Origin of the sequence: Latilactobacillus sp. (assembly GCF_033176295.1) — a bacterium.
Taxonomy (GTDB): Bacteria; Bacillota; Bacilli; order Lactobacillales; family Lactobacillaceae; genus Latilactobacillus; species Latilactobacillus sakei.
Window position 1 is genome coordinate 171,875 of the sequence record NZ_JAMQEX010000001.1, and the last position, 57,671, is coordinate 229,545.

Consider the following 57,671-nt stretch of genomic DNA (forward strand, 5'->3'; position numbering starts at 1 on the left):
AAAGAAGCCAGTGAAAGCCAAGAAGCAGCTGAAAGTAAAGCAGCCAGTGAAAGTAAGGCGAAGGCTGATAGTGAGGCAGCTAGTGCTAAGTCTGCTAGCGAAAGTGCTAAAGCACAAGCAGCTAGTGAACAAGCAGCTAGTGAACAACAAGCTGCCGCTGATAGTGCTAGTCAACAAGCTGCTTCAGAATCTGCTGCTAGTTCAAGTCAAGCTGAAGCGTCAAGTAGCTCATCTTCATCTGAAACAGCGGGTGGTACTTATACCCTTAAACAAGGTGAAGGCCTTTACCGTGCTGCTGCCAACAACGGCATGTCATTGAGTGAATTATTAGCATTGAATCCAGGATTAACAGCTAATTCAAGTGTTGCACCAGGAACCGCACTCAAGGTTAAATAATAATGCTAGACAGAAGGCCTGGGGATTCTCCCAGCCTTTTTTAATGATTTTTTTAGGAGGATTTACATGCAAATTGCAATTGATGGACCAGCATCGTCTGGTAAGAGTACCGTGGCGAAGATTGTTGCCACTAAATTAGGGTTCGTTTATGTTGATACGGGTGCAATGTACCGTTCAGCAACCGTCTTGGCACAACAACTAGGCCTCGATTATGGTGATGAAGCCGGTTTGATGGCTGAATTAACTAAAGCTGATATTCAGTTCCAACCAGATGAAGCTGGTCAAAAAGTCTTCTTAAATGGTTTAGACATTACTTTAGCGATTCGGACACCAGAAATTACGAATAATGTCTCACAAGTTTCAGCATTACCAGCAGTTCGAACAGAAATGGTTGATCGTCAACGCCAAATTGCTGAACAAGGACAAGTTGTCATGGATGGTCGCGATATTGGCACGACTGTTTTACCAGATGCAAAAGTTAAGATTTTTATGGTGGCTAGTGCGAAAGAACGTGCTAAACGGCGTTATGCTGAAAATACAGCTAAAGGGATTATGACCCCATTAGCAACGTTACAAGCAGAAATCGAATTACGTGATCAAAAAGACAGTACACGGGCAGTTTCACCGCTTAGAAAAGCTGACGATGCAATCGAAATTGACACGACAAAGCTCTTAATTGATGAAGTTGTTGCTGAAATTTTAACGATTGCGAAACAAAATATGTAATTTTATGGGTTAATCAGATAAAAAAACTGGTAATCCATTGCCATATCAACTAAAATAAAGGATGTATAGATAGTCGTTAAGGAGGATTTTAGCTATGAATGATGCTAATTTGAATGACACCCAAAGCAGTGAAACAATGGCAGCTGCTTTAGATAGTGTCCATGAAGTCAAAATTGGGGACGTTGTTAAGGGTGAAGTTTTAGTAATTGAAGACCGACAAGTCATTGTTGGTATTGAAGGAACTGGCGTTGAAGGCGTTGTTCCTCAAAAGGAATTATCAAGTCAACCAATTGAAACATTAACGGACGCTGTCAAAGTTGGTGATCAATTTGATTTAGTTGTTATTGCGACAATCGGTAACGACAAGGAAAATGGTAGCTACTTATTATCTAAGCGCCGTTTAGAAGCCCGTAAAGTTTGGGCAGAAATCGAACAAAAATTTGAAAATAAAGAAACAATTAAAGCAACAGTTTTAAACGTTGTCAAAGGTGGCTTAGTTGTTGATGCTGGCGTACGTGGCTTTGTACCTGCTTCTATGCTTTCAGATCGTTTCGTTCGTGATCTTAATAGCTTTAAGGGTCAAGAATTAGAATTACAAATCATTGAAATTGAACCAAGCGAAAACCGCTTAATCTTATCACGTAAAGCATTAGTAGAACAAGAACGTCAAGCACAACTTAAAGCCGTTTTTGAAAAACTATTGCCTGGTGATATTGTTGAAGGCGAAGTTGCACGTTTAACTAACTTCGGTGCCTTTGTTGACTTAGGCGGCGTTGATGGTTTAGTTCACGTTTCAGAAATCTCATACGATCACATTAACCAACCTTCTGATGTATTAGAAGTTGGTCAAAACGTGAAAGTTAAGATTCTTAGCTTAGACCAAGAAAAAGGCCGGATTTCATTATCAATTAAAGATACACAACCTGGTCCTTGGGATGACATCGCTGAAAAAGCACCTGTCGGCAGTACATTGGAAGGGACTGTTAAACGTTTAACTACTTTTGGTGCGTTTGTTGAAGTCTTCCCTGGTGTTGAAGGTCTTGTGCACATTTCACAAATCTCACATCAACATATTGCAACACCAAACGATGTTTTAGAAGAAGGACAAACTGTTCAAGTGAAAGTCTTGTCAGTTGATCCTGAACAACAACGTTTAGGTTTATCAATCAAAGCTTTACAAGAAAAACCAGCAGGTGCTAAGGATTCTGAACAAGAAGACGTTGCACCATCAGATTACGAAATGCCAGAAGAAGAAACTGGCTTTAGTATCGGTGATATGCTTGGTAAAGCATTAGACGAAAAATAGTTTGTAAAATCGTATTGAATGCTTAATAGGCTTAAGGTAGGGTCTGGGACGAAACTAGGTTTTTGTCCCAGACCCTTTCCTGATAGTCGCTAAATAGACTAATCGCGGGACAAGGGGTCGCTTTGCTTAAAGCACTTTTTGTCCTTGTGTTATTTTGCGGACTTTTTTCGCAATAACGTGCTTGTCGTCAATTGATGGACAAGGTAAACTGAACAATGAAGGGAATGAATACAATGTCAAAACCAGTTATCGCAATTGTTGGCCGGCCGAACGTCGGTAAATCAACAATTTTTAACCGGATCGCGGGCGAACGGATCTCAATCGTTGAAGATACGCCAGGTGTTACACGTGACCGGATTTATACAGCAAGTGAATGGTTAGGTCATGAATTCAGTCTAATCGATACCGGTGGGATTGAAATTAGTGATGCACCATTTATGGAACAAATTAAACAACAAGCAGAAATCGCAATTGATGAAGCAGACGTGATTATCTTCTTAGTGAGTGCCAGAGAAGGTGTGACAGATGCTGATGAACGCGTTGCACAAATTCTTTATCGCGCTGACAAGCCAATCCTATTAGGGGTTAATAAAGCCGATAATCCAGAACAACGTCAAGATATCTTTGATTTCTACAGCTTAGGCTTTGGCGATCCAATTCCCGTTTCTGGTGCGCATGGCCAAGGGGTCGGGGATTTATTAGATGCCGCTGTTGCTAAATTCCCAACGGATCTTGAAGAAGAAGACGACGATAGTATTAAATTTAGTTTAATCGGTCGGCCTAATGTTGGTAAATCATCATTAGTGAATGCGATGTTAAAAGAAGATCGTGTGATTGTTTCTCAAATTGAAGGGACAACTCGTGATGCTATCGATACGAAGTTCATGGCGGAAAATAATCAAGAATTTACAATGATTGATACTGCCGGGATTCGTAAACGTGGTAAGGTCTACGAAAATACTGAAAAGTACGCTGTTATGCGTGCTTTACGTGCGATTGACCGTTCAGACGTCGTATTAGTCGTCTTGAATGCTGAAGAAGGTATTCGGGAACAAGATAAGAAAGTTGCTGGCTACGCACATGAAGCCGGTCGTGGGATTATCATCGTCGTTAATAAGTGGGATACGCTTGAAAAAGATAATCATACGATGAAGGAATTCGAAGACCATATTCGGAATCAATTCCAATACTTAGACTACGCACCAATCATCTTTGTTTCAGCTAAGACGGGTGTTCGTCTTCAAAACTTACCAGCAATGATCGAATTAGTCAGTGAAAACCAAAACAGACGAATTCAATCAGCCTTATTAAATGACGTCTTGATGGAAGCCACAACGGTCACACCAACGCCAGCGATTAACGGGAAACGTTTGAGAATTTATTACATGACACAAGTGGCGGTTCAACCACCGACATTTGTCGTCTTCGTTAATGACATTAATCTATTACATTTCTCATACCAACGTTTCTTGAAGAATCAACTACGCAAAACGTTTGACTTTACCGGTACACCAATTCATTTGATCCCTCGTCAACGGAAATAAACAAATTTCGAAGTTGATAAGCTAATATGATTAACTAAATTGGAAAGAAAGCCCTTTTTTTAGCGAAAATCCTTGCTATCACTAGGTTTGTGTGATAAATTTAAAAATGAAATGGTGATCAACTCATTGTTTCGTCATTTTTGACCACTCAAAAATGATTTCGGTATTTATTACTGATTATCTGTGATGAGCAGGAGGTGAAAAACATGGCAAACAAAGCACAATTGATCGAAAACGTTGCATCAAAGACTGGTTTAACTAAGAAAGATGCAACTGCTGCAGTAGACGCAGTATTTGGTTCAATCCAAGACACTTTGAAACAAGGTGACAAAGTTCAACTAATCGGCTTTGGTACATTCGAAGTACGTGAACGTGCAGCTCGTAAGGGCCGTAACCCACAAACTGGTGCAGAAATCAAGATTCCTGCAAGCAAAGTACCTGCATTCAAGCCAGGTAAAGCTTTAAAGGATTCTGTTAAATAAGAATTCATGAGAGGGCTGGGATTTTCCCAGCCCTTTTTGATTGGCTAAAAGTCATTTTATGGTAGAATAGATAAATCGAAAAAGGGTGGTTAAATGACGAATTCAGAACAAATGCTATCAGCATTAGAAGATAATGATTTAAAACAAGCCGATGAGCTTTTCCAAAAGGCTTTAAAAGAAGACGATCCAGAAACGTTGTACAGTTTGGCCGAAGAACTCTACGCAATGGGTTTTTTGGAACAAGCGTCGACAATCTATCAACAATTATTAGCGCAATTCCCAGATGAAGATCAAATTCGGACGACGTTGGCCGATATTGCGGTCAGCAACGGCCAATACGACGACGCACTCAATTTATTGACGGATATTACGCCGGAATCTAATGCGTACGCAGAAAGCCTATTAACGGCCGCTGACGTGTACCAGACGATGGGCTTGCCAGAAGTCAGCGAACAGAAACTATTAACGGCGCTACGCCTTTATCCTGATGAACCAGTGATGCAGTTTGCACTAGCCGAATTGTACTTTGAAATGGGTGAATACGGTAAGGCAGCTAACTACTACGAAGCTTTGATTGACCAAGATGTGCTGGAATTGGGTCAAGTTAATATTCAAAAACGCTTGGCAACAAGTTATGCCAGCAGTGGGGCCTTTGAAGAAGCACTCCAAATTTACGAAATAATGACCGTCGAATTTTTAACGGAAGACGATCAATTCCAAATGGGCTTTTTATACCTACAAATCAAGGATTATCAAAAGGCAATTGAAATTCTTACGAAGCTCCAATTAGCTGATCCACAATACACATCGCTTTACGTTTACCTAGCAACAGCCCAAGAGGCTCAAAATGAGCTTCAAGAGGCGCTCACGACCGTTCAAACCGGGATTGGCTACGATATGTATAGTGAGGTCCTCTATCAAAAGGGGAGCGATTTAGCCCTTCAATTGGGTGACGACCAAGTGGCCGAACAAATGTTAAACAAGGCCTTGGAAATTAACCCGGATAATATGGGTGAAATCAGTGCCTTGAGTCAAGTTTATCGCCGTCAAAACCGCCATGCAGAAAACGTGGTCTTTGTGCAAGAAGCAATTGCCAACCATAAACCAACGGCTGAACTTTATTGGTCATTGGCACAATCACAATTTGCGCTTGAAGCATTCGATGATGCACGTGAAAATTATTTGCTCGCTTATCCGGAATTAAAGGATAACCCAGAATTCTTACACGACTTAATCTTATTCTTCCAAGAAATGGCACAAGTGCCAGAATTATTAGCGGCTTTGAAACAATACTTGCAATTAGTGCCAAATGACCTTGATATGCAGACCCTCTATGATGATTATCAAACAATGCAATAATGATTGAAAGCGTCCGACTATTACTTTAGTCGGGCGTTTTTTACGTCTTTAGTCGCGTTTAATCTCTCTATAAAAGTGTTACATTGAAGAGGAATAGGGAATTCGAATTCATTTGGGGAGGATTTTATAATGATAAATACAGTACTTTCAGTTGATCAGTTAACACAGGTGGTACCAATTGGGCAGTCTGACCGAACGACAACCATATTGAAAAATATTTCGTTTAAGGTCCAAAAAGGAGAATTGGTGAGCATTGTGGGACCCTCTGGATCCGGTAAGAGTACGCTATTATACAGTATTTCTAGGATTACGAGGCCAACAAGCGGCACCGTGACAATTGCGGGGGTTAATCCGTATCAATTGAAACCTAATCAATTAGCGGCTTTTCGTAGACAGATAATTGGCTTCATCTTTCAACAATATAATTTAATTCAGTCACTTCCTGTGTTTGAAAATATCGTTATACAGCAACGACTGAGTCATCAGCAACCGAAACGTTCTGAGATTGAACAATTACTGACAAAATTGAACTTTGCAGGTCAAATCGATGGTGCAGTTGAGACCTTATCAGGTGGTGAACAACAAAAAGTCGCGATTGCCCGCACGATTCTAACTGATTGTGATGTGCTGTTTGCTGATGAACCAACGGGTGCGCTAGATTCGGTATCCAAATCGATTATTTTTACATATTTCAAAGAGATGGTTGCCAAAGGTAAAACGGTGATTATGGTGACCCACGATATTGAGTTGGCCAGTCAGACAGATCGTGCGATTGTGTTAAAAGACGGTCAGGTTCAACAAATTGTGCCTGAACCGTCACTTGAGGCAATCTATGCAATCTATGCAGCCTTGGATAAGGTGGTGTAAGAGATGTGGACGACCAGTTGGTTACAGTTAAAGCATTCCTGGCGTCAATGGCTAGCAACAATACCGGTTTTTGTAACGGTTGGTTTAATCCTCGGTTTTTGTTTAACGGGAATTGTGAATGTGGCGGAGTCGCAGCAAGTTGATCTATACGGTCAGAATACACCGCTCCCTATTTTTATCATGCCCATAGTTTTTGGTGGCATCACAATGTTAATCGTGATTAAAGGAATCGTGAACCAGCTTTTGGATCAGTTTAAAGCGGACTACCGAATGCTTGCGATTCTAGGTGCGACGGTCAATGCATTAGCCGCTATTTTGGGGATTCAAATCGGAATTGTTAGTGGGGTAAGTGCTCTACTTGGCGGAGTCATTGCTCTGCCGCTAACGCGTTTTTGTTATGTTTGGTTGCAGCAGATTGTTGGGCCCCAAATGTTGCCGAATATGTCGATTCATTTTTCGTTCATGGCACTTTTGTTAACGGTTATCCTGGCTAGTCTAATTGCTGGTAGTGGTGGTTTTTGGCATGCACGCCATCAACTAAAGGATGGAAATAAGCATCCCAGTCACCGGCGGCGGATCGTTTGTAGAATTAAGATGATTGTTTTGTTAATGGTCGTCATTGGATTAATCATTAAACTGGCGATGCAAATTATGACGTTAACCTACGTTGGGCAGTCTGAAAAAGTGATTGTCGGTCTCGGTAATTCTGTTGGTAATCTGAATCTTGTGTTGTTCTTACTACTGATTCTAATTACGCTTACCGGGCAAACAGTATTAAAACTAGCTAGCCGAGGTCTCTATTGGCTAGGTGCTAGAACGCTCTTTTTAAACTTGGCAGCTCACGATATTGACTATGCTGTTAAAAAATATTTACCGTTGTATACGCCAGTGACAATCATTGCGGTTTTAATAACAGGGATGTCGGCAATTATGTGGAATATACCAGCCTATACAAATACCACAAGTGCCAACAATGAGCGATTAGTGAATTTCATTTTGACAATCGGTTTATATTTAGGCGCCCCTTTGTTGATTGTTTTAGCAAATGTGTTGGCGACGATGTTAGTCGCAAAGGAGGATAATGACCAACAGATGCGCCAATTACAGTTGCTTGGTTTAACGCAACAACAGTTATTGCTGACACAACAATTGAACGTCGTAATCTTAGTAGGGGTTAGTCTTGTAGCGAGCCTACTTGCAGGGGGCTTAGTTTGGGGCTTGACGATTCATGTCGGGCGAACCATTTTGCACCAAGCGCCCATTTCAATGTCAGCTTTGCTGGCTGGACCGTTCTTGATGGCAAGTAGCATGTTTTGTTTACTAACGATTGTGAACGTATTCCGCGTTTATCATGGGAATTGGCTAACCAAAGAATAAAAAGACAGCTGTTGCTTTTTGCAACAGCTGTCTTTTATTTGTTTTGATTGAGAGTAAGGATATCCTGTGCCCAATCGCACCATTCTAATTCGGTGGCACAAACCATTAAGCGGCGTTTCAAGATGAGGTAGCGGCCCAAATTCTTCTGTTTTTCGATTGAATCTGTAATGGCGTCGTATTCTTGCATCTTATGTTGGTATTGTTTTTGTGCTTTTTGGTAATGGTGACGACGATCTTGAAGTAAAGAGGTGGCCTGTTCTTGGTTGAATAAAGCAATGACATACACTTTAGCTAAAAATTCGTCACGTTGAGTAGGGACGTTTGTTTCTTCTTGGAACCAGTCAGCAACTACGAGTTGCCCTTCAGGTGTTAAGTGATAAATTTTTTTTTGCTTGTGAATGGCATCGGTTTCGACTGATACGTAGCCTTGTTCATGAAGTTTATTCAAAGCTGTATAAATTTGGCTATGGTGTGCTTCCCAAAATAAATTAATATACTGCTTTAGCTCATAACCACTGCAAGGTTTACGAACTAACATACATAATAAAATATAGCTGAGTGTACTCATCTTGTTTCACCCTTTAATCAATTAATTATTGCCCAGTATAACATACTTTTCTTTCACAAACATGTCATTAATTCATGTCAAAAATTAGTGTCAAAATTGACACGTTTTAAAATCTAGTGTACTTTATATAAAGAGAAAGAGAGTGATATGTTAATGGAGAATCAAAATAAAGGGCTGCGATCAGCGTATGCCTTGGCTTTTACGTGTATGGTCGCTTTTATGGGGATTGGCTTAGTTGATCCAATTTTAAAAACCATCGCGGTTAAATTGAATGCAACACCAGCGCAAACGACGCTATTATTTACGAGTTATATGTTGGTGACAGGGGTTATTATGTTATTTACTGGTTTCATTTCGACTAGAATTGGTGCCAAAAGAACAATTAGTATCGGTTTAATCATTATTGTATTATTTGCCGCTTTAGCAGGTCGTTCACAGACAATCTCACAATTAATTTCGTTGCGGGCCGGTTGGGGCTTTGGAAACGCATTGTTCTTATCGACAGCGTTAACGGCAATTGTCAGTGTGATGCCTGAAAAAACGGAACAAGCCATTATGTTATACGAAGGTTCAATGGGAATCGGAATGGCAGTTGGTCCGTTAGTCGGTGGGCGCTGGGGAGTTTTTCTTGGCGTTTTCCGTTTTATGGCGTAGCAATCTTAATGTTTGTCGCTGCGATGACGATTGTCTTTTTATTAGAACCAATTGCCAAACCAGTTAAAAAAGCGCGCTTTTTTGCCGGCGCGGATGCCTTAAAAAATCATCGCCTCCGCTCAATCGGAATTATTGCGCTATTGTATAACTTTGACTTCTTTACAATTTTAGCGTACGCGCCCTTTTTATTAGTTGGGCTCACTGAAATGCAAGTCGGGTTTGTTTTCTTTGGCTGGGGAATCTTACTCGCCATTGCGTCTGTTTTTGTGGCACCTCGCTTAGAGCAAAAAACGAACACGTTAACGACATTGTTGATTGGGTTGGGCTTTTTCCTCGTTTCCTTAGTAGTGATTGGGATTAATGCTGATCAACCAGTCTTAGTGGCCTTTGGCGTGATCATCGCCGGCTTCTTCCAAGGCTTAGTCAATACGCTCTTAACAACGGTTGCAATGGAAAATAAGACGATTGAACGCAATGTTGCATCGTCTGCCTACAGTTTCATTCGGTTTACCGGTGGGGCCATTGCGCCTTTTGTCGCTGGTAAAATTGCTGAAAAATGGTCAGCCCATTGGACATTTTACTTCGCAGGTTTGATGATTCTAATTGGGATTTTATTCGTTCTTCGAAATCAACAGTATTTCATAACGGCGGAGGAAGAAGAAAAAGAAATTGAAATGATCGACGGTAAAGAATTACTATAAATTGAAGACCATTCAGTTAGTGTTATCTAACTGAAGGGTCTTTTTTAGTGTACAAGCGGTATTGATTTTAAAAAGGCAGAAAGAATGAAGCGCAATATTTTGACAACGCTTTCCTGGGCTTGATAACATTAAAATGTAATATAAATGATAAGGAGTGGATATGATGAAGAAGTAATTATTGAAATGGACCATCGTTGGCTTTTGTTCAGTATTAGGTGTGACAGCATTAGGTGCCGGACAAGTTAGCGCACACGGGTATATCACATCCCCAGGTAGTCGAGCGTATTTAGGTAGTAATGCGTTCACAAATGATACCGGTCAAAAACCATTGAACACCAATGTTGGTCAAGTTCAATACGAGCCACAAAGTATTGAAGCCCCTAAGAATACATTTATCGATGGAAAATTAGCGAGTGCTAATATCAGTTCATTTTTGAATCTTGATGAACAAACGAGTACGAGATGGCATCAAAATCAAGTTAAATCAGGCGCATTAACGATTAAGTGGCACTTAACGGCACAACATAAAACAAGTACGTGGGACTATTACTTAACCCGCCCAGGTTGGAATCCAAATCAACCGCTAAGTATTTTAAACTTTGAAAAGATTACTTCGATTGATGATCAAGGAAAGTTACCAGCCAAAGATGTTGCACAGACGATTAATATTCCAACCGACAGAAGTGGCTATAATGTGTTGCTGGGTGTTTGGAATATTTCGGATACAGCAAACGCATTCTATCAAGCGGTGGATTTAAATATTACGAAGTAAGGAAATTGGGATTATTAAAGATCAATAGTTAATTGTGAAAAAAGGACGATTCTTTCCAACGTATGGAAAGAATCGTCCCTTTTTATTGTTATCTTAATTAATGGTTTTCTTGTATCTATGTATTTGCTAAGACACCAATTTCATCCGTGTGTTCAGAACCCCATTGCTCGATTGCTTTGATTACAGGTCTAAGCGATTCACCAAACGTTGTCATTCTGTACTCCGTTTTAACAGGGATTACCGGATATACCCGTTTAGCGACAATGCCGTCTGTTTCGAGTTCAGATAGTTGTTTTGCAAGCATTCGTTTTGAAACATAGGGTAATTTTGCTTGTAGCTCGGAGAAACGCAGGACATTATTTTTAAAGATGTGATAAAGAATCACACTTTTCCATTTTCCTGATATAAATTGCAAGGTATTTTGTACGGGACAACCTGAATCACAATTATAAGCACTTACCATTAATATATCCCTCCAGTAGAAAAGGTAACTTGAAAATTTAAGCTCTCCGTTAATTATACTACTACCAAAGGCGGACAAATAGGTGAATAAAAAGGCACCAGGTCACTATTTAGACACTAGATGCACATTATTTCACGTCTTCACTTTGAACTTCAAATGATTATCATTAAAAGTGGAAAGAGGGAATTTGGATGATGAATATGAATAAGGCAGTGGGATTTTACAAACATTTACCAATTAGTAATCCTGATAGTTTTGAGGATATAATGTGCCAACTACCGACAATTGGAGACCATGATTTACTAGTCAAGGTTGAAGGGGTATCAGTCAATCCGGTGGATACCTTTGTGAGATGTAGTGGTCGTTCAACAAAAATGGCGCATCCCAAGGTTATTGGTTGGGATGCTGTTGGGACGGTCGTTGAAGTAGGATCGGAGTGTACCTTATTTAAGCCAAATGACCAAGTTTGGTATGCCGGTGATTTCAAAAGAAGTGGTAGCGATTCCCAATACCAATCAGTAGATGAAAGAATTGTTGGACCTACACCCCAAAATTTATCGTTACAAGAAGCAGCCGCCATTCCGCTTGTTGGATTAACGGTATATGAATCGTTGTTTGAAAAATTAGCATTATCATGGGATATTTTAAAAAATAAGGGCAAAACAATCTTAATCATCAACTGTGCCGGTGGTGTAGGCTCAATGGCCATTCAACTCGCAAAATTGGCTGGGCTAAGAGTGATTGCAACCGCCTCAAATCCAGACGCAATAGCGTGGGTCAATCAACTAAAGGCGGATGCTGTCATTGATCATCATCAGGACTTAGTCAAACAAATGCATCATTTAAAAATAAGAGATGTTGATTATATTTTAAATCTAAATAACTTAGATGCGCATTGGAACGAGATAGCTGAAATAATTAAACCTGATGGGCGTGTTACAGCTACTACTGAAAATCATAAATTAATCGATTTACAAAAACTAACAAAGAAACGCGTTACATTTAGTTGGGAGTGGATGTATTCAAAATCATACTATCAGACTGCTGATATGGCTACTCAGAACCAAATATTAACAGAGCTATGTCAGTTGTTTGAAATGAAAAAACTGATGCCTATTACTACGAAAACATATACACCAATAAATGCAGAACACCTAAAACGTGCACATAGGGATGTGGAATCTGGACATATGATTGGGAAAGTTACGTTAACAGGCTGGTAAAGTTAAAATATAAAAGGCCGAGCAGTTATCTGCTCAGCCTTTTTTCGTCTATGCTATTTAATCTTTCGTTGGTGTCTCATACGTAAAGCCTTCTCCTAGTGCTTCATGGACGTCAATAATTGAAATGAAGGCTTTAGGGTCTTGGTGTTCAATAATTCTTTTGAGGTGGGCCACTTCGCTAGCACTGACTACACAATAAATCATTTGACGCGATTGGTGTGAATAACCACCTTCAGCGTGTAAGAAAGTCACGCCCCGACCGGTTTGAGTCATGATTTGATCGGCAATCTTTTGATAGTGATCACTGACGACTAACAAGCCTTTGGCAGCATAGGTCCCTTCGAGTGTAAAGTTAACGACGCGGGAGAACACGTACGATGCGATTAGGGTATACATCATGTGTTCGATATCGAGGTAACTGAGAGAAGCTGTTAAAACAAAAATATCAAAAATTAATAGGGAGCGTCCCATTTGAATACCACGCCGTTTTTCAATAATCCTAGCAATCACATCACTACCACCTGTCGTACCACCATAGCGGTAGATGATACCACTACCAAAGCCACCACACAAACCAGCAAGTAGCGCGGCGATAAAAATATCATGGTTTAAGTTAATGGTGACAGGAACTCGTTGCCAAATCCATAAGAAGACGGACATCATGACGGTACCGTAAATTGTATAGGCTAAGGCGCGTTTACCTAAAAATTTGTACCCAAGAATTACTAATGGGATATTTAAAATTAAAGTCGTATAGGCTGGATCAATATGAAGCCAATAGCGCACAATTAAGGTAATCCCGGTTAACCCGCCTTCAGCTAAATGATTTTGAATGTTAATCGTAATCAAACCAAAGGCGTAAATCGCACAACCAATGGCAATCGCGATTAAATCACGAAGAGTGGTGGTCAAATTTGTTTTTTGTGTCATTTGTCATTCCCCCTTACTGTGGTACCTACTATTAAATATAGCACGGAATCGCTGTCATGACTAAGCCAATTAAGTTTAGCAAAGGATTGTGGTATGATAAATGGATAAAATGATGTACCAATAGTGATTAGATAAGAGGTTGAATAAATGAAATTAACGACTTTTGCGCCCGAATTTGCAGAAGCACTGCCAATCCTAGAACAAATTGAAGCAGCTGGTTTTGAGGCTTACTTTGTTGGGGGGAGTGTCCGTGATAATTTATTGGGCTTACCAATTCATGATGTTGATATTGCGACATCTGCCTATCCAGCTGAAATCAAACAAATTTTTAAGCGGACCGTCGATACCGGGATTCAACATGGCACAGTCATGATCTTAGACCATGGTAATGGCTACGAAGTGACAACTTTTAGAACGGAAACCGGGTATCAAGATTTCCGGCGGCCTGATTCAGTAACGTTTGTCCGCTCGTTGGAAGAGGATTTGAAGCGGCGTGACTTTACCATTAACGCCTTAGCGATGCGCGCAGATGGTGAAATCATCGATCTTTTCGACGGCATTGCTGATTTGAAGGCGCATAAAATTCGTGCGGTCGGTGTCGCCGATGAACGTTTCCATGAAGATGCACTTCGGATGATGCGCGCAGTTCGGTTTGAGAGCCAACTCGGTTTTTCAGTGACTGAAACCACGCAAGCCGCTATTGAAAAGCACGCTGCCTTGCTTGAAAAAATTGCGATTGAACGCATTCACGTTGAATTTATGAAGTTGATGCAAGGGATTGAACGGCAAAATGGGTTACGGACGTTTATTGACACGGGCTTATATCGGTATTGTCCAGATTTGGCAGATCAATTACTGGCTTTGGAACGATTAACGGCCTTGCCAACGGAACAGTTGCATGATGAAAGTGCGGTTTGGTTAGTGGTGACCTATTTACTCGGGCAAACCCCTGCACAAGCTGGTCGCTTTTTGAAGCATTGGAAGAGTGCTAATGATGTGATTGATGCGGTTAAAGCCGGCTTAGTCTTACTCCCTAAACTATTGACGGCAACTGCCGACCAATGGGACCTTTATCAAGCTGGTCAAGCAGTCTTAGTGATTAGTCTGCAAATCGCACAATTGGTGACGACTGCGACAATTCCAACTGCTGACTGGTTAGAACGCTATGATCGGTTACAAATTAAGCAAAAAGCCGATTTAGCGATTAATGGTCAAATATTGATGCAAAATGGCTTCCAACCAGGGCCGATTTTAGGCAAAACACTAGCTATTTTAGAACGGAAAGTGGTCCTAGACGAGTTACTAAATACGACGGAAGCGTTACTAAAGGCCGCTAAATAAAAATGAACCACTTTTTCAAGACTTGTGTTAAAATAAGCATGTAAGCACATTCAGAAAGGGTGACATTGATGGCACAACACGTTTTTAAAGAATTGAAATTGTATTTTAGAAATGGTGACGCATGGACAATCAACCACAAGGAATTGAACGATATTTGGATTAGCCGGGTAACAACCAGCTATGGCCGAATTAACGGTGGCCCAATGCAAGAAATTCATCCATGTAAGAGTTTTAAAGCTGAAATCTTACCAGAAGCTGATCATGTTAAGAGTGAAGACATTAATACTGGCTCACTTGAAATGGGGATGTTTGGTCGCGCAACGAAGTATCAAGATATCGAGAAGTTAGACCTCATCTTTGAAGACGAACAAGATAAGAAACCACTTCAAATCTACTTCCCATTCAAGAATAAGGATACAAGCGGTTTAGATAACATTTATCAAACCAGCCAAATCTCACAAAAAAATGGTCATTTATACATCGTCATTGATGCTACAAGCTCAATTGCCGACGAATATCCTAAAATTTAATGACTGCATTAAAACCGATTCGATTATGAATCGGTTTTTTTAGTGATTTTTAATTGTCACCCGCCGGATTATTCGCTATGATTGAGAGAATGAAAGTAAAAGGTGAAAAATATTGCAAACATTAACAGCGACGAACTTAACGAAGACTTATGGCGAAAAAACGCTCTTTAAAGATATTTCATTTTTAATTCGCGAAGGTGATCGAATTGGCCTTGTTGGGATTAACGGGACTGGGAAGACGACGTTATTAAACGCGTTAACAGGCACTGACTCTTATGATAGTGGCCAGATTGAAACGCCTAATCAATACGCAATGAGTTATTTAGCACAAAAACCGGTCTTTGATACTAATTTGAGTATCATGGCCGCTATTTTTGCCGGCCAAAATCCGGTGTTTAAAACGATTCAGAATTACGAACGTGTCTTGGCGGCCTATACGGCTGATCCAACGAATCCTAAGTTGCAAACGCAATATGAACAAGCTGATGCGCAGATGACGCAACAAGATGCTTGGACTGTGGATACCGATATCAAAACAATCTTGACGCAATTGCATTTAACTGACTTAGATCAACCGATTAATACGCTCTCAGGGGGCCAACAAAAACGGGTTGGTTTGGCACAAGCCTTGATTGAAAGCCCAGATTTATTAATCTTAGACGAACCGACTAACCATCTTGATTTTGATTCTATCGAATGGTTAGAAAAACGCTTAGCACAATACAAGGGCGCACTTTTAATCGTGACGCATGATCGGTATTTCTTGGATCGGGTTGCGAATCAAATTTTTGAATTGGACGCCGGTCAACTCTATACGTATACCGGGAACTACGAACAATTCTTAACACAAAAAGCAGACCGGATTGAACGCGAACAACAAGCCGCCCACAAACAACAACAACTCTATAAGCAAGAATTGACGTGGATGCGCGCCGGGGCTAAAGCTCGAACGACAAAGCAACAAGCGCGAATCAATCGGTTTAACGATTTGAAGGGCAATCTGACAACTGGACCGGATACTTCCGAAGTTGATATTCAAATGGGCCAATCACGTTTAGGCAAGAAGGTCTTGGAACTTAAAGACGCTAACTTAACACTTGATGCTCATCCTATCTTGAAAGATTTCAGCTTGTTAGTGCAAGCTAATGATCGAATTGGGATTACTGGGGTGAACGGTGCTGGTAAGTCTTCACTACTAAATGTTTTAGCTGAACGAATTCCGCTAGATAGTGGTGAATTGGTCGTCGGCGAGACGGTTAACTTGGGCTATTATACGCAACAAAATGAAGATTTGGATCTTGATAAACGGGTGATTGCTTACCTCCAAGAAGCCGGTGAAGAAGTTGTCGGTAAAAATGGGGATCGGATTAGTGTCACGCAATTATTGGAGCAGTTCCTCTTTGACCGGTCAACACATGGGACGTTAATTGAGAAATTATCTGGTGGCGAAAAACGCCGGTTGTATCTCTTAAAATTATTGATGCAACAACCAAACGTTTTATTATTGGATGAACCAACTAATGACCTTGATATCGGGACATTAACGATTCTTGAAAACTATCTCGAAAACTTTAACGGGACCGTCATTACCGTTTCCCATGACCGTTATTTCCTAGATCAAGTTGCTGATAAATTATTAGTACTCGATGGTCACGGCAATATTACGACAGAAGTCGGCTTGTTTAGTGACTACTTGGCTAAACAAAAAACAGCAACGACAAAGGTAACGGCACCTAAGCCCACACCTGAAGTCACTGTCGAAGCGGTTAAGGAACCAGCCGCTAAACATAAGTTAACGTATAACGAACAAAAGGAATACGCCCATATTGAAACAGATCTTGAAAAGCTAGATGAACAAATCGAAACAATCAAGACTGAGATGAATCAAAATGGTGCTGATTACGGTAAATTAGCCGAATGGCAAGCTGAGTTAGACCGTTTAAATCAAGAACTAGATGAAAAAATGGCGCGCTGGGACTACCTAAGCGAATACGCAGACTAAAGAAGTGCGTTTGAAACGGTTTGACTCTGAGCATTAACTGGATTTGGCGGATTAGCGATGCAATCGCTGATTTGACAAATATGGTTAAGCGTAAGAGTCAGTTTCAAAAAGCACGTTAAAGAAGAGAAGTGTGTTCAGCCCAGTTATGTTCCGAGCACTAGCACGTTATTACAACTATCAAAAAGGGAGTTTACCATGTCAGAACAAGTATACCTCGATTTAGCACGGACAATCTTAGAAGAGGGTCACTACAAGGGAGATCGGACTAATACCGGTACCTATAGCCTCTTTGGCTACCAAATGCGTTTTAATTTACAAGAAGGATTCCCTTTATTGACGACGAAGAAGGTGCCTTTTGGCTTAATCAAGAGTGAACTCTTGTGGTTTTTAAAAGGGGATTCGAACATTCGTTATTTATTACAACATAATAACCATATTTGGGATGAATGGGCATTTGAACGCTTCGTTAAAAGTACTGATTACACCGGTCCTGACATGACCGATTTCAGTCACCGGGCTCAAGACGATGCTGATTTCAAAGTTGTTTATCAAGAACAAATGCGCCTATTTAACGACCGGATCTTAGCCGACGAAGGATTTGCAAAACAATACGGCGAATTAGGTGATATTTATGGTAAGCAATGGCGTGCTTGGCAAACACGTTCAGGCGAAACCATTGATCAGATTAAAAACGTCATCGAAATGATTAAAACGAATCCCGATTCACGACGGTTGATTGTGTCTGCTTGGAATCCAGAAGATGTGCCTAGTATGGCTTTACCGCCTTGTCACACCATGTTCCAATTTTACGTCAACGACGGTAAGCTTTCGTGTCAACTTTATCAACGAAGTGGGGATGTCTTCCTCGGTGTACCGTTTAACATCGCCAGTTATGCGTTATTAACGCATTTGATTGCTCATGAAACTGGGCTTGAGGTCGGTGAATTCATCCATACTCTGGGGGATGCACATATTTATAGTAACCACGTGACCCAAGTGAAGACTCAATTGGCACGATCAATGCATGCTGCACCCAAATTATGGTTAAACCCAGATAAGAAGAGCATTTTTGATTTTGATGTTGCTGATATTAAAGTGGAAAATTATGAATCAGAACCCGCAATTAAAGCACCTGTTGCGGTATAGGAGGTAGCAGATGATAGCATTTTTATGGGCTGAAGATCAAAACGGCTTAATCGGTCAAGACGGACATTTACCTTGGCGCTTACCGAATGATCTAGCCAACTTTAAACGCGAAACGATTAACGAAGCAGTTATCATGGGGCGCAAAACGTATGACAGCTTACCTAAAAAGCCGTTACCTGGCCGTCAAAACATTGTGATTACACGCCAAAGCGGTTTGACAGTTGCTAAAGACGTTTTAGTTTTTAATGAGCGTACACAACTGCTTGATTATCAAAAAGAACACCCCATGCAAAAATTATTCATTATCGGTGGTGCTGATATTTTTAAACTTTTTGCGGCTAATGTCGACTATTTATACGTTACGAAGATTGCTGACAAGTTCCAAGGTGATGTTTATATGCCAACAATTGACTACACGCAATTTAAATTAATTTCGCAACAAGCAGGAACGGTTGATGAACGTAATCAATACCCACATACCTTTGAGATTTATCAAAGAATCACTAAATAAAAACACCTCAAGATACCCTGTGATTCGATTAAGCAGGGTATCTTTTTTTATGCTAGGATAAACAGTCGCTTTTTTTCTCAGTAACTTTTGCTGAAAAAATGGGCGTAGTTTGATATACTGTCTTATAGATATAATCATAGAAATAGCGGTCCGCATATGGGCCTGTTTCGAGATAGAAAGTGTGGCTGAAGCAGTAGTGGCTAATATTAAAATCGTAACGGATTCATCAATTCAATTAACACCAGAAGAAATTAAACAACATCATATTACGGTGATTCCGTTGACCATCATGATTGACAATACCGTCTATATTGATGGTGAAACAATCACACGTGATCAATTTATGACTGAAATGGCTAGTGCTAGTGCGCTTCCTAAGACGAGTCAACCAGCCATTGGTAATTTTATCGAAACATACGAACAACTAGCAGCTGATGGTAGTCAAATTCTATCAATTCATATGTTACGTGCGATTAGCGGGACAGTTGATACAGCACGTCAAGCTGGCGAAATGGCTAAAGCTGACGTCACTGTTATTGATAGTGATTTTACAGATCGTGCAATGGCCTTCCAAGTTTTAAAAGCAGCGGAAGTGATTGAAGCGGGCGGTTCATTAGAAGATGCCTTAGCAGCTATTCAAGCAGTTCATGACAATACGAAATTATACATGGGTGTCACAGACTTAACCAACCTTGTTAAAGGTGGCCGTTTAAGCCATGCAGCCGGGGTGATTTCAAGTTTATTAAACATCAAAGTAATCCTTGAAGTTGCTGATAGTGAGCTTAAGGTGCTCCGTAAAGGTCGCGGTATGAAGACTATTACGAAGTTCATTGATGAAATGGATGATGATCTCAGAAAGTTAAAAAATGTTAAAGCAATCGGTATTTCACACGCCGATGGTTTGGAACTCAGTGAAAAGATCAAGGCGCAATTACAAGCAGCCTTTCCAGCAATCGAAATTTTAGTACGAACCACTGATCCAGTCATTGCAACCCATGCGGGCGCCGGTGCTTTTGCAGTGATGTATTATACTGAAAACTAAGAAGTTTATGACTAAGGCTGGTTGACATTTATTTGTCCCAGCCTTAACTATTATCTAAAGAGATATGAGGATGCCAGATATGAAAAAAATACGACAATTGTTGATCGACCTAGGGATATTTGCCGGGGTATTACTCGTCGTCTTTATCGTTTGGCAGTTATTGACACCACGTCCAATGAAAGTACGTAGTCATCAAGAAAGTGTTCAGAAAACGAAAGTCGTTCAACCAAAGAAAGTCAAAAAAACACTGCATTTAGTAGCAGTCGGCGATTCATTGACCCACGGGGTTGGTGATGAGCAAAATAAAGAAGGTTATGTTTCGCGGATTGCTGCTAAAATTAAAACTGAAACGGGCCATCCTGTTGCAACCGAAAACTATGGTGTTACCGGTGATACTAGTGTTCAGATTGAAAAAAGGGTGCGCACGCAACCAACGCTACAAGCGAATTTAAAAAAGGCGGACATCATTACACTGACCGTCGGTGGCAATGATTTAATGGCGGTCTTACAAAATAACTTTTTGGATTTAGATCAAAAACAGATTACAGCCGGGCAAAAGGCCTACCAAACGCATTTGATGACGCTGTTTAGACAAATTCGCCAACAAAATCCAACGGCACCAATTTTCGTGATGGGGGTCTATAATCCATTTTACGTTTACTTCCCAGAGATTACGGGGATGTCAAAAACCGTGACAGCGTGGAATAAGACAGTCAAAGAAGTTGCTAATGACTTTGAGTCGGCTTATTATATCAATAGCGACCGTCTTTTAACGCATGGTGACGGCCATTATGTGAAACAAACAAAATCGCTCGCTAAAATGGACAGTAGTAAACTGCAAAAAACACTTGCAGAAAACGAGCATCTCAATCCCTATATTAGCGACGACGATCATTTCCACCCTAATCAAAAAGGGTATCAACTCATCACCAACGCTTTTTGGCAACAGATGAATGCACACCAAAAAGATTGGACCAAGTAAGGAAGTTAGTTAATGCAAACCAGGCAAGATTTAAAAAAGGAACAAGTTAGTCCTAAACGAACGATTAATTATTGGAAATATAGCTTTATTGTTTTACTAGCATTAGTGATTGGTACGCTCGGTTTTATCGCCTATAACGTTAGTGCACCGCAAACTAAGCAAGTTCAGACTGAAAAAATGATCAAAGCTGACAGTACCTTTGATATTCAGATGCACAAGAAGCAAATTAATAGCGTAGTAGCCTTTTATCTTGAAAACTACCTTGAGAATTCAAAGGTGAAGTACAACTTTACCCTAGATCAACAAGCAATTCTTTCTGGTCAATTTAAGTTTTTAGGTTTTCCAGTCGAATTCAACCTCTTTTTCAAACCATATGTGCTTGAAAACGGGGATATTCAACTACGTGCTAAGCAATTGGCTGTCGGTCAACTGAAAGTACCGATGTCATTTGTTTTTAATTACATCCAACGTCAATATAAATTCCCTAAATGGGTTGTTTTAAATGCCCATAAGAATCGGATTACATTGCGCTTGAATGAATTTAAGTTAGCTAATGGGATGCAGGTCAAGGCCCGCCATATTGATTTGAAGAACGATAAGATTGATTTATCCGTATACGTGCCACTAAAAAATAAGAAATAAGGTGTGCAAAATGAAGCAGAGTTTCTATCGGTATCTCATGACACAACGCGATCCGAATAACTACGAACCAGTTGCGCAATTTGCCAACAATGCTTTCTTCGATCAATCATTCCCTAAACATGAAGGGGACTATGAACTGTTATCCCAATATTTGGAGTTAAACGGTAGTTATTTACCGAGCATGCTAATTTTTGACGAGGCCTATCAGCTATATCAAGAAAGCGAACAGGCATAGTAAAACAGTGATTGAGGCGATTTAATGAGACGGAAACTAGCAATCGCAGGTAATTGGTTTTTAGCAATTCTCGTGGCCGGACTGGTTGCTTTTGTCATCCGGTCCTTCTTTTTGGTGCCGGCGACGGTTGCTGGGAATTCAATGCAACCAACCCTTAAATCGGGTGATCAACTCTTATTGAAAAAGTTTGGGCAGGTCCATCGCTTTGAAATTGTTGTTTTTCGCTTAGCCAATGGGACCACTTACGTGAAGCGGGTGATTGGTCTACCGGGTGAGCATATCGCTTATCAAGAGGGCCAATTATACGTTAATGACCGGCCAGTCGTGGAATCTTTTTTGAAGCAATCGCAGCAAAAGACGGTTTTAACCTCCGATTTTGATTTAAAAACATTAACGGATCACGATCGGATTCCGGCTAACCAATACTTTGTTCTCGGGGATAATCGTCGAATTAGCAAGGATAGTCGCACGTTTGGCACAATCGAACGTGAAACAATTATCGGCCGCGCAGTAGGCGTTTATTGGCCGTTTGAAGATATCACTTATTTTAAATAAACGAGAAAGGTTACGACTGCGGGTCGTAACCTTTTTAATTTAAGCCGTCAAGTTCGCGCTGAGGTATGATAGAATTAAGAATAATACTATCGGTAAGAGATGTATTCATCTTAAACAGTAATAAAGGAGTTATTATGACAATACAATGGTACCCAGGTCACATGGCCAAAGCACAAAAACAAATTAAAGAACGGCTCAAGGCGGTTGATTTAATTTTAGAAATTGTGGACGCCCGTGTACCGGAATCTTCAATTAATCCAATGATTCAAGAATTAGGTCAAAACAAACCCATTCTATTAATTATGAATAAGGCCGATATGGCTGATCCACGACGGACACAACAATGGATTGAAACGTTCAAGAAACGCGGCATTACCGCAATTGCCCTTGATGCACAGCATAAGGCTAAGTTACCCATGATCGAAAAAGTAGCACAAGAAATTTTAGCTGAAAAATTGGCTAAAAAACGTGCTAAAGGGATTCGTAACCCGGTCATCCGGGCGATGTGTGTCGGCGTGCCTAACGTTGGCAAATCAACGATTTTAAATCGTTTAGTTCAAAAGAATATCGCTGTAACGGGTAATCGCCCAGGTGTGACGAAGAACCAACAATGGTTGAAAGCCGGACAAACACTTGAATTGCTCGATACACCCGGTGTTTTATGGCCTAAGTTTGAAGATCCAACAATCGGCAGTAAATTAGCCCTTACTGGTGCAATTTCAGATGCCATCTATCATCCAGACGATGTCGTTATTTTTGCCTTAGAACATTTTAAAGAATACTATTCAAGTCAACTTCAGAAAGTTTATAAGGTGACAGATGCCGAACTTGAAGAACCAGCCGCAGAATTAATCATGATTTTAACTAAACGGTTAGGTTTCAAAGAAGATTATGACCGTTTCTGTGTGAAATTCATTAATGATGCGCGCCAAGGTAAATTAGGCCGCTTCACTTTAGACGTTGTCCCAGTGGAGGCGTCATAAGATGACCAAAGCACAATCGATTGCTGAAATTAAGCAATTATTACAAGCACCAGTGACCGAAGAGCAGTTGGCCACTTTTGCGGCTGATTCGCGGGCCGGTGTTCAGAAATTGGTAGTTCAATATCATAAGCGAGCGGCAAAATTAGCGGCTCAAAAAGCAGCTTTTGAAGAACGGCGTCAAACGGAAAAAGCGCTCTGGCCTGATTATCCGTTGGTCGCCGGAATTGATGAGGTGGGTCGTGGGCCACTAGCCGGACCTGTTGTGACGGCCGCTGTGATTTTGCCCCATGATTTTGATCTTTGGCAGGTCAATGATTCGAAGCAACTGTCATTTAAGCTCAAGCAAGAGTTGTATCGAGAGATTATGGCCCAGGCAGTCAGTGTTAGTATCGGAATTGCGTCACCTGAACGGATCGATACCGAAAACATTTACCACGCAACAGAATTAGCAATGGGTGAAGCAGTCGCTGGTCTGGATAAACAACCGGACTACTTATTAGTGGATGCAATGACCGTACCGACTGATATTCCCCAAGAAAAATTAATCAAAGGCGATGCCCGCAGTATTAGTATTGCCTCAGCCAGCATTGTCGCAAAAGTCATTCGGGATCAATTGATGATTAATTACGATCAACAATATCCGGGTTATGATTTAGCCAACAATATGGGGTACGGGACAGCTAAGCATTTAGCGGGGCTTGCTGAACTCGGGGTTACACCAATTCATCGTCGCAGTTTTTCCCCTGTTCAAAACGCTTTATAGAAAAATAAAACAGCTCTTTTACGGATTATTAATTAACGTAAAGGAGCTGTTTTTGTGTTAACTAAAAATCAATTACTCTTAAAAGTACATTTAGCGGCGGGTTTTGGGACTATTAGTGAATTACGCTTGGCGGCGTGGCTATCAACCAGTCATAATTGGGCGTTATCGGCGTTAGAAATTGCGCAGATTGCGCGCTTGCCGGAACGTTATTGGCCGACTTTTCAAGCAAGTTTTCAAAGTACAACCTTACAACGCCAATGCATCGACCATGAAGTTCGAACGACTTATTTAACCATCTTAGATAAAGATTACCCACAACGCTTATTGGAAACCTATTTGCCGCCCGTTTTGTTATTTTATCGTGGTGATTTAAGATTGTTAAAACAGCCATGTCTCGCGGTAGTCGGGGCGCGTCAAGCGACTCATTATTCTAAACAATCACTAGAACAGTTATTACAAGGACTAACTGCCACTACGATTATTAGTGGGTTAGCACAAGGAGCGGATGCGATGGCCCACGAAGTTGCCTTACAGCGTGGTTTGGCCCCAATTGGGGTGATTGGCACGGGCATTAATTGCAGTTATCCACCACAAAATGAGCATTTACAACAGGTAGTTGCTGAAAAAGGTTTGTTATTATCTGAATACGCTCTTGGTACACCAGCCCGGCGCTATCAATTTCCAGCCCGCAATAAAATCATCGCGGGGTTATGTCATAGTTTAATTGTGACGGAAGCCCGGCACAAGAGTGGTAGCTTGATTACCGCTAACTTGGCCCTTCAAGCTAATCGCAATGTCTATGCAATTCCGGGGCGCATTGATCAATCACTGTCACAGGGGTGCAACCAATTAATCGCCGCGGGAGCGACACCATTGTTAGATAAAAACATATTAATAGAAGAACTACGTTATTTTGATTAAGCGAAACTGTTTTGGTTGACATTCATAATCCCTCCTGTTATTATTAAAACAACAAGTTACTTATAAAGTAACAAATAAACCACTAAGGGGATTTTAAATTATGAAATATGCAATTATAGCTGTAACAGGACGTTTTGGCCAAGTAGCCGTTCACGAATTAGCAAAATTAGTACCTGCTTCAGATATTATTGGTTTGGCACGGAACGTTGAAAAAGCCCAAAAGATGGTGCCAGCAGGCGTTACCGTTCGCCCTGGGGATTATACACAAGAAGCAATATTAGCAGACTCATTACAAGGTGTTGATCGCCTACTATTCATCTCATCGCAACCAGGCGCAGAAGTCCCACGTGATCAACAACATATGGCCGTTGTCCGGGCTGCTAAAAAAGCCGGTGTTAACTGGATTGGTTATACAAGTTTCCCCCACGCTGACCAAACAACTTCTGGTTTAGCTGAAGACCACCGTAAAACAGAAGCGGCTATTATCGAATCTGGTATTGCGCATTCTTTCTTACGTAATAATTGGTATCTTGAAAACGAACTCGATACAATTAAAGGTGCTATTGCCGGTCAACCATTTGTTTATGGCGCTGGTGACAGTCATGTTGGTTGGACACTTGAACGTCTTTATGCTGAAGCAGCCGCTAAGGTATTAGCCATGACTGATGCAAAAGACATTTATGAATTCGCTGGTGCACCCGCAACTTATGCTGATTTAGCCGAAAGTGTTGCACAATTGACTAATCAAGAATTTGCGGTATCATCATTAAGTATTGCTGAGTATCAAAAAGGGCTTGAAGCAAGTGGTTTACCTGCTGAAGTCGTTGGTGTTGTTACGATGATTCAAAGCTTGATTCGTGATGGTGAATTAGATGAAGTTTCAAGTGATTTACCAGATGTCTTAGGTCGACCATTACCATCATTAACCGCAGCCCTTCAAGAATTGTTACCAGCAGAATCAAAGTAGAGAATCCGTTTGAAATTGAGGTTAAACGATGAAATATTCCCACAAACTAAGTGATGCCATTCATATCTTAGCTTATGTCGAAATTTATCAAGATGGGGACTTATCGAGCCAGTCAATTGCTGGCAGTATCGAATCCAACGCGAGCTTAGTGCGTCGGTTGATGTCCCTTTTGGTGAAAGCTGACTTATTGGAGAGTCGTCCAGGGACGATTGCGCCTAAATTAGCCCGGCCAGCAGAGCAGATTAGTGTTTTAGATGTCTATCAGGCGCTTGATACTGATCAGCAATTGTTGCACATCGATGAAAAGACCAATCCGCAGTGTTTGGTGGGTGCTAATATTCAATCGGCATTGAATGACGCTTATGATCAGGTTCAAAAAGCGGCTGAAGATCAGATGGCACAAATTAAGTTGGCCGGCATTATTGCAGATATCTTAGCTAATAGTGCGCAAGTCAACGCTTAAAAAAACAAGGTAAGGATAAAAATTATTTTTTATCACACCTTGTTTTTTTGTGGTTTAGTGCGGTAGGATTGGTTATGAATTTGTTATAATCCACTGTTTTTCTGATAAGTTTCCTTTGAATACTGGGAAACCTATGCTATGCTTTAATCTGATAATCACTAGCGCCCGTTTGGATTTGACAAACGGCGCCCACGTCACATATTATTATGTACGATTTTGAACAAAGCGTTCTGTTGAAAGGGGTTTGTCCATGGCAGGCAAAAATTTAGTCATTGTAGAATCACCTGCAAAGGCCAAAACAATTGAGAAATATCTTGGACGCAACTATAAAGTCGTTGCAAGTAAGGGTCATATCCGCGATTTACCCAAGAGTCAAATGGGTGTGGATTTCGAAAATAATTATGAACCTAAATATATTTCAATTCGCGGTAAAGGCGAAACAATTAAAGAATTAAAGAAACACGCTAAAAAAGCGGATCATATCTATCTAGCAGCCGATCCCGATCGTGAAGGGGAAGCAATTGCATGGCATGTTTCGCATATTTTAAAATTAGATCCAACTGATAAAAACCGGGTGGTCTTCAATGAAATTACCAAAGACACTGTTAAGAGTGCCTTTAAAAATCCACGTAGTATCGATATGAAATTAGTCGATGCTCAACAAGCACGACGGGTATTAGACCGGATTGTGGGCTATTCAATTAGTCCGCTCCTTTGGCAAAAAGTTAAAAAAGGCTTGAGTGCCGGTCGGGTGCAATCAGTTGCGTTAAAACTCGTAATTGATCGCGAACAAGAAATCAAAGCTTTTAAACCTGAAGAATATTGGTCATTAGATGCCGAATTCAAGAAGGGGCGCAGCAAGTTTAAAGCTAGTTTCTACGGTTTAAACGGTAAGAAAGCAGCCTTAGGCAATAACGATGCGGTTCAAGATGTCTTAAAGCAAATTGATAAGACGCAACCTTTTACAATTGAAGATGTCAAAAAGCGTGAACGCAAGCGTTTTGCGGCGGCACCTTTTACCACTAGTTCACTGCAACAAGAAGCCAACCGGAAGTTAAACTTCAGAACCCGTAAAACGATGATGCAAGCCCAACAGTTATATGAAGGGATTAATCTCGGGGGTAAAGAAGGCACGGTTGGGTTGATTACGTATATGCGTACCGATTCAACCCGGATTTCAACGGGTGCCAAACACGAAGCGTCACAATTCATTCACGATAACTATGGTGAAGAATACGCCGCTGTTAAAGCCCACAAGACGAAAAATCCAGAAGGCGCACAAGATGCCCATGAAGCAATCCGCCCAACTTCTGTGATGCGGACACCTAAGAGCTTAAAAGACGTTTTAACAAATGATCAATATAAGATTTATAACTTGATTTGGTCACGATTTGTTGCCAGTCAAATGACACCCGCTGTCTTTGATACAGTGGCGGTTAAGATTAATCAAAACAATGTCTTATTTAAGGCTAATGGGTCACAAATGCGCTTCCCAGGATTTACTAAGCTATACGTTTCATCCCGCGATACCGAAGATTCAGCAAAAGATAACTTATTACCTGAATTAGCGGTTGGCGATGAAGTGAAATTAGCTAAAACCGATCCAGCACAACATTTCACACAACCACCTGCACGTTATTCTGAAGCCAACTTGGTTAAAGCGCTCGAAGAAAACGGCGTTGGTCGTCCCTCAACCTATTCACCAACGATTGAAACGATTCAACGACGCTATTATGTGAAGTTGAATGCCAAACGATTTGAACCAACTGAACTAGGTGAAATCGTCAATAATTTAATCGTCGAATTCTTCCCAGATATTGTCAGCATCGACTTTACTGCCGATCTTGAACATCGTTTGGATGAAGTTGAAACGGGCCAAGAAAATTGGATCAAGATTATTGATAATTTTTACCAACCTTTTGAAAAAGAAGTTGAAAAGGCTAGCGTTCAAATCGAAAAAGTTCAGATTAAAGATGAACCAGCTGGGTTCGATTGTGATATTTGTGGGGCACCAATGGTGGTCAAAATGGGCCGTTATGGTAAGTTCTTCGCCTGCAGTCGCTTCCCAGATTGTCGTAATACCAAGGCAATCGTCAAAGAAATCGGTGTGACATGTCCTAAGTGTGGCAAGGGGCAAGTTATTGAACGTAAATCTAAGAAAAACCGGTTATTCTACGGCTGTGATCGTTATCCAGACTGTGATTTTGTCACATGGGATAAACCGGTCGGTAGAAACTGTCCTAAGTGTGAACACTACTTAGTTGAAAAGAAAATTAAAGGCGGCAAACAAGTCATCTGTCCTAATGGTGATTATGAAGAAGCCGTTCAAAAATAAGAGAAAATTTGAGGTAATTAGATGACGACAAAACCTTTTGTAAATGTGATTGGTGCCGGCTTAGCTGGTTCCGAAGCAGCTTGGCAAATCGCCAAACGCGGTGTTGATGTTCATTTATACGAAATGCGGCCGGTTAAAATGACGCCCGCCCATCACACGGAACAATTTGCGGAATTAGTTTGTACCAATTCACTACGGGCAAACCAAGTCACGAATGCGGCTGGTTTGATTAAAGAAGAGATGCGCCGTTTAGATTCAATTATTATCGCTGCAGCGGACGAAAATGCCGTTCCTGCTGGTGGTGCGTTAGCTGTTGATCGGACACCATTTTCACAAACGGTCACCGACAAACTCGCTAATCATGAACGGGTAACCGTGCATCACGAAGAATTGACCGCTTTCCCAGAAGGCCCTACAGTAGTTGCTACTGGTCCATTAACGTCACCTGGCTTAGCAGAAGAAATCAGTGCGTTAAACGGTAGTGAAGGTTTGTATTTCTACGACGCCGCTGCACCAATCCTGGATAAAAACAGTATCGATTTTGATAAAGTTTACCTTAAGTCACGGTATGACAAGGGTGAAGCAGCTTACTTGAATTGCCCAATGACTGAAGCGGAATTCGAAGCCTTTTATAAGGCCTTGATTTCAGCAGAAGTTGCTGAAATGCACGACTTTGAAGATGAAAAATTCTTCGACGGTTGTATGCCAATTGAAGTCATGGCAAAACGCGGTATCAAAACAATGTTATTCGGACCTTTAAAACCAGTTGGGCTTGAAAATCCCAAGACCGGTGAACAACCTTATGCTGTTGTTCAATTACGTCAGGATAATGCCGCTGCAAGTCTTTATAACATTGTTGGGTTCCAAACTCATTTGAAGTGGGGCGAACAAAAACGCGTTTTCCGGATGATTCCAGGTTTAGAAAATGCTGAATTTGTTCGTTACGGTGTTATGCATCGTAATACCTTCATGAAATCACCAGACGTGCTATTACCAACTTACCAATCAAAACAACGTTCTGATTTATTCTTCGCCGGTCAAATGACAGGTGTCGAAGGGTATGTTGAAAGTGCTGCTTCTGGCTTAGTGGCTGGGATTAATGCTTCTCGTTTAGCATTAGACACAGAACCAGTTACTTTCCCAGCAACAACGGCAATGGGTTCAATGGCACATTACATTACGCATACCAGTGCCAAACATTTCCAACCAATGAATGCGAACTTCGGAATTTTCGAACCCTTAAAACAACGAATTCGCGATAAAAAAGAACGGAATCAAGCACTTGCAGACCGTGCGTTAGCAAGTATTGACACATTTAAAGAAACACTCTAGGTAAACACCTTTTAAATCCCGCTAAGCTTGTGGTAAAGTATTATTAACCAAGCTTGGAGGGATTTTTTTGGCGCTTGAACAAGATTGGATTAATTTGTTTTTACAATACTTAATTGTTGATCGACACTATTCACCAGAAACGCAAAAGGCCTATCAAGCCGATATTAAGGCGTTTGTCGATTTTTTGGCCGCTAATGGGGGCCTGACCTCCTTTAAACAGGTCGGTACCCTTGAAGTACAAACTTATTTGAATGAAATGGATCAAAAAAAATATAGTGGCGAAACGATTGCACGCCGGATTTCAAGTTTGCGGTCGTTTTATCGCTACTTGATACGCAACGAATTTTTACAGACTGATCCGTTTGAAACGGTCCAACTCAAGAAACAACGCCATAAGTTACCCCGCTTTTTCTATGAAAAAGAGATGGATGCGTTATTTGCCGCGATTGTCGGACAAGAACCGCTGACGCAACGTAATCGCGCCATTCTGGAGTTATTATATGCAACGGGGATGCGGGTTAGCGAGTGTGCCCAACTAACGATTGGCCAGATTGATTTTGGTTTACGGGTTATTTTGGTACATGGTAAAGGGAATAAGGATCGTTACGTGCCTTTTGGCAATCACGCGACTAAGGCTTTGCAGGATTATTTAAACGATGGTCGGGTGCAATTGATGGCCAAACGCCAGCAAGAACACGATGTGGTTTTCGTCAATCATTTAGGGAATCCAATTACCAGTCGGGGCATTGAATACGCATTGGATCAAGTGGTTAAAAAGACCAGTTTAACCAGTGGGATTCATCCCCATATGATTCGCCATACCTTTGCGACCCACTTACTAGACCACGGGGCGGATTTACGAACGGTTCAGGAGTTATTAGGTCACAGTAGCTTGTCGACGACCCAGATTTACACTCACGTGACGACGGCCCATTTGCAAAAGGATTACCGTCAGTTCTTCCCACGGGCTAAAAACTAGGACTAAAGAACGATTTTTTTAACAAAAAAGAGCGATAGAATTAGCACACAGTCTTAAAGACTGCTAAAATGTGATTAACGCTATTTAAAGGAGCAAATCAAATGACAACAATTTGTGCAGTAAAACATAATGGTCGAACAGCAATTGCTGGCGACGGACAAGTAACAATGGGCGAAAAATTCGTCACAAAAGATTCAGCGAAAAAAACTCGCCGGATTTATGGCAATAAAGTCGCAATTGGTTTTGCCGGTGGCGTTGCAGATGCGTTTACGTTACAAGAATGGTTTGAACAAAAATTAGAAAAATACTCAGGTGATTTACAACACGCCGCTGTTGCCTTGGCACAGGACTGGCGTAAAGATCCAACGCTTCAAAAATTAGAAGCAATGTTGATTGCCATTAACGAAACAGATATTCTTTTGATCTCAGGTAACGGTGAAGTCATTACCCCTGATACACTTGCTGAATCAGGGGATCAAGTGATTGCGGTTGGTTCAGGTGGTAATTTCGCCCAAGCGGCTGCAACGGCCTTGATTTTAGAAGGTAAGCCTGAATTAACAGCCGAAAAAATCGTTGAAACTGGCGTGAATATTGCTGGTGGCATCGACGTTTATACGAACCACAACGTGATTGTGGAATCATTTTAGGAGGTGGCCCCAATGGATTTGATGAATAAAACACCTAAATCAATTGTCGCTGAATTAGACAAGTTTGTAATTGGACAAGATAAAGCTAAAAAAGCCGTAGCGGTAGCCTTGTATAATCGTTATCGTCGGATGCAATTAAGCACTAAGATGCAACAAGAAATTACACCTAAAAACTTATTGATGATCGGACCAACCGGGGTCGGTAAGACAGAAATCGCTCGCCGGTTAGCGAAAGTCGTTGATGCGCCTTTAATCAAGGTTGAAGCCACTAAATTTACAGAAGTCGGCTATGTTGGTCGTGATGTTGAATCAATGGTCCGAGACTTAGCGGATGTTGCTGTTCACATGGAAGAATCAGAACAATTCAAGAATGTGCGTGGTAAAGCGGCTCGTCAAGCAGACAAACGCTTAGTAAAATTATTAGTCCCTGGTATCAAGAAGGAACAACGTAAAAATAACAATAGCATGAACGACTTAATGTCGATGTTCACGGCCCTTCAAAATGGTGAAACACCAGCTGGTTTAAACCAAGCTGAAACTGAAGAAGTAACCGACGAAGTACGCGATCAACGGTTATCTGTTAAGGAGCAACTTGATAAGGGGCTTTTGGATGATCGCGAAATTGAAATTCAAGTTGACGAACCTAAAAAGGCCGCACCAATGAACGATATGATGGGCCAAATGGGAATTGACTTGAACGATACATTAGGCTCAATCATGCCTAAAAAGAAGATGGTCAGAACCGTTACCGTTAAAGAAGCGCGTGAAATCTTCATTCAAGAAGAATCAGACAAGTTGGTTAATCATGCCGATATTTATCATGATGCCCTTCAAAGAGCCGAAAATACCGGGATTATCTTTATCGATGAAATCGATAAAATTGCTGCCGGTGGTAAGAAACAATCTGGCGAAGTCTCACGTGAAGGGGTACAACGCGATATTTTACCAATCGTTGAAGGCTCACAAATTAATACCAAATATGGGGTACTTAAAACAGACCATATCCTCTTCATTGGTTCTGGGGCTTTTGCGGAATCTAAACCAAGTGATTTAATCGCTGAGTTACAAGGTCGTTTTCCAATTCGAGTGGAATTAGAAGACTTAACTGAAGCCGACTTTGTCCGGATCTTAACGGAACCTAACAACGCGCTTGTTAAGCAATATATGGCTTTAATCGGTGCAGATGGGGTCCACGTCACCTTCACGATGGAAGCCATTGGTCGAATTGCTGCAATTGCCTTCCAAGTAAACCACGACACCGAAAACATTGGTGCGCGACGCTTGGCAACCATCTTGGAGAAATTGTTGGAAGACATTCTCTTTGAAGGACCAGATATGCAGATGGGTGATATCACCATCACTGAACAATATGTTAATGATAAAATTGGTAAGATTGTAGCCGATAAAGATTTAACCCGCTTTATTCTATAAATTTCTAAAGGTGGTTTTAAAAATGATCCAAATTGCAAATGAATTTTTAACAGTGACACTTAGTCCACAAGGTGCGGAATTACAGAGTGTTAAAGGGGCTGTTTCAGGCTTAGAATATCTCTGGCAAGCAGATCCCAAAGTTTGGGGGCGCCACGCACCCGTTTTATTCCCGTTTGTTGGGCGTTCTAAGAATGATCAATATACGTATCAAGGTAAAACTTACCCAATGGGCCAACACGGCTTTGCCCGTGATCGTCAATTTGAAGTAGAAAGCCAAACTGATACGGCTGTGACATTCTTATTGAAATCAGATGAAGAAAGTTTAAAAATTTATCCATTTGAATTTGAACTGCGCGTTTTTTACCAAGTAAACGACATGCACTTAAAAGTGGACTATGATGTTAAAAATACAGCGCAATCTGGCCCAATGTACTTTTCTGTTGGGGGCCACCCCGGCTTTAAAGTCCCATTAACGGACGATACCCAATTTGAAGACTACTTTTTAGACTACCGACCACAAAAATCACGCGTCAAGATTCCATTGCAAGGGGCATTCATCAATCTAAATGAACGCACATTAGCACCAACGGATGTGGCGACTGATATTAATCACTCACTCTTCAAAGATGATGCCTTAATTTACGAATTAAAGGGTCAAGAAAATAAATTTAGCATTCGTTCTGAAAAAACGGATCATGCGATCAGTTTGAAAGTATCAGGCGCCCCATTTATCGGTGTTTGGTCACCTTACCCAACGGAAGGCGAATTAGTTTGTCTTGAACCTTGGTGGGGGATTGCAGATGATGTTGACGCTTCTGGTGAACTTTCAGAAAAATTTGGTGTCAATCAATTAGCACCCGGCGAAGTATTTAATGCCAGTTACGAAATTACAGTTAAATAGTTAATATAAAGCGTTTCTCGTAGAGAAGCGCTTTTTTGCTCGGTATTACACGAAGCAAACGTGCTAGTTTTTAAATAGATTGCATGCTAAGATAAGAATTATTAAACAATAAGTGAGGGAAATCATGACTGACAAAAAAGAGTACTATGGTGCAGATGCAATTATCGATAGCTTAGTAAATCATGAAGTAGAATATGTTTTTGGTATTCCAGGCGCCAAAATTGACCGAGTATTTGAACGACTAGAACACCCCGTCAATCCTAAAACACCTCAATTGATTTTAGCACGCCATGAACAAAATGCGGCGTTTATGGCTGCTGGTATCGGTCGAATTACTGGTAAACCCGGTGTTGTGATGGCCACATCTGGTCCTGGCGCTAGTAACCTAGCAACCGGGGTGGTCACCGCCACTGCTGAAGGTGATCCGGTCTTAGCAATTGCCGGGCAAGTGAAACGGGCTGATTTACTCCGTTTAACCCATCAAAGTATGCGTAATGCAGCGCTCTTTGCACCAATTACTAAGTTTAGTGCAGAAGTGCAAGAACCTGAAAACTTATCAGAAGTGATTGCCAATGCTTATCAAGAAGCTGAATCAGCTAAACAAGGGGCCAGTTTTGTTAGTGTCCCTCAAGATGTGACGGACGCTAAGGTCCAATCCAAAGTAATTAAGCCTCTAATCGCACCTAAATTAGGGCCGGCTAGTCCGATTGAAACAACCTTACTAGCCCAACGGATTAAAGAAGCGAAACTCCCCGTGTTATTAGTTGGGATGCGAGCATCTTCACCCGAAGTAACAGCTGCTATTCGGAATCTAATTGCCGAAACACATATTCCAGTCGTTGAAACTTTCCAAGCCGCTGGGGTTGTCTCACGTGAATTAGAAACTGATTTTTACGGTCGTGTAGGATTATTCCGTAATCAACCGGGCGATCGAATCTTAAAACGTAGTGATCTGGTAATTGCGATTGGCTACGATCCAATTGAATACGAACCACGTAACTGGAATGCCGAAAGTGATGCGCACATCATGGTGATTGATGATATGCGTGCCGAAATTGATCATAATTTCCAACCTGAAAAGGAATTAGTTGGGGATATCGCACAAACGCTCGATTTCTTATTACCATACATGAAGGGCTATCAATTAGCCGATGATGTTCGTGACTACCTCAAAGAACTCCACGCAGAATTACACCAACGGGATACAGCACCTGAAATGTCAGACGATAAGACGCTCAACCACCCATTGAACATTGTGTCTGAGTTACAAGAACGCGTGACTGATGAAATGACAGTCACGGTCGATGTCGGGAGTCATTATATCTGGATGGCACGCCACTTTAGAAGTTACGAACCCCGTCATTTACTCTTTAGTAACGGGATGCAAACATTAGGCGTCGCTTTACCATGGGCCATTAGTGCTGCTTTAGTCCGTCCTAATACGCAAATTGTTTCAGTTTCCGGTGATGGTGGCTTCTTATTCTCAAGCCAAGATTTAGAAACAGCCGTTCGTTTGAACTTAAATATCGTGCATATCATCTGGAATGATGGTTACTATGACATGGTTAAGTTCCAAGAAGAAATGAAATATGGCGAATCAGCAGCCGTTCAATTTGGCCCAGTTGATTTCGTCAAATATGCTGAAAGCTTCGGCGCTACTGGCTTACGTGTTGAAAAAGCAGCCGATCTAGGTAAAGTCCTAGACCAAGCTTTTGCAACTGATGGTCCAGTCATTGTCGATATTCCAGTCGATTACAGTGATAATAAGCTACTTGGTCAAGCCTTATTACCAGATCAACTCGTTTAGTCTTTTTGATTGGTGTGAAGGAGGAAGTATAAAATGACATTTGATTATCAACGCGTTTATCAACACGGCACATTGGCACTATTGGTACCCGGTTTATTTACCGGGACTTTGTCGGTTGCCGATTTATTAACCCATGGTGATTTTGGTATCGGCACGGCGCATGGCTTAGCAGGTGAAATGATTATCTTGGATGGCCAAGCCTACCAAGTAACCGGTGAGGGCCAGGTTAATCAACTTGCCCCCACTGACATGGTGCCCTTTGCGACAGTTCATTTCCAAGCACCTGAACTACCGAACCAAACACTCGGAACAGTGACTAAGGCGGAACTTGAAGCGCAGATCTTAGCACAACAGCCATTGAAGAACCTCTTCTTTGCCGTTAAGGTAACCGGTCGCTTTAAAAAGATGCATACGCGTGCCGTTGAGGCGCAACAAGAACCTTATCCTAATTTGACGGATGCAACGCGCGTGCAGCCCGAGTTTGAGCAAGATGGCGTGACTGGCACGCTAGTTGGTTACTACGCACCAACGCTCTATCAAGGGGCCGCAGTTGCGGGTTATCACGTGCACTTCTTAAACACGGCGCACGATTTTGGGGGCCACGTCTTAGATTATGTGATTGAAGACGCCCAATTAACCGTGCAACCTTTTGAGACCTTTGAACAACATTTTCCCAGTCAAGATACTGACTTTTTAAATAGCGATTTTGATTTGAAGGCAATCAACGCCGATATTGAAGAAGCAGAACACTAAAAAAGACCCGGCAGACGTTTTAAGTAACGTTTGACGGGTTTGCTATTCTTATCGCCTTAAGTGGCCTGTACGCACTGATTTAAGAAAAGTAGCTATGATTAATAATCGTGTTGCCGATTAAGCTTTAGGACAACCTTATCAGTCGTTATGCAGCGGCTAATAAGGGAAAATGCTTTTATTGCACGTGAGGATTGATGGGACCGTATTTGTGGCCGACGTCGATTGGATTAGCAATGGCGGCGTGTACGAATTTTTTAGCCGTTTTAATGGCTTCTTCGATCGAGTGCCCCTTAGCAATTTCAGCGCAGATACATGCAGAGAGAGAATCACCCGTCCCATTAATATGGGTCGTTTCGATATAGGGTTCTGATAACCAGAATTCTTGACCATCGGCTAGTCGCACATAATCAGTAACGATTGATTGACCAGCAGCGTGGTGGCCTTTAATCATTACATTCTTAGCGCCTAGCGCCAGTAGATTTTCAGCAGCTGCTTGGAAATCAGACGGTTCATTCAAAGAAATGCCGGTTAGTTTTTGGGCTTCATAGAAATTAGGGGTTAAAACGGTCGCCATTGGAATCAATTCGGTTTTTAGCGTCTGGTAGGCTTCATCAGCAAGTAATAGTGCGCCATGTTTTGTGATAATGACTGGGTCTAAAACCAAGGGGCCAAAATCGTGTTGCTTGAGTTGCTTGGCAACGGTCATAATCGTCTCACTATCGGTGAGCATCCCGGTCTTGCAAGCTCGGACCTTAAAATCGGCGGCAATTGCTTCAAATTCGGCGTTGATAAATTCAGGGGTCAGCGCTTGGCTCGCGTGGATTCCAAATGAATTACCAGCGACACAGGCGGTCAAAACGCTCATGCCATAAACACCGCGGGAGAAGAAAGTGTTTAAATCAGCTTGGGCGCCAGCGCTACCATCAGAGTCGGAACCGGCGATTGTCATGACTTGGGGGAAGCTGTTTAACATTGTAACCATCTCTTTTCTTAAGTTTGTGGTCAGCTTAATTGGCGATATCAACTAAGAGTCCCTATTGCTAGTATAAGCGTTACTCGCGCTACTTATCAATCATCGTTTACCCTAAAAATTAAAAATTCGCGTATACTAGAAGTAATGACAGATTTAAGGGAGGGTACCATGCTTCAGCTAGAGACAAAGGGCCTTAATTATAGCGTTGATGGCCAAGCAATATTGAGCGATATTAATATCACAATTGAACAAGGGTCTTATAATACGATTGTGGGACCATCAGGGAGTGGTAAGAGTACGTTGTTACGGCTATTAGCCGATTTATTGACACCAACGAGTGGGGAGATTTTGTTGGCAGGACAGGCCATTAGCGACTATAAACCGACGCAATATCGGCAACGCGTGTCTTATTGCTTCCAACAACCAACGTTATTTGGGACGACAGTTGGTGATAATCTAGTATTTCCGTTTGAAATTCGCGAATTACCAGTGGATGAGACGCTAGTTCAGACGCAATTAGCCCGAGTTGGGTTAGCGGAGATGCCCTTGACTAAAAAGATTACAACGCTTTCGGGGGGCGAGAAGCAACGAATTGCTTTAATTCGTAACCTGATGTTTAAACCGGAAATCCTGCTACTGGATGAAATTACGACCGGCCTAGATGAGCAGACTAAATCCTTGGTTAATGGGCTAATCACACATTTGAATCAAGAAGATGGGATTACGGTCTTGTCGATTACCCATGATACACAAGAACAACAACGGAAAGGGCGTCAGCTTCAAATTGTAGCTGGTCGTTTGGTACATGCAGATGAATCTAGCCGTTAATGGGTTATCATTAACCTTTGCTGTTTCGTTAGTTTTTGTCGCGTTAATCATTAGTTTTCACGAAAAAATTGGTCTCGAAAAAGATATGTTGATCAGTGTCGGGCGAGCGATTGTCCAATTAATTATCGTGGGTTATTTATTGAAATTCATTTTTCAAATTAACCATGTTTGGATAACGCTAGCGATGATGTTGATCATCATCTTTAACGCGGCGGCTAACGCTCGTAAACGTGCTAGTACGTTACGACACGCGTTTGGCATTTCATTAATTGCGATTTTAACGAGTACCGGTGTTACACTCGGCCTACTAGTATTATCCGGCGCAATTAAATTCGTGCCATCGCAGATTATCCCGATTACGGGGATGATTGCCTCTAACTCGATGGTTGCCATTGGTCTGAGCTATCGGAGTATGTTGACGCAGTTTAAGGATCAACGCCAAGCCGTATTGGAACGCTTGGCACTCGGCGCTAGCTTGAAACAAGCCTCAATTGCAATTGTGAGAGAAAGTATTAAAACGGGGATGTCACCGACAATCGATTCAGCCAAGACGGTCGGCCTGGTCAGTCTTCCAGGGATGATGTCGGGGTTAATCTTTGCCGGTGTTGATCCGGTTAAAGCTATTATGTATCAAATATTAGTCACCTTCATGCTATTATCGGCAACGAGTCTCGGGTCAGTTATTGCCTGCTACTTAGCCTATCATTCATTTTATAATGACCGCGAACAATTAATTGATCTTTAAATGATCGCACAAAAAAACGCCTTTATTGGCGTTTTTTTTGTTTATAACGGTAATATAACCCGAATGGGACTAGGTTTTCCGTACCATTTTTAATGCGACTGATGTTCTCGCGATGGCGGTAGGTTAAAAAGATTAGAACTAACGTCGCAATCGTACCGAGTAACCAGTCGTGTGTGTAAAATGACAAGATAGCAATTAGCAAGGGGCCGATGATACTGGCCATGCTGACCATACTCGTGATTAAAATGACACTAATAAAAATCGTACTAGCGATCACGAAGAAAAGCGGGTTGTAGGCCAGTAAGATCCCAGCGCTGGTTGCAACGGCTTTGCCACCTGTAAAGCGTAAAAAGATAGAGTAGGCATGGCCAATAACCGCAGCTAAACCAACGACTAAGACCAATGAATGATTAGAGGTGTGAAAAATCATTGGTAGACTGGCTGCTAAAGTACCCTTTAAAATATCGAGGAACAAAACAGCCGTCCCAGCGATTGGGCCTAATACCCGGTAAGAATTGGTTGTTCCAATATTATGACTGCCAGCATCCCGGGGATCTTTATGACAAAAGACCCGGCCGATAATGACGCCTGAGGGAAACGAGCCAATCAGGTAGGCCAAGATAAAAATAAGACTTAATTTCATTGTCAGAACTCCTATTCACAACATTTGATTAATCTATTCTAGCATTTTGACAAGGGAAAAGGAATATTGTATGTTAGAATAGATGAATGCGAACATACATTTGGATAAGTGGTTATTTTAAATTTAGGGATTGTAAAATCGTTCAAATTTGTTGATAATATAACTTATCTGTTCATTTTTAGACAAAGGAGTCATTGTTGAATGCCAAATCAAAAACAAGATTATAATGATAATTCGATTCAAGTCTTAGAGGGCTTGGAAGCAGTTCGAAAACGGCCTGGCATGTATATTGGCTCAACCGATGGGCGTGGGTTACATCATTTAGTATACGAAATTGTCGACAATGCGGTCGATGAAGCACTCGCCGGTTTTGGTGCCGAAATTAACGTCACAATCGGTGCGGACAATAGTATTAGTGTTCGTGATCATGGGCGGGGGATGCCAACGGGGATGCATCAATCAGGGATTCCAACGATTGAAGTCATCTTAACGGTCCTCCATGCCGGTGGTAAGTTCACTCAGAATAGTTATAAAACGTCTGGGGGGCTCCATGGTGTTGGGGCCAGTGTTGTTAATGCGTTATCTGAATGGTTAACCGTTCGGGTGGTTCGAGACGGCGTTGCCTATGAAGAACGCTTTGAAAACGGCGGCCATCCAGTGGGCACTTTAAAAAAGGTTGGTAAAGCCAACGAACCTAACGGGACACTAATTACCTTTAAACCGGATGCATCAATTTTCCAAGTCACAACGTATAATTACAATACGTTAGCAGAACGGTTACGGGAATCAGCCTTTTTGTTAAAGGACGTTAAGATTACGTTAACGGACTTACGTGCTGATCCTGCTAAGGAAGATGTCTTTCATTATCCAGAGGGCATTCAATCATTCGTTGATTATCTAAATGAGGATAAAGACACGATTGGGAATAAACTCTATTTTGAAGGCACTAAAGAAGACATCGAAGTTGAATTCGCTGGTCAATATAACGACGGCTATTCCGAAAACATCATGTCATTTGTTAACAACGTGCGGACTGGTGATGGTGGTACGCATGAAGCCGGGATGAAAGCCGGGTTAACCAAGGCGTTTAACGATTATGCGCGCAAGGTTAACTTATTAAAAGAACGGGATAAGAACATGGAAGGCTCAGATGTTCGTGAAGGACTCAGTGCCGTCTTATCTGTGCGAATCCCAGAAGAGTTACTACAATTTGAAGGTCAGACCAAAGGTAAGTTAGGCTCACCACAGGCTAGAACCGCGGTCGACAACCTCGTTTACGAGCAAATGAGCTTCTTTTTACTAGAGAATGGGGAATTTGCCCAAGCCTTGGTTAGAAAGTCACTCAAGGCCCGTGAAGCCCGTGAGGCAGCCCGTAAAGCGCGTGAACAAAGCCGAAACGGTAAGAAAAAGAAAAAATCAGACGGGTTACTCTCTGGTAAGTTGACACCCGCGCAATCTAAGAACGCGGCTAAAAACGAATTGTACTTGGTCGAAGGCGATTCCGCTGGCGGTTCAGCTAAACAGGGCCGTGATCGGAAGTTCCAAGCAATCTTGCCATTACGTGGGAAGGTATTGAATACCCAAAAGGCAAAATTACAAGAAATTCTAAAAAATGAAGAAATTAACACAATGATCTACACAATCGGGGCCGGTGTTGGCGCTGAATTCAAAATTGAAGATAGCAATTACGATAAGATTATTATCATGACCGATGCGGATACCGATGGGGCTCATATTCAAATCTTACTCTTAACCTTCTTCTACCGTTACATGCGACCATTAATCGAAGCCGGTAAAGTGTATATCGCCTTACCACCTTTGTACAAGCTTCAAAAAGGTGCCGGCGGTAAAACGAAGATTGCTTATGCTTGGACGGACGATGAATTAAAAGTTGTCGCGAAGGAAATGGGTAAAGGTTATAGCCAACAACGCTTCAAAGGGTTAGGTGAAATGAATGCCGATCAACTTTGGGACACAACAATGGATCCAACAAGTCGGACCTTAATTCGTGTTCGGATTGACGATGCTGCTTTAGCAGAACGCCGGGTTACAACCTTGATGGGTGATAAAGTTGAACCGCGACGGAAGTGGATCGAAGAAAATGTGAAGTTCACGCTCGCTGAAGAAGGTAGCATTTTAGAGACGACGGGGCAAGCAGCAACGCCAGTCACCGAGGATAACGCAGTAGAATAATTAGACGATTAGAAAAGTGAGTGATTAATTTGGCTGATGAAGCACAAAAAATTCAAGAGTTAACCCTTGAAGAAGTCATGGGCGACCGCTTTGGCCGGTATTCCAAATACATCATTCAAGAACGGGCATTACCGGATATTCGGGATGGATTAAAACCCGTTCAACGGCGAATTTTGTACGCAATGGCAATTGATGGTAATACTTATGACAAAGGATTCCGTAAATCAGCGAAGTCTGTTGGGAACGTCATGGGTAATTTTCATCCGCATGGTGATAGCTCAATTTATGAAGCAATGGTCCGCCTAAGCCAAGACTGGAAATTACGGGAACCATTAATTGAAATGCACGGGAATAATGGGTCGATGGATGGCGATCCACCAGCTGCTATGCGTTATACAGAAGCGCGACTCAGCAAAATTGCCAGTGAGATGTTAAAAGATATCGATAAAAAGACAGTTGATTTTGTCTTAAACTTTGATGATACGGCTGAAGAACCAACTGTTTTACCAGCCCGCTTCCCGAACCTCTTGGTCAACGGGGCGACTGGTATTTCCGCTGGGTATGCAACTGAGATTCCACCCCATAACTTAGGTGAAGTCACAGATGGGTTAGTTTATTTAATCGATCATCCAGACGCAACACTAGAAAAGATGATGACCTTTGTTAAAGGCCCTGATTTCCCGACTGGTGGGATTCTACAAGGCCTTGACGGGATTAAGAAAGCTTATGAAACGGGTCGTGGTCGCGTTGTTGTGCGGGCTAAAACCAGCATTCAACAACTCCATGGTAATCGGGAACAAATCGTCATCAGCGAGATTCCATACGAAGTCAATAAGGCCCAAATGGTCAAAAAGATTGATGAATTACGAGTCTTGAAGAAGGTTGATGGTATTTCTGAAGTCCGTGATGAAAGTGATCGGATGGGCTTGTCAGTGGTCATCGAATTGAAGAAACAAGCTGATAGTCAAGGGATTTTAAACTACCTCTTCAAGAATACTGATTTACAAATTACGTATAATTTCAATATGGTCGCTATCTCTGATATGCAACCTAAACAGGTTGGCTTACTTGAAATTTTACATGCCTACTTAAAGCATCAAGAAGAAGTCGTTACGCGGCGGACACAATACAGCTTACAAAAAGCACAGGATCGGTTGCATATTGTTGCAGGTCTTGTTAAAGCCCTATCGATTCTTGACCAAGTAATCAGTACGATTCGCGCAAGTAAGAATAAAAAAGACGCTAAGACAAACTTAGTGGCACAATACGATTTTACCGAAGCACAAGCCGAAGCAATTGTTTCCTTGCAATTGTATCGTTTAACGAATACCGATGTGACGGCCTTAGAAGCCGAAGCCGCTGAATTAAAAACAGCGGTTGCAGGTTACCAAGCGATTTTGGGAAATCCTAAAGAACTTGCACGGGTCATTAAGGCTGAATTAAAATCGGTGGTTAAAGCTTATCGGAACGATCGGAAGACAGAAATTGAAGCCGAAATTGAAACCCTTGAGATTGATACGAGCGTGACAGTGATTGATGAAACCGTTATGGTTGCAGTTAGTCATGACGGCTACCTTAAACGGAGTAGTCTCCGTTCTTATCAAGCCTCAGAAGGGGCTGATGGTGGTCTGAAAGAAGGCGATTTTGCCATCTTACAACAACCTATGCAGACACTCGATCAATTGATGTTATTTACCAACTATGGGCATTTGATTCAACGACCAGTGCATGAAATTGCCGATTTGAAGTGGAAAGAAATGGGCGAACATATTTCGCAATCGATTGGCTTAGCGGCCGATGAAGCGATTATTGCGGCCTTTAGCTTTACGCCAAACGAACAAAGTGGCTATTTTGTTATCGGAACGACCGATGGTTATATTAAGCAAACGGCTTTCCAAGACCTATTACCTAGTCGGACCTACCGCTCAAAAGCCCAAGACTTTATTAAGCTACATGCTGGGGCGAACGTGACGAATGTTTATTGGGTCTCTGAAACTGATGCCCAACAACAGGCCATCTTTAGCGCTAGTTATAACGGTTATGGGCTCAGTTTCGCCTTGAACGAAGTGTCAGTCTCCGGTGCTAAAGCCGGTGGTGTGAAACTGATGGATCTTAAAGATGGGGATCACGTTGCCAACTTTACACTCTTTGACCCCGCTGAAAAGCACGCTGCTGTCGCAATTATCACGCAACGTGGGGCCTTTAAGCGCATGTTCTTAAGCGAAGTCGGCTTAACAAGCCGTGCACGGCGTGGGGTCTTAATCTTGCGTGAATTAAAACGCGATCCGCATCGGGTGGCCGCTATGGTTCGTGTTGCACCTAAGATCGCATTATTAGTGAAAACTGAGCAGGCATTATTAACAATTGACCCACAAGCACATGCAACAGGTGACCGATATTCAAACGGGAGCTTTGTCATGGATGTTGAAGAAGTTGGTCAACCGGTATTTGTTTTAGCGCAATCCAGCGAACCAATTTCAAATCATAAAGATTAATCAAAAGGATGCTAATCAGGCTGATTAGCATCCTTTTCTGTTATATAAAAGAAGCTGAAAAACCGAATCTGTACCATAACACTTAAAAGGTTTTGCACAATATAAATTAGACGGATAACTAGTTCTCAAATAAGTTACGAACGCTTACACACCAATGTTTTATGGTATATAAGGACTCGTGGATATTTTCGAAAAGAAAGGGTTTTCAAAAAGCTTGTGACGTGTTATACTAAATGTGTAAAAACTGTATGATTGAATTTTAAATAAATGGAGGCAATCCACATGGTAAAAACTGAAAAAATCAACTTAGCCGATTATTGGGACGGTTTTAATAAGGGTGATTGGCAAGATGAAATTGATATTCGCGATTTCATCCAACAAAACTTTACAGCCTATGATGGTGATGAAAGTTTCTTAGCTGGTCCTACTGAAGCGACAACAACTTTAAACGACCAATTAATGGCACTTAAGAAAAAAGAACGTGAAGCAGGCGGTGTTTTAGATGCTGATAATGACAATCCTGCAACTGTTACATCACATGGTCCTGGTTATTTAAATAAGGATCTTGAAAAAATCGTTGGGTTACAAACTGACGCACCACTCAAACGAGCATTTATGCCTTTTGGTGGGATTCGGATGGCCGAAGATGCCTTGGAAGCTTATGGTTTTAAGACAGATCCAGAACAACACAAAATCTTTAACGAATATCGTAAGACTCATAACCAAGGGGTTTTCGATGCTTATACACCAGACATGCGTAAAGCACGTCACTACAAGATTATCACAGGACTTCCTGATGCTTATGCACGTGGCCGGATTATCCCTGATTTACCACGGATTGCTGTCTATGGGATTGACCGTTTAGCCGAAGAAAAAGTCCGCGACTTTAACGGCATTGGTGACGGTGAAATGACAGATGATGTTATTCGCCTTCGTGAAGAAATCAATGAACAATATCGTGCTTTACAAGACATGAAGAAAATGGCTGCTAGCTATGGTTTTGATATTTCAAAACCTGCTAAAAATGCGCAAGAAGCTATTCAATGGATTTACTTTGGCTACTTAGCAGCAATCAAGACACAAAACGGGGCTGCAATGTCGGTTGGCCGAATTGATACAACGATGGATATCTTTATCCAACGTGATTTAGATCGTGGCTTAATTACAGAAGCTGAAGCACAAGAAATGGTTGATCATTTTGTCATGAAATTACGGATGGTGCGCTTCATTCGGACAGAAGATTACAACTCATTATTCTCAGGTGATCCAATCTGGGCAACCTTATCAATGTGTGGGATTGGCATGGATGGCCGCCATCATGTTACTAAGACAGCCTTCCGTGTCTTGAAGACCTTGGAAAACATGGGGGCTGCACCAGAACCTAATATCACATTGCTCTGGTCAGATCGCTTACCAGACGGCTTTAAACGCTATGCAACTGAAGTATCAATTAAGAGTTCAACCATTCAATACGAAAATGACGACTTGATGCGCAACGAATGGGGTAGCGATTATTATGGGATTGCTTGTTGTGTTTCTGCACAACCAATTGCAGATGGCGTACAATACTTCGGTGCTCGTGCTAACTTGGCTAAGACAATCCTTTACGCAATTAACGGTGGGATTGATGAATTAGGTAAAGCCCAAGTTGGTCCAGCTTATCAACCAATTACAAGCGAAATCATCGATTACAAAGAATTCATGGGTAAATACGATAAGATGTTAGATTGGTTAGCAGACGTTTACGTTAATGCTTTAAACACAATCCACTACATGCATGACAAGTATTACTATGAATCAGCACAATTAGCATTGAAGAATAGTCGTTTAGACCGGACATTTGCGACTGGTATTTCTGGTTTATCACATGCGGTTGATTCAATTTCAGCTATTAAATATGGTCAAGTTAAAGTTATTCGTGATGAAGACGGTATGGCAGTTGATTTTGAAGCTCAAAATCCTGATTACCCACGTTATGGTAACAATGATGACCGTGCTGATGATATTGCTAAATGGTTAGTTAAGACTTTCTACAACAAGATGAATACACACCATTTATATCGTGGTTCAAAATTATCAACATCTGTTTTAACAATCACATCAAACGTTGTTTATGGTAAGAATACAGGGACAACCCCTAACGGCCGTCAAGCCGGCGAACCATTCTCACCTGGTGCTAACCCAGCATACGGTGCTGAAAAGAATGGTGCTTTAGCATCATTACTTTCAACAGCTAAGATTCCTTATCGTTATGCAACTGATGGGATTTCAAATACATTTGGTGTGACACCTAATACTCTAGGTCATGACGATAACGCACGTAAAGATGCCTTAGTCAACATGGTCGACGGTTATATGATCAATCATGGTATGCATTTGAATATCAACGTCTTCAACAAACAAACATTAATGGATGCCCAACAACATCCTGAAGAATACCCAACATTAACGGTTCGTGTTTCTGGTTACTGTGTCTACTTCGCAGATTTAACCAAGGAACAACAAGATGATGTTATTTCAAGAACATTCTTCGATGAAATGTAGTCATTTATAAAATAAATGAGGCAGCGGATAGTTAACCCTATCCGCTTTCTTGTAAAGCTGCTAATTTAGACTTAGCAGTTTTGCTAGGAAGAGTGTCTTTTATAAGAGGTGGAAGAAATGGCAATTAACTTTACAACCCGTTTATCAACGGAACCAGCAGAAACAGTCGTACCGGAAACAACAGAAGCCCCAATCGGCTATGTCCATTCAATTGAGTCTTTTGGATCTGTAGATGGTCCTGGCATTCGTTTTGTGGCCTTTTTACAGGGGTGTCGCATGCGGTGTGAATTCTGTCATAATCCCGATACTTGGAATATTGGTAGTGGTGAGCCATATACTGCTGATGAATTAATTGCAAAAGCATTACCTTACAAAGCGTTTTGGGGTAAAGAAGGCGGTATTACCTGTAGTGGTGGTGAATCACTGATTCAAATTGATTTCTTAATTGATCTATTTAAAAAATGCAAAGCACAAGGGATTAATACATGTCTTGATACGTGCGGTCAACCTTTCACATACAAAGAACCATTCTTTAGTAAGTTTAAAGAATTGATGAAGTATACGGATTTATCGATGGTTGATATCAAACATATTGATCCAGAAGGCCATAAGAAGTTAACTGGTTTTTCAAATGAACATATTTTAGAAATGATTGAATATATGTCTAATCACGGCCATCATATGTGGATTCGGCACGTCCTCATTCCAGAACGGACTGATTATGACTGTTACTTAGAACGTCTTGGTGATTATATTAAGACCTTGAATAATGTTGACCGGGTTGAGGTATTGCCTTATCATACAATGGGAATTGTTAAATATGAGAAAATGGGGATTAAGTACCCACTTGAAGGTATCGAACCCCCAACTCATGATCGCGTTGTCAATGCTGAACGGCTGTTGCATACCGCTGATTATTCAAAATAAATGGTATAAAGCGGTAGCATAAGAAATTTTTAAGTGAATAATAAGAAAGGGCGACGAAAAAGGTTGCTCTTTTTTTATTTTTTTATTATTATAATGATAAGGGATAACCCAAAGAAATGAGGATTGAGCATGAAGACGAGACAAGAAAACATATTTTCTTCTAAAACGTTAACTTATTTTTTGCAATTAGCGGAAACAATGAACTATACGCAGGCCGCTCAGCTATTAGGGATTACACAACCTGCATTAACCCAACAAATTAAGAAATTAGAACGCACAGTTGGGGCACCACTTTTTTATTCCGTGGGTAAGAAATTACACATCTCTGATGCTGGCCGGACAATGTTAGATGCGACCCATCAAATCTATGATTTATTAAATACGGCAACGGATGAAATCCAAAGTGCGACTAGCGCTAGCCGCGGTAAAATTAATATCGGAATTTTGGCGTCAATGGAACTTAGTGTTATTCAAAGTTTCTTAATCAAGTATTATCAACAATTTCCTAACATCGAAGTTAGTGTTCACTTATTGACACGTAAGGAGATTTGGGATCGCCTCGAAAATAATAAAATTGATTTGGCTATTATGTACTTGCCAGATGACAGTATCAAAAATTGGAAGCCTTACCGTTCTAAGAAGATTGCGGATGAAAGCCTTGTTTTCTTGAGCAGTAATCCGTTATTGAAAAAACGTAAGAAGATTCATTTTGAAGATACCTTAACTGAAAAATGGGTTACTTATCCCGATGAATACTATCTCAATCAATTCATCAGTGAGGCGTATAAGAATCAAATGGTAGATCGGCCAGTTAGTGCCGCACAATTTACATCACCATTTGAAATCTTACGTTTCGCAGAAGCAACTGGGTTAAGTACCGCATTGCCAAAGAGTTTTTACGATGCCCATAATGTTGGCATTGAATCGAACGCGGTACAATTTGATCCAGCGATTCAATTTGAACTAGCCTTCGTATTCCGTAAAGAAAAGGAAGATATTCCTCGGATTGACAGTTTCTTCCGTGAATTCAATCTTTACCTAGAAGAAAAAGACTATTTAACGCGAATTAAAGAACAAAACCGTAAAATTGTTTAATATTTCTGGTATAATCGATAATGTAATTTTGAAAAGAAGGGTCTGTATAAATATGAGTAAAGAATTAGTTTTTGGTCACCAAAACCCAGATACAGACGCAATTGTTGCGGCAATGGCGTTTGCTTATCTACAACAACAACTTGGCAAGGATGTCGAAGCTGTTGCTTTAGGCGAACCAAATGAAGAAACAAGTTATGCATTACGTCACTTTGCTGCAAGCACACCACGTGTGATTAAAGAAGCTGGTAGTGAAGTACAAAGTGTTATGCTAGTTGACCACAACGAAGCCCAACAAAGTGTTGCTGATATCAAAGATTTAACAGTGACTGATGTTGTCGATCATCATCGGATTGCTAATTTTGAAACAGTGAGCCCATTATTCTACCGTGCGGAACCAGTTGGCTGTACCAGCACGATTCTTTTATCAATGTTCAACGAAAATAAGATTGAAATCCCTGCACAACTAGCTGGTTTAATGATGAGTGCCATCATTTCAGATACATTGTTGATGAAATCACCAACAACAACTGAAAAAGATCGGATTGCTATCAAGACATTAGCAGAAATTGCAGATGTTGATTTTGAATCATATGGTCTTGAAATGTTAAAAGCTGGTACTAACTTAGATGATAAGAGCGAAGCTGAATTAATTGAAGCTGATGCTAAAACATTCGATATGGCTGGTAAAAAAGTTCGTATCGATCAAGTTAACACAGTTGATATCGAAGCGGTCTTCAAACGCCAAGCTGCTTTTGAAGCTGCTATCGAAGCAGACAACAAAGCTAACGGTTACGACTTATTCGTACTTTTGGTTACTGACATCTTAAACAGTAACTCAGAAGCGCTTGTTATCGGCGAACCAGCTGAAGCCTTCGAAAAGGCTTTTGATGTGACCTTAAACAACCATCGTGCGCAATTAGCCGGTGTTGTGTCACGTAAGAAACAAGTTGTCCCACAATTAACAGCAGCATTTTAATAGCAATTAAGAAGATAAAGTCCTGCGGGGCTTTATTTTTTTGTTAGGAGCAACAGATGACTGAGGAAGTAACAAAGGCAATTCAAGTGATTGAAGCGACAATTCGAAATTGTCAAAAGAGCCAGCTAAAATTTGGAGAAGGGTCCGCCCAATTTACTTTATTAAAAAATAGAATTCACGCATTGGAAGTTGGTCGTGATTTATTGAATGGGCGCACAGATATAACTGCTGAAGCATTGGTCAGGGCACAGGCACCGATTGAGTCAATCATCCATAAAACCGAAAAAGCGTTGGCTAACCAAAAAAAGACATCGCCTGTAATTAAGCGGATGACAACATTAATAGCAGCAATGACATCCATTCGGACAGCTATTATGGCACAACTTTCTGTAAATGAGACCCATCAATAATATGATGGGTTTTTTTGTGTCTTTTTTACAGATGATAATAATTCTAATCTGACAATGAACATGTTATAATGTAATGGAATTCACAAGGAGGCCGATAATGATGAAACATACGTTGAAATTAGTGCTCACAATTGTGGTTGGGATTACCGCATTAATATTAGCCTTTTTATGTCAACAACCACTGTGGGCCCAAGTATTAGTTAGTCTAGCTGGGGGGTTAGTCGCGTTATCGATGCTGATTGAGATGATTCGCACTTTAAAATCAGGTCGATATGGTGTTGATTTACTAGCCATTACGGCGATCATTGCAACACTCGCTGTTGGTGAATATTGGGCTGCCTTGATGGTCCTCGTAATGTTAACAGGCGGCGATTCCCTGGAAGATTACGCCGCGCATAAAGCAGGGCGGGAATTAAAATCATTATTGGACAACTCGCCCCAGGACGCGCATTTAATGCGTGGTGACGGACTTGTCGATGTTGCTGTCGACGAACTCCAAGTCAATGATCAAGTTGTTGTGAAGCCAGGAGAACTGGTTCCGGTTGACGGTCATATCATTGAGGGGTCATCGCTGTTTGATGAATCGTCTCTAACCGGTGAATCACGCCCAGTTGAAAGAACAATCAATGAGCCAATTATGTCAGGGTCAGTAAATGGTGAGACATCAATCACGATGGTGGTCGATCAATTAGCTATTAACAGTCAGTATCAAGCAATTGTTAAACTGGTTGAAAGCTCAGCAGCACAACCTGCCCATTTTGTTCGTTTAGCGGATCGCTATGCCGTACCATTTACATTAGTGGCGTATTTGATTGCAGGGGTGGCATGGTGGCTCTCAAAAGACCCTGTGCGCTTTGCCGAGGTCTTGGTGGTCGCGTCGCCATGCCCGTTGATTCTCGCGGCACCGATTGCGCTTATCTCAGGTATGAGTCGTGCCAGCCGGAATGGGATTATCGTCAAAACGGGGACGACAATTGAAAAATTGGCGTTGGCCAAATCAGCTGCTTTTGATAAAACCGGCACGATTACGAATGGCCAATTAACCGTGGATCAAGTTGTACCGATGATTGATATTGAACCATCGGAGTTATGTCGTTTAGCAGCCAGTGCTGAACAAGCTTCGGCCCATATTCTGGCTCGTTCCTTACTACAAGTCGTCCCAGCAGCGCAATTATTAGAAATTATTAGTTTAAAAGAAATGACAGGTGCTGGTGTGACTGCCCAATTAGCATCTGGACAGACGGTTCAAGTCGGTAAATTTGAATTTGTGGCGCCTGACCAAGCTAAACAATCCCAGACACAGACAACTGTCTACATTGGCATTGACGGGCGTTATGCGGGCTATATCACATTTATCGACCATCTTCGCCAGGAAGCGCCTCAAACGATGTCAACGCTCCATCAGCTCGGTTTACAGCGCTTAATGATGCTCACAGGGGATCAGGCGACAACCGCTAAAGAGATTGCGGCTCAAGTTGGCATTGATGAAGTTCACGCTGGGTGTTTGCCTGCCGATAAGATTCGACTCATCAATAATGTCACGCCGGAGCAGCGGCCGATAATCATGGTTGGCGATGGTGTTAACGACGCACCATCCTTAGCGAGTGCCGATGTCGGAATTGCGATGGGTGCTCACGGTGCCACAGCAGCGAGCGAATCCGCAGATGTCGTCATTTTAAAGGATGATTTGAGTCGGGTTAGTGGCGCCATCACGATTGCACGGGATACAATGCGGGTGGCGCGCCAGTCCGTTTTGATTGGGATCTTCATCTGTATCGGATTGATGTTGATTGCCAGTACCGGTGTCGTGCCAGCTTTAATTGGGGCCTTATTCCAAGAAGTTGTCGACACAGTTTCGATTTTATACGCATTACGTGCTAGAAATGACCATTAAAAAAAGAGGTCGCTGAGGGCCTCTTTTTTGTATTGTTAACTATTTTTCAGATTGCACTTTTAAAAACATATCTTTTGGGAGGTATAGTTTCGGAATCATCGCTAATAAAATCCCAAAGACGATACCATTTAAGATGAAGCCGGCAACGAAACTACCGCCATTCACAGTTAATGAATAGAGCCAAGCATTCATTCCTTTAGGCGCGTATGAGCCCCAGTAGATGGCCCCAGCTAAGAAGTGGCAGAAGTATTTGGCGAAAGTACCAATGAAAGCTGCGGACCAAAGGAGCGCAATCGTTTTTACTTTGGTATTTTGTTGGATACTTGCTTGAACTGGTTTTTGTAAAACGCCAGCTAGGCCAACGACCATGAAGGCAATCGTAAATTCAAGTAATCCTTGCCAAACATTGAGAACGCTCCCGTTGCCGAGGCCTCGTAAGACGAGGTCTAAAAGGCCCCAGATTAAACCCGAAACCATCCCAGCCGCGGCGCCGCGACGGAGACTATAGATAATAATGGGGATAATCCCAAAGGAAACCTCAATCGCTGATGGCCCTACAGTATGCGGAATATATTCCAGAGCCATCGCAAATGCCGCGATAATGGCCCCTTCAATTTGAATCAATAACCGTTGATGTTGCATAAAAATAACCCCTTTTCTTGGTTAACCAACACAAAAAAGGAGTTAAAGTCTCAACTCCATCACAATTCCTACGCTTGTCTTAACAAACAGGTTCGAAGGGTCTGATCATCTAATCACTCTCAGCCAATGGCTCCCCTTTGCGATGGTTAATATTTAAATTTTAAGAACGTTTTCAGTATACCGGATACAACAAAGATGTCAAGCAATCAAGCTTCATTCGAGCTTATCCATTGCCGAGCGCTGTTCGTCATCAACCACGTGCGTATACAAATGGGTGGCCTGCGTGGTGGTTTGGCCCAATTGGGTCGCTACGATCGTTTCGCTGTGGGTCGCTGACATCAGATCGGTTGCGAGTGTATGACGGAATTTATGCGGCGTTAGTCGAACGCCAAAAGCTTCAGAGTACTTAGCTACCAGTTTTTCAATGGCATAGTTACTGATTCGCTTCGCTTGACCGCGATACTTTGTGACAAATAAGGCCCGTTCGTTAGCGGCTAAATAGCGTTGTTGCCGGATTTGAACGTAATCTTGCAGATAAGGTAAACCCCAAGGTGCGATCGGCACGGTATCTTGTTGACCGCCTTTGCGAATAACCGTAATTGTTAGTTGTTCAAGGTTTAAATCAGAAACGTTAGCTTGGGCGAGTTCGGAAAGACGAATGCCGGTAGTGAGTGCCAATACGCAAATCGCAATATCTCGTTCACAATTTTGCTTATAAGAAGCGAGTTGGCGATTAGAGAGCGCACTGGGATAGTCGACTTGCATAAAGGTAATGAAGTCGTGTTTTTTATCGCCGGTGAGCAACTTTTGACCGATATGGCGGGAACGAGTGGCCATTGTCTCGGAAGATTTCAGGAGTTTAACTTTTTTCATGACGTTCCGGTAAAAATAAGGTTCGCCATCAGCTTGTTCGGCTTCAATCGTCAGGAAGTACCAGAGCGCATTCAAAGCGTTGATAGAGCGATTAACAGCCTGAAAGGAGAGCTTGTGATTATTTACTTTTCGTTTATTCATTAAAAAGATCTTATAGAGTTCGATATCTTCTAATTTCATCTTATCAAGCGCAACAAGAGGGATATCCTTAGTCGTTTGAACAGTAACGATTTGTTCGTCAATTAACCAGGAGAAGAAGCGGACGTATTCTTGGAGATATTGATAGAGCGTTGCAGAGGAGTATGCATTGGCTTGCCGATTAATATAAAATTTACGGACGTAATCGGGAAGATCCGCCAAGCGTTGTTCACATAGTTCGAGATAACGTTGTTGGTCCATGATTGAAACCACCTTAATAGAGAATTATAGTTATTTTAACAAAAAAGCGGCGAGAATACTACAAGTGTTGTTAAAACCATAATTTTAACAACACTTGTTTGGCGAATTTTAACCACTAACCCGATAAATCTGTTTTCAGACCATCTGCAGCAGCCATTTAAAAACGAATAAAATGCCTGTTTAACGGTCTTTCATTCTATTAAAACGTTGATATAACAGCATTTATAGCATGATTAGGCCAATTTGAGCATCAAATTAGCGTTTTATTGAACTCGGATTATGTTAATGATTATCAATTTGAGCCTCAAAATTATGGATTTTACAGCTGTATAAATCAATCTTGAGTTATTTAATGAATTTCATGTGGTTATTGAGCATTAATGATTAGGCAATGGTTTTAATTTGCGATCAGATCAGTAATTTAGCATTGAGATTTGTTAATCGTAGTTGAATTTTTTTAATGATTGCTACTTTAGGGAAAGTATTTTAAAACGTTGCTAAAAGGATTTGCTAAATTAAAGACTTAAATACAACTTAATAAGTTAAAATCAGCCACTCTTTTAAAATAAATATATACTTCCTATAATATATATTATGTAAACTAGAATATTTTTTTTATTTAATAGGTCCCCCACACCGTCTTTAATCACCGTAATCGATTATTTTTATGTTGAAAACTAGATTAAATTTAATTGAACTGCTTGGTTATTTGAACTAGCTAAAAATGGCACCAAACAGTACTTTAGAATTTAGCACAGGCCATTTAAAAAAAGCCCAGATACTGGTTAAATACCAATAGCTGGGCTTTTTAGATTTACTTTAGTCAGTTAGTCGAATTACAACTTTACCGGCTAATTTACCATTAGCAACTAATTCCAGTGCATCTTGAACGTGATCAAGATCAAAATCGTGTGGATCGATAGCTGGTGTAATGTGATGTTTTTCAACTAATTCAGTGACTTTTTTAAGTTGTTGGCCATCCGAACGCACAAAGATGAAGCGGTAGTCAACTTGAGCTTTACTAGCGAGTTTATCCCACTTCTTACCGACTAAACCAAATAAAAGTCGTTTCCAGGCAGGTAATTGGTGCGTGATAGCAAAATGCTTATTAGGACCTGCCACCAAACTTAATAAACGGCCACCGGGTTTCATAATTGAAAGTTCACGTTCGATATCTTGAGCCCCACGAGTATCGATAACGTAATCGACATCGTTTAATACCTGCCAATAATCGGTTGTCCGGTAATCAAGGTATTGGTCAGCACCTAATTCTAGAATATGCTCACGTGCTGCAGCGTTCCCTGAGACAATGACTGTTAAGCCTAAAGATTTAGCGACTGGCACGGCTAATTGACCAAAACTGCCAGAACCACCAGGAATGAAAATCGTCTTCCCTGCTTCAACAGCTAATTCTTCCGTGAGGCCTTGATAAGCGGTTAAACCGGTCAAGGGGACAGCAACGGCCTCTTTAGCTGATAAATTGGTAGGTGTATACCAGATAGCATTGGTATCGACCGCAACGTATTCTGCAAAATCACCAATCTTAGCAAGTGGTAGACGTGTGTAAACTAGGTCACCCGGTTTAAAAGGCGTTACGTTAGAACCGATAGCGGTAATTTCACCAACGACTTCATTGCCAAGGGTTAATGGCATCGAATAGTCTTGAATCAACTTAACACTGCCGTGAATATTCATTAAATCTAACGGATTGACTGCGGCATAGCTAACTTTGATGAGTACTTCGTTCGCTTGGGGTTTGGGGGTGGCAATTTCCTTCACGGTCACATTGAGATCTTTACTATATTTTGTAATTTGAGCTGCTTTCATTTTAAAGTGCCTCTTTCCATGGGAGTATTTGAAGTGTTTGGTGTGCTGTTACGATTAGCGCCTCTGAATCTGGATTTACTTTAGCCATGACACGAATGCCAACCAATGCATTTTGAAGCGTTGCGGCTAATAGCTCGCTCTTAATAGGAGGCTGCAACTCAGCTTGCCCTTCAATCAGTAATCGCTGCAGCATTGCTTGTTCCTGCTGTAAATAGCGTTTAATAAGTTGTTGGATATCTTCTTCTAACGTTGATAACGCGGTTGCCGTATTAACGACTAAACAGCCGTCTGGTTGTTGTGCCGGATGGTTAATGAACGCCTCAAAAATGGCTGTCAAACGACTACTAAGGTCGCTATGCTCATTGATGATTTGATTAAATGTCGCGGTGATTTGATCGTGATAATGCGCTAAGACTGCGATAAATAGCTGGTGCTTATCACCAAACGTATCATAAATACTACGGCGATGGATGCCCATTTCGTCGACTAGGTTTTGCATCGACGTTTGTTCATATCCCTGGCGCCAAAAAACGAGCATTGCTTTGTCTAAGACGGCTGTTGTTTCAAATTCTTTCGTGCGCATCTGATAATCTCCTCTTATTAGAACGTTCATTCTATTATAGAGGATGACTCTGAATAACGCAACTAGATTTTGCACAATTTTAAACGCAAAAAAAGAACGTCTCATGAAGACGTTCTCTTTGGTGATACTATTTCGTAAGGTAAAAAATCCCGAAGGCCCCCAGACCAACGTGACTCATAATAACGGGACTCGTTAAAGCGACTGTATAAGGGACGTGGGGCTGGGTTTGTTCTAGCGTTGCTTGGATTTTGGCGGATAGTTCGTCAGTGATGCCGACGTGTGAAATGCCAATTTCAGCAACATCTTGAGTGGCCAAGTGTTCGCGAATATTATTGATTTCTTTGGTGAAGGCCTTTAGCCCCCGTCCCTTAGCAATCACTTCTAATTCCGTATCTGTTAAGCGGACAATCACCTTGAGTTTAATCAGTTTTGTTAAGAGCCCCGCCATCCGGCTGATACGTCCGCCGCGTTGGAGTGCATCTAGTGAGTCTAAAAAGACGTAGGTTTCTGTCTTGCTACGAATCTCATCGAGATGGGCAATGATTTCAGTGAGTGTCTTCCCCGCTTCAACATCTTGAGCGGCTGCGACAACTTGATAAGCAAGCCCGCGATCAATTTCTTTACTATCAATGACGTGGACATCACTTGTTGATTGTTGGGCCGCTGTATGCGCCCCTTCGATAGTCCCGCTGAGTAACCCTGTGCAGTGGATTGATAAGATCGTACTGCCATCAGCCCCCAATTGGTCATATAGTTCAACGAAACTGCCGACTGTTGGTTGACTCGTTGTTGGAAACTCAGTCGTTGCATTTTGCAAGCGGCTTAAAAATTCAGCACGGGTAATCGTTTGACCGTCAACGAAGGATTCAGCACCTTGTTGAATCGTTAAAGGCACAATATGGATATCATAACGTTCTTGTTCTGCTGTAGTTAATTGAATTGATGAATCGGTTACTATTTTAATTGTCATGTGAGTTGTACTCCTTTA

53 protein-coding genes, 1 pseudogene and 1 riboswitch (1 of these 55 cut by a window edge) are annotated in these 57,671 nt (G+C 41.5%); of the genes and pseudogenes, 44 read left to right on the plus strand and 10 right to left on the minus strand.

Features of this window, described 5'->3' with window-relative positions:
• From NDN60_RS00875 to NDN60_RS00910, 8 genes are all read left to right on the plus strand, one after another.
• On the plus strand, nucleotides 1–396 hold the 3' portion of the coding sequence (locus NDN60_RS00875; RefSeq protein ID WP_056946639.1) for a LysM peptidoglycan-binding domain-containing protein. It extends 306 nt beyond the left edge of the window; the window shows 396 of its 702 coding nt (coding positions 307–702); its start codon lies beyond the left edge, outside the window; the stop codon is at nucleotides 394–396.
• Between the two features lie 66 nt (nucleotides 397–462).
• On the plus strand, nucleotides 463–1,122 hold the full coding sequence (cmk, locus tag NDN60_RS00880) for a (d)CMP kinase (RefSeq protein WP_011374720.1): 660 nt from the start codon (nucleotides 463–465) through the stop codon (nucleotides 1,120–1,122).
• A 94-nt stretch (nucleotides 1,123–1,216) separates the two neighbouring features.
• On the plus strand, nucleotides 1,217–2,428 hold the full coding sequence (gene rpsA, locus NDN60_RS00885; RefSeq protein ID WP_025015758.1) for a 30S ribosomal protein S1: 1,212 nt from the start codon (nucleotides 1,217–1,219) through the stop codon (nucleotides 2,426–2,428).
• A 233-nt stretch (nucleotides 2,429–2,661) separates the two neighbouring features.
• On the plus strand, nucleotides 2,662–3,972 hold the full coding sequence (gene der, locus NDN60_RS00890; protein ID WP_016265173.1) for a ribosome biogenesis GTPase Der: 1,311 nt from the start codon (nucleotides 2,662–2,664) through the stop codon (nucleotides 3,970–3,972).
• Between the two features lie 206 nt (nucleotides 3,973–4,178).
• Entirely contained in the window at nucleotides 4,179–4,454 is a 276-nt protein-coding gene (locus NDN60_RS00895) for an HU family DNA-binding protein (protein WP_011374717.1), read from the plus strand.
• A 93-nt stretch (nucleotides 4,455–4,547) separates the two neighbouring features.
• Nucleotides 4,548–5,813 carry a tetratricopeptide repeat protein gene (locus NDN60_RS00900; RefSeq protein WP_056946637.1) on the plus strand — a complete coding sequence of 422 codons (1,266 nt, stop codon included), beginning with the start codon at nucleotides 4,548–4,550 and terminating at the stop codon, nucleotides 5,811–5,813.
• A 129-nt stretch (nucleotides 5,814–5,942) separates the two neighbouring features.
• Nucleotides 5,943–6,680 (plus strand): ABC transporter ATP-binding protein, encoded by a 738-nt coding sequence (locus NDN60_RS00905; RefSeq protein ID WP_056946634.1) that lies wholly within the window; start codon nucleotides 5,943–5,945, stop codon nucleotides 6,678–6,680.
• Nucleotides 6,681–6,683: 3 nt separating this feature from the next.
• Nucleotides 6,684–8,057, plus strand: a complete 1,374-nt coding sequence (locus NDN60_RS00910; RefSeq protein ID WP_056946630.1) for a hypothetical protein — start codon at nucleotides 6,684–6,686, stop codon at nucleotides 8,055–8,057.
• A 34-nt stretch (nucleotides 8,058–8,091) separates the two neighbouring features.
• On the opposite strand, the gene NDN60_RS00915 is transcribed toward NDN60_RS00910, so the two are convergent.
• On the minus strand, nucleotides 8,092–8,625 hold the full coding sequence (locus NDN60_RS00915; protein ID WP_099947662.1) for a PadR family transcriptional regulator: 534 nt from the start codon (nucleotides 8,623–8,625) through the stop codon (nucleotides 8,092–8,094).
• A 153-nt stretch (nucleotides 8,626–8,778) separates the two neighbouring features.
• Between NDN60_RS00915 and NDN60_RS00920 the strand changes: the two are divergent.
• Both NDN60_RS00920 and NDN60_RS00925 read left to right on the plus strand, forming a co-directional pair.
• A pseudogene (locus tag NDN60_RS00920) lies at nucleotides 8,779–9,980 on the plus strand (MFS transporter).
• 178 nt (nucleotides 9,981–10,158) lie between these two features.
• Complete coding sequence (locus NDN60_RS00925) at nucleotides 10,159–10,752, plus strand: lytic polysaccharide monooxygenase (RefSeq protein ID WP_391486471.1); 594 nt, start codon at nucleotides 10,159–10,161, stop codon at nucleotides 10,750–10,752.
• 115 nt (nucleotides 10,753–10,867) lie between these two features.
• Here NDN60_RS00925 and NDN60_RS00930 read toward each other — a convergent pair whose 3' ends face one another.
• Nucleotides 10,868–11,215: a winged helix-turn-helix transcriptional regulator gene (locus NDN60_RS00930; protein ID WP_099947661.1), complete on the minus strand. Its 348-nt coding sequence runs from the start codon at nucleotides 11,213–11,215 to the stop codon at nucleotides 10,868–10,870.
• A gap of 194 nt (nucleotides 11,216–11,409) precedes the next feature.
• Between NDN60_RS00930 and NDN60_RS00935 the strand changes: the two genes are divergently transcribed.
• Nucleotides 11,410–12,438 carry a zinc-binding alcohol dehydrogenase family protein gene (locus NDN60_RS00935; RefSeq protein ID WP_041821108.1) on the plus strand — a complete coding sequence of 343 codons (1,029 nt, stop codon included), beginning with the start codon at nucleotides 11,410–11,412 and terminating at the stop codon, nucleotides 12,436–12,438.
• Nucleotides 12,439–12,495: 57 nt separating this feature from the next.
• Here the strand turns inward: NDN60_RS00935 and NDN60_RS00940 are convergent, their stop codons facing one another.
• Nucleotides 12,496–13,368 carry a YitT family protein gene (locus NDN60_RS00940; protein WP_056947589.1) on the minus strand — a complete coding sequence of 291 codons (873 nt, stop codon included), beginning with the start codon at nucleotides 13,366–13,368 and terminating at the stop codon, nucleotides 12,496–12,498.
• A 147-nt stretch (nucleotides 13,369–13,515) separates the two neighbouring features.
• Here NDN60_RS00940 and NDN60_RS00945 point away from each other — a divergent pair, with 147 nt between their 5' ends.
• The 23 genes from NDN60_RS00945 to budA all read left to right on the plus strand — a co-directional run bounded on the left by NDN60_RS00945 (nucleotide 13,516) and on the right by budA (nucleotide 36,636).
• A complete protein-coding gene (locus NDN60_RS00945; RefSeq protein WP_056947591.1) occupies nucleotides 13,516–14,709 on the plus strand; it encodes a CCA tRNA nucleotidyltransferase in 1,194 nt (397 codons plus the stop codon).
• Nucleotides 14,710–14,777: 68 nt separating this feature from the next.
• Complete coding sequence (locus NDN60_RS00950) at nucleotides 14,778–15,239, plus strand: hypothetical protein (RefSeq protein WP_056947593.1); 462 nt, start codon at nucleotides 14,778–14,780, stop codon at nucleotides 15,237–15,239.
• Between the two features lie 112 nt (nucleotides 15,240–15,351).
• On the plus strand, nucleotides 15,352–17,241 hold the full coding sequence (locus NDN60_RS00955; RefSeq protein WP_056947594.1) for an ABC-F family ATP-binding cassette domain-containing protein: 1,890 nt from the start codon (nucleotides 15,352–15,354) through the stop codon (nucleotides 17,239–17,241).
• Nucleotides 17,242–17,436: 195 nt separating this feature from the next.
• Nucleotides 17,437–18,387 (plus strand): thymidylate synthase, encoded by a 951-nt coding sequence (locus NDN60_RS00960; protein ID WP_056947596.1) that lies wholly within the window; start codon nucleotides 17,437–17,439, stop codon nucleotides 18,385–18,387.
• Between the two features lie 10 nt (nucleotides 18,388–18,397).
• A complete protein-coding gene (locus NDN60_RS00965; RefSeq protein WP_056947598.1) occupies nucleotides 18,398–18,898 on the plus strand; it encodes a dihydrofolate reductase in 501 nt (166 codons plus the stop codon).
• 196 nt (nucleotides 18,899–19,094) lie between these two features.
• A complete protein-coding gene (locus NDN60_RS00970) occupies nucleotides 19,095–19,940 on the plus strand; it encodes a DegV family protein (protein WP_025015768.1) in 846 nt (281 codons plus the stop codon).
• A 70-nt stretch (nucleotides 19,941–20,010) separates the two neighbouring features.
• Nucleotides 20,011–20,922 (plus strand): SGNH/GDSL hydrolase family protein, encoded by a 912-nt coding sequence (locus NDN60_RS00975; RefSeq protein WP_231953161.1) that lies wholly within the window; start codon nucleotides 20,011–20,013, stop codon nucleotides 20,920–20,922.
• 12 nt (nucleotides 20,923–20,934) lie between these two features.
• Nucleotides 20,935–21,564 (plus strand): YpmS family protein, encoded by a 630-nt coding sequence (locus NDN60_RS00980; protein ID WP_056947600.1) that lies wholly within the window; start codon nucleotides 20,935–20,937, stop codon nucleotides 21,562–21,564.
• A gap of 10 nt (nucleotides 21,565–21,574) precedes the next feature.
• Nucleotides 21,575–21,799, plus strand: a complete 225-nt coding sequence (locus NDN60_RS00985; protein ID WP_011374698.1) for a YozE family protein — start codon at nucleotides 21,575–21,577, stop codon at nucleotides 21,797–21,799.
• A gap of 24 nt (nucleotides 21,800–21,823) precedes the next feature.
• Entirely contained in the window at nucleotides 21,824–22,354 is a 531-nt protein-coding gene (gene lepB / locus NDN60_RS00990; protein WP_025015770.1) for a signal peptidase I, read from the plus strand.
• Nucleotides 22,355–22,485: 131 nt separating this feature from the next.
• Nucleotides 22,486–23,337: a ribosome biogenesis GTPase YlqF gene (ylqF, locus tag NDN60_RS00995; RefSeq protein WP_167524711.1), complete on the plus strand. Its 852-nt coding sequence runs from the start codon at nucleotides 22,486–22,488 to the stop codon at nucleotides 23,335–23,337.
• Between the two features lies 1 nt (nucleotide 23,338).
• Nucleotides 23,339–24,100 carry a ribonuclease HII gene (locus NDN60_RS01000; protein WP_011374695.1) on the plus strand — a complete coding sequence of 254 codons (762 nt, stop codon included), beginning with the start codon at nucleotides 23,339–23,341 and terminating at the stop codon, nucleotides 24,098–24,100.
• A gap of 54 nt (nucleotides 24,101–24,154) precedes the next feature.
• Entirely contained in the window at nucleotides 24,155–25,021 is an 867-nt protein-coding gene (dprA, locus tag NDN60_RS01005; RefSeq protein WP_011374694.1) for a DNA-processing protein DprA, read from the plus strand.
• A gap of 100 nt (nucleotides 25,022–25,121) precedes the next feature.
• On the plus strand, nucleotides 25,122–25,988 hold the full coding sequence (locus NDN60_RS01010; protein WP_099947660.1) for an NAD(P)H-binding protein: 867 nt from the start codon (nucleotides 25,122–25,124) through the stop codon (nucleotides 25,986–25,988).
• Between the two features lie 28 nt (nucleotides 25,989–26,016).
• Nucleotides 26,017–26,451, plus strand: a complete 435-nt coding sequence (locus tag NDN60_RS01015; protein WP_011374692.1) for an Rrf2 family transcriptional regulator — start codon at nucleotides 26,017–26,019, stop codon at nucleotides 26,449–26,451.
• A gap of 250 nt (nucleotides 26,452–26,701) precedes the next feature.
• Nucleotides 26,702–28,786, plus strand: coding sequence for a type I DNA topoisomerase (gene topA / locus NDN60_RS01020; protein ID WP_056947604.1), 2,085 nt, complete (start codon nucleotides 26,702–26,704; stop codon nucleotides 28,784–28,786).
• Nucleotides 28,787–28,807: 21 nt separating this feature from the next.
• Entirely contained in the window at nucleotides 28,808–30,118 is a 1,311-nt protein-coding gene (gene trmFO / locus NDN60_RS01025) for an FADH(2)-oxidizing methylenetetrahydrofolate--tRNA-(uracil(54)-C(5))-methyltransferase TrmFO (protein WP_056947607.1), read from the plus strand.
• 67 nt (nucleotides 30,119–30,185) lie between these two features.
• Nucleotides 30,186–31,097, plus strand: coding sequence for a tyrosine recombinase XerC (gene xerC / locus NDN60_RS01030; RefSeq protein WP_056947609.1), 912 nt, complete (start codon nucleotides 30,186–30,188; stop codon nucleotides 31,095–31,097).
• Between the two features lie 101 nt (nucleotides 31,098–31,198).
• Nucleotides 31,199–31,744: an ATP-dependent protease subunit HslV gene (hslV, locus tag NDN60_RS01035; RefSeq protein ID WP_056947610.1), complete on the plus strand. Its 546-nt coding sequence runs from the start codon at nucleotides 31,199–31,201 to the stop codon at nucleotides 31,742–31,744.
• Between the two features lie 12 nt (nucleotides 31,745–31,756).
• Nucleotides 31,757–33,175, plus strand: coding sequence for an ATP-dependent protease ATPase subunit HslU (gene hslU, locus NDN60_RS01040; protein WP_056947612.1), 1,419 nt, complete (start codon nucleotides 31,757–31,759; stop codon nucleotides 33,173–33,175).
• 22 nt (nucleotides 33,176–33,197) lie between these two features.
• The gene (locus tag NDN60_RS01045) at nucleotides 33,198–34,076 is read left to right on the plus strand and encodes an aldose 1-epimerase family protein (RefSeq protein WP_056947614.1); all 879 of its coding nucleotides are present in this window, start codon (nucleotides 33,198–33,200) and stop codon (nucleotides 34,074–34,076) included.
• Between the two features lie 124 nt (nucleotides 34,077–34,200).
• Nucleotides 34,201–35,883 carry an acetolactate synthase AlsS gene (alsS, locus tag NDN60_RS01050; protein WP_056947616.1) on the plus strand — a complete coding sequence of 561 codons (1,683 nt, stop codon included), beginning with the start codon at nucleotides 34,201–34,203 and terminating at the stop codon, nucleotides 35,881–35,883.
• A 33-nt stretch (nucleotides 35,884–35,916) separates the two neighbouring features.
• The gene (budA, locus tag NDN60_RS01055) at nucleotides 35,917–36,636 is read left to right on the plus strand and encodes an acetolactate decarboxylase (protein ID WP_056947618.1); all 720 of its coding nucleotides are present in this window, start codon (nucleotides 35,917–35,919) and stop codon (nucleotides 36,634–36,636) included.
• Between the two features lie 175 nt (nucleotides 36,637–36,811).
• On the opposite strand, the gene thiD is transcribed toward budA, so the two are convergent.
• Complete coding sequence (gene thiD / locus NDN60_RS01060; RefSeq protein ID WP_011374682.1) at nucleotides 36,812–37,609, minus strand: bifunctional hydroxymethylpyrimidine kinase/phosphomethylpyrimidine kinase; 798 nt, start codon at nucleotides 37,607–37,609, stop codon at nucleotides 36,812–36,814.
• A gap of 168 nt (nucleotides 37,610–37,777) precedes the next feature.
• Here thiD and NDN60_RS01065 point away from each other — a divergent pair, with 168 nt between their 5' ends.
• Nucleotides 37,778–38,437, plus strand: coding sequence for an ABC transporter ATP-binding protein (locus NDN60_RS01065; protein ID WP_011374681.1), 660 nt, complete (start codon nucleotides 37,778–37,780; stop codon nucleotides 38,435–38,437).
• The gene (locus tag NDN60_RS01070) at nucleotides 38,421–39,182 is read left to right on the plus strand and encodes an ABC transporter permease (RefSeq protein ID WP_011374680.1); all 762 of its coding nucleotides are present in this window, start codon (nucleotides 38,421–38,423) and stop codon (nucleotides 39,180–39,182) included. Before NDN60_RS01065 ends, NDN60_RS01070 begins: the two co-directional genes overlap by 17 nt.
• A 22-nt stretch (nucleotides 39,183–39,204) precedes the next feature.
• On the opposite strand, the gene plsY is transcribed toward NDN60_RS01070, so the two are convergent.
• Nucleotides 39,205–39,825, minus strand: a complete 621-nt coding sequence (gene plsY, locus NDN60_RS01075) for a glycerol-3-phosphate 1-O-acyltransferase PlsY (protein ID WP_011374679.1) — start codon at nucleotides 39,823–39,825, stop codon at nucleotides 39,205–39,207.
• Between the two features lie 201 nt (nucleotides 39,826–40,026).
• Between plsY and parE the strand changes: the two genes are divergently transcribed.
• The 8 genes from parE to NDN60_RS01115 all read left to right on the plus strand — a co-directional run bounded on the left by parE (nucleotide 40,027) and on the right by NDN60_RS01115 (nucleotide 52,359).
• Entirely contained in the window at nucleotides 40,027–42,018 is a 1,992-nt protein-coding gene (gene parE / locus NDN60_RS01080; protein WP_011374678.1) for a DNA topoisomerase IV subunit B, read from the plus strand.
• Nucleotides 42,019–42,047: 29 nt separating this feature from the next.
• Entirely contained in the window at nucleotides 42,048–44,513 is a 2,466-nt protein-coding gene (gene parC, locus NDN60_RS01085; protein WP_011374677.1) for a DNA topoisomerase IV subunit A, read from the plus strand.
• Nucleotides 44,514–44,795: 282 nt separating this feature from the next.
• Nucleotides 44,796–47,057 (plus strand): formate C-acetyltransferase, encoded by a 2,262-nt coding sequence (gene pflB / locus NDN60_RS01090; protein WP_056947622.1) that lies wholly within the window; start codon nucleotides 44,796–44,798, stop codon nucleotides 47,055–47,057.
• 117 nt (nucleotides 47,058–47,174) lie between these two features.
• Nucleotides 47,175–47,984: a pyruvate formate-lyase-activating protein gene (gene pflA, locus NDN60_RS01095; protein ID WP_011374675.1), complete on the plus strand. Its 810-nt coding sequence runs from the start codon at nucleotides 47,175–47,177 to the stop codon at nucleotides 47,982–47,984.
• A gap of 129 nt (nucleotides 47,985–48,113) precedes the next feature.
• A complete protein-coding gene (locus NDN60_RS01100) occupies nucleotides 48,114–49,079 on the plus strand; it encodes a LysR family transcriptional regulator (RefSeq protein ID WP_056947625.1) in 966 nt (321 codons plus the stop codon).
• Between the two features lie 52 nt (nucleotides 49,080–49,131).
• The gene (locus NDN60_RS01105) at nucleotides 49,132–50,055 is read left to right on the plus strand and encodes a manganese-dependent inorganic pyrophosphatase (protein ID WP_011374673.1); all 924 of its coding nucleotides are present in this window, start codon (nucleotides 49,132–49,134) and stop codon (nucleotides 50,053–50,055) included.
• Between the two features lie 56 nt (nucleotides 50,056–50,111).
• Nucleotides 50,112–50,465: a hypothetical protein gene (locus tag NDN60_RS01110; protein WP_056947626.1), complete on the plus strand. Its 354-nt coding sequence runs from the start codon at nucleotides 50,112–50,114 to the stop codon at nucleotides 50,463–50,465.
• A 100-nt stretch (nucleotides 50,466–50,565) separates the two neighbouring features.
• A complete protein-coding gene (locus NDN60_RS01115) occupies nucleotides 50,566–52,359 on the plus strand; it encodes a heavy metal translocating P-type ATPase (protein ID WP_041821096.1) in 1,794 nt (597 codons plus the stop codon).
• A gap of 39 nt (nucleotides 52,360–52,398) precedes the next feature.
• Here the strand turns inward: NDN60_RS01115 and thiT are convergent, their stop codons facing one another.
• From thiT to NDN60_RS01140, 5 genes are all read right to left on the minus strand, one after another.
• Entirely contained in the window at nucleotides 52,399–53,001 is a 603-nt protein-coding gene (gene thiT / locus NDN60_RS01120; protein WP_011374670.1) for an energy-coupled thiamine transporter ThiT, read from the minus strand.
• 48 nt (nucleotides 53,002–53,049) lie between these two features.
• Nucleotides 53,050–53,148: riboswitch (TPP riboswitch) on the minus strand.
• 66 nt (nucleotides 53,149–53,214) lie between these two features.
• On the minus strand, nucleotides 53,215–54,273 hold the full coding sequence (gene xerS, locus NDN60_RS01125) for a tyrosine recombinase XerS (protein WP_011374669.1): 1,059 nt from the start codon (nucleotides 54,271–54,273) through the stop codon (nucleotides 53,215–53,217).
• Nucleotides 54,274–55,092: 819 nt separating this feature from the next.
• Nucleotides 55,093–56,100, minus strand: coding sequence for an NADP-dependent oxidoreductase (locus NDN60_RS01130; protein ID WP_099947659.1), 1,008 nt, complete (start codon nucleotides 56,098–56,100; stop codon nucleotides 55,093–55,095).
• A 1-nt stretch (nucleotide 56,101) separates the two neighbouring features.
• Nucleotides 56,102–56,683, minus strand: coding sequence for a TetR/AcrR family transcriptional regulator (locus NDN60_RS01135; RefSeq protein WP_076632505.1), 582 nt, complete (start codon nucleotides 56,681–56,683; stop codon nucleotides 56,102–56,104).
• 127 nt (nucleotides 56,684–56,810) lie between these two features.
• Nucleotides 56,811–57,653, minus strand: a complete 843-nt coding sequence (locus NDN60_RS01140) for a DegV family protein (RefSeq protein WP_061826996.1) — start codon at nucleotides 57,651–57,653, stop codon at nucleotides 56,811–56,813.
• Nucleotides 57,654–57,671 lie beyond the last annotated feature (18 nt).

Coding starts and splice junctions, on each gene's coding strand:
- cmk (WP_011374720.1), top strand. CDS start 463: ATGCAAATTGCAATTGATGGACCAGCATCGTCTGGTAAGAGTACCGTG.
- rpsA (WP_025015758.1), top strand. CDS start 1,217: ATGAATGATGCTAATTTGAATGACACCCAAAGCAGTGAAACAATGGCA.
- der (WP_016265173.1), top strand. CDS start 2,662: ATGTCAAAACCAGTTATCGCAATTGTTGGCCGGCCGAACGTCGGTAAA.
- NDN60_RS00895 (WP_011374717.1), top strand. CDS start 4,179: ATGGCAAACAAAGCACAATTGATCGAAAACGTTGCATCAAAGACTGGT.
- NDN60_RS00900 (WP_056946637.1), top strand. CDS start 4,548: ATGACGAATTCAGAACAAATGCTATCAGCATTAGAAGATAATGATTTA.
- NDN60_RS00905 (WP_056946634.1), top strand. CDS start 5,943: ATGATAAATACAGTACTTTCAGTTGATCAGTTAACACAGGTGGTACCA.
- NDN60_RS00910 (WP_056946630.1), top strand. CDS start 6,684: ATGTGGACGACCAGTTGGTTACAGTTAAAGCATTCCTGGCGTCAATGG.
- NDN60_RS00915 (WP_099947662.1), bottom strand. CDS start 8,625: ATGAGTACACTCAGCTATATTTTATTATGTATGTTAGTTCGTAAACCT.
- NDN60_RS00930 (WP_099947661.1), bottom strand. CDS start 11,215: ATGGTAAGTGCTTATAATTGTGATTCAGGTTGTCCCGTACAAAATACC.
- NDN60_RS00935 (WP_041821108.1), top strand. CDS start 11,410: ATGAATATGAATAAGGCAGTGGGATTTTACAAACATTTACCAATTAGT.
- NDN60_RS00940 (WP_056947589.1), bottom strand. CDS start 13,368: ATGACACAAAAAACAAATTTGACCACCACTCTTCGTGATTTAATCGCG.
- NDN60_RS00945 (WP_056947591.1), top strand. CDS start 13,516: ATGAAATTAACGACTTTTGCGCCCGAATTTGCAGAAGCACTGCCAATC.
- NDN60_RS00950 (WP_056947593.1), top strand. CDS start 14,778: ATGGCACAACACGTTTTTAAAGAATTGAAATTGTATTTTAGAAATGGT.
- NDN60_RS00960 (WP_056947596.1), top strand. CDS start 17,437: ATGTCAGAACAAGTATACCTCGATTTAGCACGGACAATCTTAGAAGAG.
- NDN60_RS00965 (WP_056947598.1), top strand. CDS start 18,398: ATGATAGCATTTTTATGGGCTGAAGATCAAAACGGCTTAATCGGTCAA.
- NDN60_RS00975 (WP_231953161.1), top strand. CDS start 20,011: ATGCCAGATATGAAAAAAATACGACAATTGTTGATCGACCTAGGGATA.
- NDN60_RS00980 (WP_056947600.1), top strand. CDS start 20,935: ATGCAAACCAGGCAAGATTTAAAAAAGGAACAAGTTAGTCCTAAACGA.
- NDN60_RS00985 (WP_011374698.1), top strand. CDS start 21,575: ATGAAGCAGAGTTTCTATCGGTATCTCATGACACAACGCGATCCGAAT.
- lepB (WP_025015770.1), top strand. CDS start 21,824: ATGAGACGGAAACTAGCAATCGCAGGTAATTGGTTTTTAGCAATTCTC.
- NDN60_RS01000 (WP_011374695.1), top strand. CDS start 23,339: ATGACCAAAGCACAATCGATTGCTGAAATTAAGCAATTATTACAAGCA.
- NDN60_RS01010 (WP_099947660.1), top strand. CDS start 25,122: ATGAAATATGCAATTATAGCTGTAACAGGACGTTTTGGCCAAGTAGCC.
- NDN60_RS01015 (WP_011374692.1), top strand. CDS start 26,017: ATGAAATATTCCCACAAACTAAGTGATGCCATTCATATCTTAGCTTAT.
- topA (WP_056947604.1), top strand. CDS start 26,702: ATGGCAGGCAAAAATTTAGTCATTGTAGAATCACCTGCAAAGGCCAAA.
- trmFO (WP_056947607.1), top strand. CDS start 28,808: ATGACGACAAAACCTTTTGTAAATGTGATTGGTGCCGGCTTAGCTGGT.
- hslV (WP_056947610.1), top strand. CDS start 31,199: ATGACAACAATTTGTGCAGTAAAACATAATGGTCGAACAGCAATTGCT.
- hslU (WP_056947612.1), top strand. CDS start 31,757: ATGGATTTGATGAATAAAACACCTAAATCAATTGTCGCTGAATTAGAC.
- NDN60_RS01045 (WP_056947614.1), top strand. CDS start 33,198: ATGATCCAAATTGCAAATGAATTTTTAACAGTGACACTTAGTCCACAA.
- alsS (WP_056947616.1), top strand. CDS start 34,201: ATGACTGACAAAAAAGAGTACTATGGTGCAGATGCAATTATCGATAGC.
- budA (WP_056947618.1), top strand. CDS start 35,917: ATGACATTTGATTATCAACGCGTTTATCAACACGGCACATTGGCACTA.
- thiD (WP_011374682.1), bottom strand. CDS start 37,609: ATGTTAAACAGCTTCCCCCAAGTCATGACAATCGCCGGTTCCGACTCT.
- NDN60_RS01065 (WP_011374681.1), top strand. CDS start 37,778: ATGCTTCAGCTAGAGACAAAGGGCCTTAATTATAGCGTTGATGGCCAA.
- NDN60_RS01070 (WP_011374680.1), top strand. CDS start 38,421: ATGAATCTAGCCGTTAATGGGTTATCATTAACCTTTGCTGTTTCGTTA.
- plsY (WP_011374679.1), bottom strand. CDS start 39,825: ATGAAATTAAGTCTTATTTTTATCTTGGCCTACCTGATTGGCTCGTTT.
- parE (WP_011374678.1), top strand. CDS start 40,027: ATGCCAAATCAAAAACAAGATTATAATGATAATTCGATTCAAGTCTTA.
- pflB (WP_056947622.1), top strand. CDS start 44,796: ATGGTAAAAACTGAAAAAATCAACTTAGCCGATTATTGGGACGGTTTT.
- pflA (WP_011374675.1), top strand. CDS start 47,175: ATGGCAATTAACTTTACAACCCGTTTATCAACGGAACCAGCAGAAACA.
- NDN60_RS01100 (WP_056947625.1), top strand. CDS start 48,114: ATGAAGACGAGACAAGAAAACATATTTTCTTCTAAAACGTTAACTTAT.
- NDN60_RS01105 (WP_011374673.1), top strand. CDS start 49,132: ATGAGTAAAGAATTAGTTTTTGGTCACCAAAACCCAGATACAGACGCA.
- NDN60_RS01110 (WP_056947626.1), top strand. CDS start 50,112: ATGACTGAGGAAGTAACAAAGGCAATTCAAGTGATTGAAGCGACAATT.
- NDN60_RS01115 (WP_041821096.1), top strand. CDS start 50,566: ATGAAACATACGTTGAAATTAGTGCTCACAATTGTGGTTGGGATTACC.
- thiT (WP_011374670.1), bottom strand. CDS start 53,001: ATGCAACATCAACGGTTATTGATTCAAATTGAAGGGGCCATTATCGCG.
- xerS (WP_011374669.1), bottom strand. CDS start 54,273: ATGGACCAACAACGTTATCTCGAACTATGTGAACAACGCTTGGCGGAT.
- NDN60_RS01130 (WP_099947659.1), bottom strand. CDS start 56,100: ATGAAAGCAGCTCAAATTACAAAATATAGTAAAGATCTCAATGTGACC.
- NDN60_RS01135 (WP_076632505.1), bottom strand. CDS start 56,683: ATGCGCACGAAAGAATTTGAAACAACAGCCGTCTTAGACAAAGCAATG.
- NDN60_RS01140 (WP_061826996.1), bottom strand. CDS start 57,653: ATGACAATTAAAATAGTAACCGATTCATCAATTCAATTAACTACAGCA.